The organism is Candidimonas humi (assembly GCF_019166065.1).
In the GTDB taxonomy this organism is placed as follows: domain Bacteria; phylum Pseudomonadota; class Gammaproteobacteria; order Burkholderiales; family Burkholderiaceae_B; genus Candidimonas; species Candidimonas humi.
Window position 1 is genome coordinate 1 of record NZ_JAHTBN010000015.1, and the last position, 57,009, is coordinate 57,009.

Below are 57,009 nucleotides of genomic sequence, written 5' to 3' on the forward strand. Positions count from 1 at the left end.
TAGCGAGGTGGTCCCACGCCTTCCCATCCCGAACAGGATCGTGAAACGCCTTTGCGCCGATGATAGTGGACGTACGTCTGTGAAAGTAGGGCATCGTCAGGCTTTTATACTGCTGCGCCCCGAAGAGATCTCTCTTCGGGGCGTTCGCTTTTTATAGCGACCAAGTTTATGCGGCCTATGATCGACAACAGCCGATGCGCGATAGCGCTTCATCTCGGGTAGGCACCTGTACACGAACGCACAGCACGAATCCTCTGGGCGCCGGCGCAGGCATGGCTCGAATTCATAGTCTGTTGTGCCGCTGGATGTTTTTATAGCAGGACGGCCGCTGCTGCGGCCGTCTTGCTATGTGCAAACAGAATGCCCTGGGTTGCCCGGGCTCGTGTCTCAACCCGCCGTGATATGGGCGCTATCGATGATCTGCTTGTAGCGGGCCATCTCGGACGTGATGTAGGCGGTGAAGTCGGCCGAATTCTTGTACGCCGATTCGAAGCCCAGGGCGTTCAGCCGTTGCTGCATTGCAGGCGTATCCATGATGTGAGCCGCAGCGGCCTCCAGCCGCTTCAATACGGGCTCGGGCAGTCCGGCCGGCGTCCACAGGCCGTACCAGGAATAGAACTCGAAGTCCTTCATGCCGGCCTCGCGCATGGTGGGGACGTCCGGCAGCAGCGGGCTGCGGGCGCTGCCCGTTACCGCCAGGGCCCGCAGCTTGCCGGACTGCACCTGCGGCAGCGAGGACAGCATGGGATCCATGATGGCCGAGACCTGCCCGCCCACCAGGTCGGACAGCGCGGGCCCGGCGCCCTTGTAGAGCACGATGGGGACCTTGGCGATGCCGGCTTCGTGCAGGAACTGCGCCGCGGCCAGATGGCCTGCGGATCCGAAGCCGCTGGTGGCGAAGCTGTACTTGTCGGGGTCGGCCTTGAGCAGCTCGATGAATTGCTGGACAGTGTGGGCCGGCACTTTGGGGTTCACGCTGAAGATCAGCGCGCCTTGCGCCAGCATGCTGACGGCGGTGAAGTCCTTGACCGCGTCGAAGGTGATGGTCTTCTTGTACAGCAGCGGATTGATGGAGTGAATCGAGGCGTTGATGTAGAGCGTGTAGCCGTCCGGTTTGGCCCGCGCCACATAGGCCGCGCCTATCATGCCCGAGGCGCCGGGACGGTTTTCCACTACCACGGATGTATGCAGTTCGTCCTTGAGCTTGTCGGCGAACAGGCGCGCCACGCCATCGACGGAGCCGCCCGGCGGTTGGGGGACAATGATGGTGATCGGGCGTGTGGGGTAGTCGCCCTGGGCCAGGGCCGGCCTGGCCAGCACCGCGGCGCCGGCCAGGCCGGCCGCGCTTAGCGCGGTGTTCAAGAAACTGCGTCGGGTCAAGTGTCTCATCGGTTTCCTCATATTGGATGGGCCCGCTCCTCTCATGGAGGATGCGTGATTCGGGGTGCGCCTACACCGCAAGCAACTGCGGGTCCGCGTGTTTCAGGGTTTCGAATCCGTGCTCCAGGTCGGCGATCAAGTCGGCGGGATCCTCCAGGCCTATGTGCAGCCGCAAGGCCTGGCCTGTGTAGGGCCACTTTGCCGCGACGCGGTCGCCGGACGGATTGAAGGGGATGATCAGGCTTTCATAGCCGCCCCATGAGACACCGATGCCGAACAATTGCAGGCTGTCGATGAAGGCCTCCACGGCTGCCGGCGAAGCTGGCTTGAGCACCATGGCGAACAGCCCGCAAGCGCCCAGGAAATCGCGCTTCCACAACTCGTGGCCAGGGTGGCTGGGGAGTGCCGGATGCAGCACCTTTTCAACCTCGGGGCGGTTTTCCAGCCAGGTAGCGACTTCCACGCCCGCTTTCCAGTGTTGCCGCAGCCGCACGTTCATCGTGCGCACGCCTCGCAGCGCGAGATAAATATCGTCGGGGCCCGCGGTCTGGCCCAGGTCCTGGGTGGTGCGCTTGATGAGCGGCCAGGTTTCTTCGGTGCAAGTCACGATGCCCAGCATTGCGTCGGAGTGGCCGACGATGTACTTGGTGGCCGCCTGGATGGAGACATCGACGCCATGCTGGAAGGGCTTGAAGAACAGCGGCGTGCCCCATGTATTGTCCATCACCACTTTGGCGCCATGTCGGTGCGCGGCGGCGGCGATCGCGGGAATGTCCTGGATTTCGAACGTCTCGGACCCCGGCGACTCTACATAGATCACGCGTGTATTGGGCCGGATGTTGGCCTCGATGCCGGCGCCGACGGTGGGGTCGTAGATCGTTACCTCCACGCCGAAGCGGCCCAGCACCCGGGTGAGAAACCCGCGCGTAGGAGAATAGGCGCTGTCGGTAAGCAGGACGTGGTCGCCGGCCGACAGCAAGGATGTCAAGGCCGTGGCGCAGGCGGCCAGCCCCGAAGGATAGACCTGGGAACGGAACCCGCCCTCCAGTTCGGCCACCGCCTCTTCCAGCGCATGGTGGGTGGGCGTGCCGAAGCGGCCATAGGTGCTGGCACCGTGCTCGTCCGCGGCACGCCGTTTTTTCTTGTCTTCCCATTCCGCCATCGATTGATGCAGGATGGTCGAGCCTCGAAACACAGGCGTGTTTACAAGTCCCGAGTAGCGTTCCGGATGCCTGCCGGTAGTTACTAGCTTGGTTTGCTCTTTCATGCTGCCCGCTGTCCTTTCGATGATGCCTGCCGGCGCGGCGAGCGTGCCGGCAGAGGCGTTGTGCGCCGCCCGGAATAGGGTGGAGACAGCATAAAGTGTAGGGCTGGCAGCCCTTAAATTTTTTTTGTTTTTGGCGTGCCCTGGCCTGAAAAAAGAAAAATTATTTCCAGCGGCATACATGGCCATGCGGGCCATGGCGGCCAAGCGCCGCGTCGCCCGACACCGATGTGGCCGACGCCGTCTAGCGTGCGCCGAAGATATTCACCGGAAGCTTGAGATAGCTCACGCCATTGCTTTCGCTGGGGGGCAGACGGCCGCCGCGCATGTTCACCTGCACCGATGGAAACAACAACTTGGGCATCGCAAGCCCCGCATCGCGCTGCTTGCGCATTGCCGTAAATTCTTCTTCGACGACGCCTTCGTGGACATGCACGTTGCCGGTGCGTTGCGCGCCTATCGTGGTCTCCCAGGCATAGTGGTCGCGGCCGGGCGCCTTATAGTCGTGGCATAGAAACAGCCGTGCAGCATCGGGCAAGGACATCAGGCGCCGGATGGAGCGATAGAGCTGTCGCGCGTCTCCGCCCGGGAAGTCGCACCGGGCGGTGCCGTAATCGGGCATGAAGAGCGTGTCGCCGGCAAACACCGCATCGCCGATCACGTAGGCAAGGCATGCCGGAGTATGGCCGGGCACATGCAGGGCGATTCCCTGCAGCGAGCCAATGCGGAAACGCTCGCCATCGGAGAACAAGTGATCGAACTGGCTGCCGTCGCGCGCGAACTGGCTGCCCTCGTTGAATATCTTGCCGAAGTCCTGCTGTACGCGGCGGATTTCCCGGCCTATGGCCAGCCGGCCTCCGAGTTGCGCCTGCAGGTAGGGGGCCGCGGACAGATGGTCGGCGTGGGCGTGGGTCTCCAGCAGCCACTGGACTTCCAGGCCTTCGGATTCGACGCAGCCGACCAGCTCTTGCGCCGCAGCCGTCGAAGTGCCGCCGGATGCCGCATCGAAGTCCAGCACGCTATCCAGGATCGCGCATCGGTTCGACGCCGGATCGCGGACGACATAGCTTACCGTGCAGGTGGCGGTATCGAAGAATGCGTGTACGATCGGCCTGGCCGCGGCTTCTTGTCGAGCATCCTGGATGATTGCGCGGGCTGTGGCGCAGGCGGAATCCGGCGAATTCGCCATGGCGCTTCCTTTATATAACTTATATGAATAAGTATATTTCTTAAATACATTTTAAAGTGTAGAGCAAGCGCAGAGCCATGGCAATACGCGTCGCCTGCTTTGCCTGCGTTCATTCCACCGCCTTGACCATTTCCTCCAGCACTTTCTTGGCGTCGCCAAAGACCATCATGGTCTTGTCGAGATAGAACAGCTCGTTTTCCAGGCCCGCGTAGCCGGCCGCCATCGATCGCTTGTTGACTATGATGGCGCGCGCTTTGTACGCCTCGAGTATAGGCATGCCCGCGATCGGCGACTTCGGGTCGTTCTTGGCAGCGGGGTTGACCACGTCGTTCGCGCCCAGCACCAGCACGACATCGACCTGGCCGAATTCGGAGTTGATGTCGTCCATCTCGAACACTTGGTCGTAAGGCACTTCGGCCTCTGCCAGCAGCACGTTCATGTGTCCAGGCATACGTCCGGCCACAGGATGGATGGCGTACTTCACGTCCACGCCTTTTTCACTCAGCTTGGTGGTCAGTTCCTTGAGCGCGTGCTGGGCGCGCGCGACCGCCAGCCCATAGCCGGGGATGATCACCACCGTTTCGGCATTGGCCAGCATGAAGGCCGAGTCGTCAGGACTGCCGGACTTCACGCTGCGCTGCTGTTGCGGGTTCGCGTCCACGGAGCTCGCCGCATCGCTGCCGAAACCGCCCAGGATGACGTTGAAGAACGAGCGGTTCATGGCCTTGCACATGATGTAGGACAGGATTGCGCCCGATGACCCTACCAACGAGCCTGCAATGATCAGCATGGGATTGTTGAGCGAGAAGCCGATCCCGGCCGCCGCCCAGCCCGAATAACTGTTGAGCATGGATACCACCACCGGCATGTCGGCTCCGCCGATGGGAATGATGATGAGCACGCCCAGCACGAAGGCGAGGGCGGCCATGATCACATAAGGCGCCCATAGCTGGGTGGCGGCGAACGCTATTCCGCAAGCCAGCATGGCGATGGCCAGCAGCAGGTTGAGCATATGCTGCCCCGCGAAAACGACGGGAGCGCCGCGGAACACGCGCAGCTTGTAGCGGCCAGACAACTTGCCGAAGGCGATGACCGACCCCGAGAAGGTGATCGCGCCCACGAAGGTGCCGATGAACAGCTCGATGCGGTTGCCGGCAGGTATCGGCAGGCCCGCGGCGACAATGCCGAAGGCGTGCGGCTCGGCGACTGCCGCAACGGCGATGCATACCGCGGCCAGGCCGATCATGCTGTGCATGAAAGCGACCAGTTCGGGCATTTTTGTCATTTCCACCCGCCTGGCCATGATGGTGCCGGCCGTGCCGCCTATCAGCAGGCCCAGCATGACCCATCCCAGGCCCGTCACGGGTTCGCTGCCGAGCTTGATCGTCAGCGCCGCGGTAGTGAACATGGCAATGGCCATGCCTGTCATGCCGAAGGTATTGCCCGCGCGCGAAGTGGCGGGGTGGGACAAGCCCTTGAGCGCCTGGATGAAGCATACCGAGGCGACCAGGTACAGCAAGGTGACGAGGTTCAGCGAGAGCATCAGCGGGCCTCCTGTCGGGGCGACCCGGCGGCAGGCCTGGTTTTCTTGCGGAACATTTCCAGCATGCGGCGGGTGACGAGGAAGCCGCCGAAGATGTTCACTGCAGCCAGCGCCACGGCCAGCACGCCCATGGCCTTGCCCAGGCCCGTGTCGGTCAGCGCGGCCGCCAGCATCGCGCCGACGATAATGATGGCCGATATCGCGTTGGTGACCGCCATGAGCGGGGTATGCAGGGCCGGCGTCACGTTCCAGACCACGTGGTAGCCCACATAGATGGCCAAGACGAAGATGATGAGGTTGATGACGGTGTGGTCGATCAATTCCATTATTTTTTCCTCAGTACGTTGTGGGCATCGCACACCATGCAGGCGGCGACGATCTCGTCTTCCCGCTGGATGGCCGGGGCGCCATCCTTGCCGATCACCAGTTTCAGGAAGTCCAGCAGGTTGCGCGCATACAGAGCGGAGGCATCGGTAGGCACCTGCCCGGGCAGATTGGTGTAGCCGGCGATCTTGACGCCATGCGCCTCGATGACCTGGTCGGGACGTGACAAAGGGCAGTTGCCGCCTCGCTCGACCGCCATGTCGACGATGACCGAGCCTGGTTTCATGGAGGCTACCGTTGCTTCGCTCACCAGCACGGGGGCAGGGCGCCCGGGAATCAGCGCCGTCGTAATGACGATGTCCGCCTGCTTGCAGCGCTCGGCCACCAGCGCCGCTTGCCGGGCCATCCACGCCGCCGGCATGGGTCGCGCATAGCCGCCCGTGCCCTGGGCGATTTCACGTTCTTCTTCGGTCTCGAAGGGGACATCGATAAACCTGGCGCCCAGAGATTCGATTTGTTCTTTTGCCGCCGGGCGTACGTCCGAGGCTTCGACCACCGCGCCGAGCCGGCGGGCGGTCGCGATGGCTTGCAATCCCGCCACGCCTGCGCCCAGTACCACCACCCTTGCGGCTTTCACCGTGCCCGCGGCGGTCATCAGCATGGACATGAAACGGCCGTAGTGGCTGGCGGCGACGATCACGGCCTTGTAGCCGGCGATATTGGCTTGCGACGACAATACGTCCAGGCTTTGCGCTCGCGTGATGCGCGGTGCGGCCTCCAGTGCGAAGGCGGTGGTTCCGGTCCCGGCCAGCTTCTGCAGGCCGTCCAGGTCGAAGGGATCGAGCATGCCCAGCAGAATCTGGCCCTTGCGCAGCAGCGCCAGCTCGCTTTGCTGCGGCGCCCGGACTTTGAGTATCAGTTCCGCTAGTCCATAGACGCGCGTGGCGTCCTCCACCAGCGTGGCGCCGCTGGCGGCATAGGCTTCGTCGGTGAAGCTGGCTCTTCGTCCGGCGCCGGCTTGCAGCAGCACCTGGTTGGCGCCGCCCGCCGTCAGTTTTTTTACCGTCTCGGGCGTGGCGGCAACGCGCGTTTCGCCCGGCCGCGTTTCAGTCGGGGCTCCGACTTTCATGGAACTCTCCTGGTAAGGTGGCTTGCTACAGATAGTCCAGCGGCAACGCTGTCGTGTACTTGATTTCTTCCATGGCAAAGCTCGAACTGACGTCGAACAGTTCGGCGACCCGGATGAGTTTTTTGTAGACCCGGTCGAATCCTTCGATATCCGGAACCACGACTTTGAGCAAGTAGTCCGTGTCGCCGCTCAGGCGATAGAACTCCATCACCTCGGGTATGTCTTTCACGCCCGTCGCGAATGCATGAAACCATTGGAGATCGTGGCGGTTGGTCTTGATGGAGACAAATACCGTGATGCCCACGCCGGCCTTGCGGCTATCCAGGAGGCACACCTGTTTGCTGATGAGGCCCGATTCGAACATGCGCTGGATCCGTGTCCAGCAGGCGGTGGGAGAGAGATTGGCGTGCTCGGAAATCTCGTGGGCGGGCATGCGCGCATCTTTCTGCAGGAGCGCCAGAATAAGACGATCTATCTTGTCCATGCTGAGAAGTTCGTGCCTTCAGTGTCGGGGTTTGTTTTTCTTTTCCTGCCCGCCTTGTGCGCGGCTTTCATGATGGAAAACTTTATAGATGCTTCCTGCTTCCAACAAGAACCGTTTTTAGCGATCTGTGTTCTCATGAAGGCAACACAGAGCATTCTGGGTATGGATAAATATCAACGCAAAGGATAAAGTGGCGAGGGGCCGGCACGGCTTGCGCCGGCGGCGCGGCCCTCTCTTTTCCCTGCGTAGGTGAGCCATGCATGCCCTGTCCCCGTTCTTGCGATATTTCGAGGAAGTCGCCGTACAAGGCTCCGTGCGCCGCGCGGCGGAACGCCTGCACATAGCGCCTTCGGCCGTCACACGCCAGATAAAGGCATTCGAGGAAATGCTCGGCGTACCCTTGCTCGAGCGATTGCCTCGTGGAGTGCGCCTGACCGCAACCGGCGAACTCATGCTTGCCAGCATCCGGCGCCTGCACGGCGAGTTCGAGGAGGCCCTGGCCCAGGCCGACGCCTTGAAAGGCCTGCGCTGGGGCAAGGTCCGGATCGGCGTGTTGCAATACCTGAGCGAGCGCTTTATTCCGTCCTTCGTCGCCGCAACGAACAAGGCTCATCCAGGCATATCTTTTGCCGTCCATATCGCCAATTCGGATCAAATAGCTCATCTGGTGGAAACCGGGGAGCTGGATATCGGCCTATGCTGGGCGCCGCCGCCCACGGCGCTGCTTTCCCGGGTGAGCGCGGCCGCGGTCCCGATAGGCGCCGTGGTGCCGGCACGGCACATATTGGCGCAGAAGCGGCACGTCCATTTCCATGAATGCGCCGGCTATCCCCTGATACTTCCCACCACGGAAATGGAATTGCGGCGCATGCTGGACGGGCTGAACAACGGCATTTCCGGGCGCATCACGCCGCTGCTCGAGACCAATTCTATTTTTGCCATGCGCCAGTTGGTGCGGGACGGCTGCGGCGTGGCGATCATGACCCGGATGTCGGTCCTGGACGAAATCAAGCGCGGCGAACTGGTGCATGTCCCCTTGTCGGATCCGCATGCGCGATCGATGCAGCTTGCCCTGCTGGTCCGCGCCGGGCGCGAGCTGCCGGCGGCGGCTTCGCTATTGCTCGACAGGCTGCGGGCGAGTTTCGATACCTATGCCGGTATCGCGTAGCGGCGTCCGGATGAATCGCCGCTATGCGGCGTAGCGTTCCAGGGTCAGCCCCTCGATGTCTATTTCCGGCTTGCGGCCGCTGGCCAGGTCCGACACGACTCTGGCGGTGCCGCAGGCCTGTGTCCATCCATTGGAGCCGTGCCCGCTATTGAGCAGCAAGCCGTCCCAGCCGGCGGGGCCGAGTATCGGTGGCCCGTCCGGCGTCATCGGCCGCAAGCCGGCCCAGAAACTCGCATGCTCATAGTCGATGCCCGCCGGGAACAAGCCTCGCACCGTGCGGATCAGCAGGTCTTTGCGGGCAGCCTTCAAGGACAGGTCGTCGCCGATCAGCTCTGCCATGCCGGCTGCGCGGATCCTGTTGCCCAGCCGGGAAACCATGACTTTGCTGTGTTCGTCCATGACGGACATATTGGGCGCCTGTTCGCCTTGCGTCACGGCGGCCGTGATGGAATATCCCTTCAAGGGGTAGACGGGCAGCCTGATGCCCAGTGGCGCGAGGATCGCGGGGGCTTGATTGCCCATCGCTATCACCGTGATGTCCGCAGTCAGGGGCCCCGACGATGTTTCGGCGCCCGTTACGCGGCCTTGCGAGTAAAGCAGGTGATCCACTTTGGTCGCGTAGTGAAAACGCACGCCGCGGGTCTGCAGCCATGCAGCCAGGGCCTGGCAGAAAGCATGGCTGTCGCCCGAGGCATCGGCGGGCAGGTGCAGGGCTCCTGCGACAGCGACCCGGGCGTGCTTCAGCGCAGGCTCTACGGCAAGCGCAGCCTCGGGATCCAGCACCTTGTGGGGGATGCCTAGCTCCGCCAATGCATTTGCCGCGATATTGCCCAATTTGCATTCCGCATCTGTCTGGAACAATTGCAGCACGCCGCCCGCATGGAAGTCGAAAGCGATGGGCGTTTCGGCCATGAGTTCGCGCAGGCATGCGTAGCTATAGTGCGCCACCCGCTGCATGCGCAGCTTGTTGACGCGGAACCGGGCCGCATCGCACTCGCGGAACCACTTGCGCGCCCAGCCGAGCCTGCGCAATTCCGGCCAGAACGAAAAGCGCACCGGGGCGTTAGACTGCATGGCCATTTTCAACACCTTGGCCGGCATGCCGGGCGCGGCCCAAGGGCCTGCGAAGCTGGGGCAAAGCCCGCCGGCGTTGCCAAAACTTGTTTCCATGCCCGCGCCGGGGCGGCGCTCGACGACTTCGACTTCGTGGCCGTCGCGGGATAAATAATAGGCGGTCGCAGTGCCAACTACTCCCGCACCGAGGACGAGGATCTTCATGGATACAGGTCTTTTAATCTATTTATACATGGATGGAAGACCGCAGGCCTTTTGCGCAAGCGGGCCGTTCGCAATGGAATCGGGAACTGGTTTGCATTTGACGATATTTTTGGGGAGCCGCGGATTCGGCACGATGGCCCCAGCGGAATACACGGCCGCGAAACAGAACAGGTATTCAAGCGTATAAGAGAACGCAGTGAAAATTATTTCTTTGTGCTGTCGCGATTCGAATGCACGAGAAAGAATTTTCACTGCCGAGCGTCGCGCCGCGCCGCGTTTCGGGCAGCGTCGCGTAATTTCCGCGATTGCAGGCGGCGACCCGCCATCGGCCCGGAGTAGCGCTCGAGCCTACGAGAATGCATCCAGCCAGGCCCGCACCTTGGCGGATATCTCCATATTGTTCTTGTCCATCATCAGCATGTGGCTGTTGCCCTTCATGCCCGCCTCGGGCAGGGACAGCACCCGGACGCAAGGGAATTCGGCGGAAAACCGCATGATGCGGTCGCGCATGCGCGGCCAGCGGCCGTCGCCGTCGATGTAGTCGCCCAGCACGATGAGCGTCGGGGTCGTGTATCCCCGCCGGCGCGCTTCTTCCAGCGGCACGGAGGCCGGCTCCAGCGCGACCACCGCAGCAATGGCGTGGGGTGCCTCCATCGCCGACCGGAGGCCGAACATGCCTCCCTGGGAGTGGCAAACCACTATCGAGCGCTGTCCGATCCGCGCCAGCAGGGCGTGGTAGGCGGCCATGATTTGCTCGTCGGTATGGCTCCAGCGCGGCACGACCTGGCGCATGAACTGCGCGTAGTGATCCGCGGGGAACTGGGTGCCCGGAAATGCCATGGCGGGCAGGCTTTCCAGGGGCGTGTCCGAGGCGGCCCGGCCTATGCGGAATCTCGTGAACAGGCCGGCGGCCGACTGCGAAATCGGCACGGGCCAGATATCGGGAATCGGGGCATATCCCGACCTGCCGCGCTCTACGGCATCGCAGAGATACACATCCCGGCCATCGAGCAGGAAGTCTTCGACCCAGCCGCGGCGGCCGTCGGGCGTCGTTTCCCAGCATGCGCCCGTGAGGCCGCCGCCATGCCAGAACACGACCGGCGGCCGCTGCCCGTCGCCGCCGAGGAAGTATTGGGCATACATTTGCCCGACCACATAGTCGCCGTTGGGGTCCATGGTCACGGGCACGCCGCCCGCGGCGAGCATGGCCTGGATGGGCGGCTTGCCACGTAGCGATACTATTTCCCCGCCTATATGGAAGGAGCCTATTCCTCGCAAGCTGATACTGCGTTCCATCTAAATGCCAGCGCCTGTTCGATAAAAGTGGAGGTCATTCCACGGTGATGTGATTTTGCTTGATGAGTTCGGCGATATTGTGCGTTTCCTGTTGCAGGAACCCGGCCAGCGCCTCGGGTGTGCCGCCCGCGAGATCTACGCCCAGGCGGGCGAGCCTTTGTTTTACCTCGGGATCCTGCAGCGCATTATTGAATGCGGTGTTCAGCTTGCCGATGGCCGCCGGCGGAGTGCCCGCGGGCGCCAGCAGGCCGAACCAGGGGTTGACGACCATCTTGGGGTATCCGGCTTCGGCGAAGGTGGGGACATCCGGTATGGCCTTGGCTCTATGCTTGCCCGCCACGGCAATTGCCACGAGCCGGCCTTGCTTGATGTTGGCCAGCGAGGCGGGGAGATTGTCGAAATACATGTCGACCTGGCCGCCAAGCAGATCGCCGGCCACTTGGCCCGCGCCTTTGTAGGGAATGTGGGCGATATCCACTTTCGCCTCGCGCTTCAGGAGCTCCAGGGCGATGTGCGCCGAGCCGCCTATGCCCGACGAGGCGGCGTTCAGCTTGCCGGGATGCGTTTTCGCGTAGTCGACGAGCTGGGCGACGTTCCTGGCGGGAACCTTGGGGTTGACGACCAGGACGCTGGGCACGGTGCCGACCAGCATGACGGGCGCGAAATCCTTGGCGATGCTGTAGGGCGCGGGCTTGTACAGCGAGGGCGCTACGGCGCAGCTATAGGCGCACATCACCAGGGTATAGCCATCGGGATTGGTGCGCGACACGTATTGCACGCCGATGTTTCCGCCGGCCCCGCCTTTGTTGTCCACGAGTATCGCCTGATGCAGGCTGGCGCGCGCCTTCTCGGCCAGCACGCGGGCAATGATGTCGGGCGTGCCTCCCGCGGGAAAGGGCACCACTATGGTTATGGGCCGCTGGGGAAACGTGTCCACCGCGCGGGCCGGCGTTGCGGGCAGCGAAAAAACGGCGCCCATGGCGACGGCTGCATAGCCGCAGCATCGTTTCAAATCAAGAGTTCTCATGCTTTGCCTCCTGTGATTCTTGGTCATGAAGGGCATTCTAAATACCTCTGTTATATTTTAATAATGATTTGTTCAGATGATATACATATCAATAATGATATGAATAAAACGTCCGTAAAAAAGCATTCATGAACCATGCCGACTGACACGCCGCCGGACTTCCCCTTGCTGCGCGCTTGCAGCATGTCGCTGCTGCTGTGCTTCGATTCGCTCATGCATACCCGCAGCGTGACGGCCACCGCCCGGCAGATGAACAAGAGCCAGCCTGCGATCAGCCGCGATCTGGCACGCTTGCGCGCTTTGCTGAAAGACCCGATTTTCGTGGTGATCCGCAAGCATCTCGTGCCCACGGAACGCGCCCTGTCGCTGCATGCGCAAATGCGCGGCGCGCTGGCCGGGCTCGAGCAGGCCCTGGGCGCGGGGCAACCGTTTTCTCCCGGCGAGCTGTCCGGCGTCATCAATATAGGCGCGGCTGCTCATACCGAGCTATTGCTGGCCGCCCCATTGACCACCGTGCTGCAGCGCGAGGCGCCCCGGTTGACCGTGCGCTTCCTTCCGGTACACGGCGATTTTTCCCCCGACGATCTCGATTCGGGGCGCATGGACCTGGCCATAGGCCTGTTTCACTCATTGCCCGCCCGCTTTCCCAGCAAGGTGCTGTTCCGGGACGAAAGAGTGTGCGTCGTTTCCTCGCGCCATCCGCTGAGCCGGCGCCGCCAGCTCACCTTGAACGACCTGCAGCGGATGAAGTGGCTGGCTTTTTCCCACATGTATGGCAAAGAGACCAACTTCGACCGGGCCCTGCAGGGCAGCGGCCACGCCATGCGCTTCAGCGCCTATGTATCGAGCTTCGGCGTGGCCCCTTATTTCCTGATGGAAACGGACTACGGCACCACGATGCCGCGCGTGATCGCCGAAAAGCACTTGCCGTATTTCGACCTGAAGCTGCTGCGCCTACCGCCTGTACTGCGCGAAGCCCGCGTGGTCATGGTCTGGAGCGCCCAGAACGACAACTGCCGGCTCAATCAGTGGCTCAGGGCCACCATCGACGATCTTGCGAGCCGCCTGATTCCGGCGGGGCGTGCCGCCGGGGCTGCTTGAGCCGGGGTCCAGCCGTATATGGCGCTCTTGCCGGGCAGGAAATGCCCATGGCCGGCCGATGCCGGCCGGGTTAGGGAGTGCGGGCGGGCGGTCCGGATGCGCCGCCGTTCAAGCCGCGATGGCCTATTCGATGATATTGAACTGGTCCAGATACTTTTCGGACAGCGTCAGCCCCAGGCCGGGCTTGTGCTCGTCCAGGTCGATATAGCCGTTCTGCGGAGTCGGGTCGCCTTCGAAGATGTAATAGAACAGCTCGTTGCCGACCTCGACGTCGTGCACGGGGAAGAATTCCGACATGGGCGAGGCCAGGGTCGACATGGTCAGGTGATAGTTGTGCATCTGGCCCGCATGCGGGATGACCGGCACGGAATAGGCCTCGGCCAGGGCATTGACCTTGTGGGCCGCGGTAATGCCGCCGACGCGGTTGGTGTCGTACTGGATCACCGAGACGGCGCGCTTGTCCAGCAACTGGCGGAAGCCGTAGCTGGTGAATTCGTGCTCGCCGCCGGAGATCGGAATGCTGGTCAACTGGTTGAGCTCGGCGTAGCCGTCGATGTCGTCAGCGATGACGGGCTCTTCGAGCCAGCGCGGCTCGTAGCGCTCCAGCTTGGGCAGGATGCGCTTGGCGTATTCCAGGTTCCAGCCCATATAGCACTCGAGCATCAGGTCGACGTCATAGCCTATGACTTCGCGCACCGCCGCCACGCTGTCCAGGTTCTTGCGCACGCCCGCCGGGCCGTCCTTGGGGCCGTAGCCGAAGCGCATCTTCATGGCGCTGAAGCCCTGGTCCAGGTAGGACTGGGCCTCGCGCTGCATGTCGGCCAGGTCGGTGCGGTACAGCTTGGACGCATAGCAGGGGATCTTTTCCTTGGTGCGTCCGCCCAGCAGCTTGAAGACCGGGCGCCCGGTAGCCTTGCCCATCAGGTCCCACAAGGCGATGTCGATGGCCGATATCGCCGCCATGGCCACGCCCTTGCGGCCCCAGGCCAGGGTCGAGCGGTACATGCGCTGCCACAGGTATTCGTAGTCGAAGGGATCCTGGCCGATCACCAGCGGAGCCAGGTACTGGTCGATGATCTGCTTGGCGATGCGCGGCGCCAGGGCGACGTTGCCGATGCCGACCAGGCCGTCGTCGGTCTCGACTTCCACGACCGTCCAGCCGTGGAAGCGGAACGTGCCCATGGTGTCGCCGCGGCTCCACAGCATGTCCATGGCATTGGCGCAGAAGTGGGCCTGGGGGGGAACGGTGCGGCCCTTCCATTCAAAGACGCGGGCGCGTATGCGGGTGATTTTCATTGATTTCTCCGTACGGAAATAGAGGCTCGACAATTTGTGGGCGCGCACGGGGACACCGGCCGGTCCCGCCTGGGGCCGGCGCGTATGCTCGTGCGAGGTATGCTGCGGCCTGGCCGCGCTAGGCAGGCTGGTTCATATAGCTTTCACCCATGCGGCAGGCGATCAGGAAGGCGTTGCGGGTGGCATTGACATTGGCCAGGTTCTTGCCGGCGATGTCGTAGGCCGTGCCGTGCGCCGGAGTGGTGATGGGTATGGGCAGGCCGCCCTGGACGGTCACGCCCTTCTCGAAGCCCAGCAGCTTGATGGCGATCTGGCCCTGGTCGTGATACATGGTGACGATGGCGTCGTATTTGCCGTCGCGCGCCTTGATGAATATGGTGTCGGCCGGGAACGGGCCCTCGACCGGATACCCTTGTTCGCGCAGCGAGGCCACGGCGGGCCCGATGATGTCGATTTCTTCGCGCCCGCAGGAACCGCCATCCCCGCCGTGCGGGTTGAAGGCCGCGACGGCCACGCGCGGCTGCGCCACGCCTGCCGCCTTGAGCGAGTCGTAGATGAGCCGGCTGGCGTCTTCGATGCGCGTCTTGCTCAGGTACGAGGCCGCGTCCTTCAGCGGAATATGCGAGGACACGCGCGAGGTCCACAGGCCGTCCAGCGTGTTGAATTCGCAGAAGTAGGAGTCGACCTTGAGATAATCGGCGAAGTGATGCAGTTCGTCTTCGAACTTCATGCCCGATTGCTTCATCGCGTGCTTGTTCAGGGGCGCGAAGCAGATGGCGTCTATCTGGCGCGCCGTGACGGCGTCCATGCACAGGTTCAGGATCTTCAGCACCGAGGCGCCGCCGGCCGGGCCCGCCATGCCGGTCTCCACCTGTTCGGGGCGGACGCTGTCCACCGCCAGGAACAGCGGCATGCCGCAAGCTGCGCCGCGCGCCTCGGCGAACGAGGCGATGGGGCGGGTGGCGACTTGCAGGCCGGCAACCTTCTGCCCGGCTTCCCATAGCCACGGGTCGCCGATCAGCACGATGTTGGCGTGCTTGGCGGTTTCGGGGTCGCCCAGCAGCTTGGCAATCAGCTCGGGGCCGATGCCCGCGGGGTCGCCCAGGGTCAGGGCCACGGTAGGTTTGGATTGCTGCATAAGTTTTCTCTGTGTGTTTCGTATCGAGCGGGTCAGGCCCGTGCGCGCCGGAGCAGGCGCATGATCAGCGGCAGGCACGCCATCAGCAGGCCCAGGGTGGTCAAGGTGCCCGACAGGCCGTTGTGCCAGAAGATGCTCAGCTTGCCGCCCGAGAACAGCATGGACTGGCGGAAGGCGTCTTCGGCCTTGTCCCCCAGCACGGCGGCCAGCACCAGCGGCGCGATGGGGTAGCCGAGCTTCTTGAACATATAGCCGAACACGCCGAAGACCAGCATCAGGCCTACGTCGAACAGCGACTGGTTGACGGCATAGGCGCCCACGCCGCAGATAATGATGATGATGGGCGCCATGATGGAAAAGGGCACACGCAGTATCGACGCGAACAGGGGAACGGTGGACAGCACCACGATCAGGCCTACGACATTGCCCAGGTACATGCTGGCGATCAGCCCCCAGACGAAGTCTTTCTGCTCGACGAACAGGGTAGGCCCGGGCTGCAGGCCCCAGATCATCAGGCCGCCCAGCATCACGGCGGCGGTGGCCGAGCCGGGAACGCCCAGCGTGAGCATGGGCAGCAGGGCGCTGGTGCCGGCGGAATGGTCGGCGGATTCCGGGGCGATGACGCCCTCGAGCGAGCCCTTGCCGAAGTTTTCCGGTGTCCTGGACAGCCGCTTGGCGACGCTGTAGCTGAGGAACGACGCCGCGGTGGGGCCGCCGGGAGTGATGCCCATCCAGCAGCCTATGAGCACGCTGCGCAGCCAGGTAGCCCAGTAGCGCGGCAGTTGCTTCCAGGTCTGCCATACGACCCGCGGATTGATTTTCGTGTGCTCGCCCTTGAAGACCAGGCCTTCTTCGACGGTGCAGAGAATCTCGCCGATGCCGAACAGCCCTATGACCGCCACTTCGAAGCTGATGCCGCGCAGCAGCTCGGGCATGCCGAAGGTCAGGCGCAGGTTGCCGGACACCGTGTCCATGCCTACCGCGGCCAGGGCAAAGCCTATCATCATCGACGAGATGGTCTTGAGCGCCGGGCTGCGGTTCAGGCCTATGAAGCTGCCGAAGGCCAGCACATACACCGCGAAGAATTCCGGCGAGCTGAAGCTCATGGCGAACTTGGCGATGTAGCCGGAAAGAAAGGTGATGAGCAGCACGCCCACCAGCGCGCCCAGCAGCGCCGAGGTGAACGCCGCCGTCAGCGCCTCGCCGGCCCGTCCGAGGCGCGCCAGCGGATAGCCGTCGAAGGTCGTGGCCACGGATGACGGTTCGCCCGGGATGTTGAAGATCACCGAGGTGATCGAACCGCCGAAGAGCGCCCCCCAGTACATGCAGGACAGCAGGATGATGGCCGACACCGGCTGCATGCTGAAGGTGATGGGCAGCAGCAGCGTGACGCCGTTGGGCGCCCCCAGGCCCGGAAGCACGCCCACCAGGATGCCGAGCAGGATGCCGGCGACCATGATCATCAGGTGATACCAGGAAAGCACGACACCCATGCCGTGCATCAGCAGATCGAGTTGTTCCATGTCAGTTCCCCGGCGCTCAGGCTCCGAACCAGGCCGGGAACGGCCCCGCGTAGAGCGGAACCTGGAACCAGCGGGTAAAGATGAAATAGCAGGCGACCGGCACGGCCACCGAAATGACCACGGTCTTGATCCAGCCGTGGGCGGTGCCTTGTTCGGCCATGCGCCGCATGAACCAGGCGATCAGCAGCCCCGAGGCCACGTACATGCCCAGGTAGCGCATCAGCGCCGCATAGACGCAAATCGGGATGAAGACACCCAGCACGCGCCGCAGTTGGGGGCGGGTGGTCAGGTCGCCGCGGCCCTTGGACCATTTGGCCAGCGTGCCCAGGGCGGTGCCCAGGCTGGACAGGGCCAGCAGCAAGCCGATATAGAAGGGAAAGTATCCGGGCATCGGGCCCGCGTCATCCCAGCCTATGCCTTGCTGCAAGCTGCCGTACATCACGATGCAGCCCAGCAATACCAGCGACAGCGATGTCGCCAGGCCGCCTGCGCGCAGGCTCAGGCCCTTGCCTTCGGCGTCCCGCTCCTGCGCGGCGGGATCGGTGTCGTGTTCATTCATGTCGTTGGCAAAGCTAAGCGAAGTGTGCCGCCCGGGCCGGCCCGGGCGGCGGGAGTGTGCAGGCCTACTTGCGCAGCCAGCCGGCTGCCTTGAAGATGGGTTCGACACGGGCCAGGTCGGCCTGGATGTAGGCCTTGAACTGGTCGCCCGCCAGGAACGTGGGCACCAGGGCGCCGTGCGCGAGGTATTCCTTGAATTCGGGGGTCTGGGTCACTTTCTTCAGCAGGTCCACATAATATTGGCGTTGCGCGGCAGTGACGCCGCCGGGCATGAATACGGTGCGCGGGAAGCGATATTCGTCGATCTTGATGCCTTGCGAAACGCAGGTGGGCACGTCGGACCAGGCCATGGTGGCAGTGATCTTCTGGGTGTAGACCATGCGTTCCTTGCTGAACACGCACCAGGGCTTGACCTGGCCGGCACGCCATTGCGAGATGCTTTCGCTGGGGTTGTTGGTGTTCGAGGCAATGTGCCCGCCCGCCAGCTGGATGGAAGCCTCGCCGCCGCTCTTGAAGGGAATATAGACGAATTTGGTGCCCTCGACCTTGTTGATCAGCATGGTCAGGGTCTGGTCCACGTCCTTGGACTGGCTGCCGCCCATGGGGTACTTGGACGGGTTGGCCTTGACGGCGTCGATGTATTCCTTGACGTTCTTGAACGGCGAGTTCGCGGGGCCCCAGAGTATGAAGTCGTCCTGGGCCACGGCGGCGACGGGGGTCAGGTCGTCCCATTTGTATCCCAGCTTGGCGACCAGCGGCAGCAGGTATTCGTTATTGGTGCCGACGATGAGGGTGTTGGGGTCGCCATGGGCCATCTTGACGTCCAGGAAGCCTTCCGCGCCATTGCCGCCGCCCTTGTTCTGGACTACCGTGTGCACGTCCATCAGCTTGTGGCGGGTGATGATGGACTGGATCAGGCGGGCCAACTGGTCGGTGCCGCCGCCGGCGCCCGCCGCCACGATGATGTTCACGTTCTTGGTGGGTTTCCAGGCCTCGGCGGCATGGCTGGGCAGCGATGCCAGCGTCGCGCCGGCCGTGCAGGCACAGATGGCTGCGCCGCGGCGCAGCAGCTTGTTGGATAAGCGCATGGTGTTGTCCCCTGGTATGTGAAAAATAGGTGCTGTAATCCGGGCTGTAAGTATGGCGAAACTTGTGATAGCTTAATAATGAATTAATAAGATATAGTGATAATCTGAAGTGATACCAGAAGCGGGCATTCTATTCAATCGCCTCCGGATGCGGCAACTCGGCCTGCTGCTGGCCCTGGACGAGCACCGGTCCTTGCGCAAGGCGGCCAACGGGATAGGCCTGACCCAGCCGGCAGCCACCAAGATGCTGCACGAAATGGAGGCGGTCACCGGCCTGCGGCTGTTCGACCGCTACCGGCGAGGCGTGCGGCCTACCGTGTACGGTGAGGTCATGATCCGCTACGCGCGGGTGGTCTATTCCGACCTGGGCGGGGTGCGCGACGAGCTGCTGGCCATCGCCTCGGGCAATATCGGCAAGGTGCGCATCGGCGCCATCATGGCTCCGGCGCCGCAATTGCTGACCGACACGCTGCTCGAACTCAAGCGCAGCCACCCGCGGCTGGCGCCCAGCATCCAGATCGACACCAGCGACGTGCTGCTCACCGCGCTGCTGCAGGACCGGCTGGACGTGGCCATCGGCCGCGTTCCCGATACCTGGGACAGCAGCGAAATCCTGTTCGACCCCATCGCCGAAGAGGCGCTGTCCATCGTGGCCAGCCCCGATCATCCTGAAGCGCGCAACCGCAGGGCCACCCTGGCCGGCCTGTTCCAGTATCCCTGGATCCTGCAGGCTCATCCGAGCCCCATGCGCAAAGTGCTGGAGCTGGTGTTCATGGAGTCCGGCCTGGCCATGCCGGCCAATATCCTCGAGACCTCGTCCATGCTGCTGACCTCGTCGCTGCTGCGCAAATCGACCATGCTGGGCGTCATGCCCACCGAGGTCGCCGAGCATTACGCACAGCGCAATACGCTGGCTATCGTTCCCTTGAAGATCAAGCGGCGCATCGCGCCCTATGGCGTCATTACCCGCAAGGGCAGGATACTCAGTCCGGCCACCCAGGTGTTCATACGCGAGATCAAGGCGGCCATCGATCGCCAGCGCGCGGAACAGGGGCTGCAGGGCTGAGGCCGTTCCCGGGGCGGCGCTTTTGCGCCTGTCATTGTCGCCGGGCCCCCGGCGCTGCCGCCTTGCGGGGTATTCCAGAACGCGAACGCAGCATGGAAATTATTCACTGGACGCGGCAGGCATGCCACGCCACACTGGCTCGTCTGATTTTCCATTCGGAGCCTATCCATCATGAACCAGCCTGCCGGCACCCCGCGCTACAAGGGCGTGTATCCCGTCGTACCCACCATCTTCCATGAAGACGGCAGCCTAGACCTGGAAGGGCAGAAGCGCTGCGTGGACTTCATGATAGATGCAGGTTCGGACGGCCTGGGCATCCTGGCCAATTTCTCCGAACAATTCGCCCTGTCGGACCCGGAGCGCGCCGTGCTCACGGAAACGATACTCGCGCACGTCAAGGGCCGTGTGCCCGTCATCGTCACCACCTCGCACTACAGCACCGATATCTGCATTGCGCGCAATCGCCATGCCCTGGAACATGGCGCGGCCATGGTGATGCTGATGCCGCCTTATCATGGGGCGACCATACGCTGCGGCGAATCCCAGATCTACGAGTTCTACGCCCGCTTGTCCGACGCGGTCGACATTCCCATCATGATCCAGGACGCGCCCATGAGCGGCGCCAATATGCCGGCTGCGTTCCTGGCCAGGATGGCCAAGGAAATCGAGCAGGTCGCGTATTTCAAGATCGAAATGCCCGGCGCGGCGTCCAAGCTGCGCGAACTCATACGCCTGGGAGGCGACAGCATCGAAGGCCCCTGGGACGGCGAAGAGGCCATTACCTTGCTGCCCGACCTGGATGCGGGCGCGACCGGCGCCATGACCGGGGGTGGCTATCCGGACGGCATCAAGACCATCGTCGACAGTTATTTCGCGGGCGAGCGCGAGCGCGCCGTATCGCTCTACCAGCAGTGGCTGCCCCTGATCAATTACGAGAACCGCCAGGGCGGCATCCTGACCAGCAAGGCCTTGATGCAGGAAGGCGGCATCATAGACTGGGCGGGCGGGCGCCATCCGTTCCCCCCCATGTTGCCGGACGTCAGGGCCGGGCTGCTCGAAACGGCGCGCAGGCTCGATCCGCTGGTGCTGCGCTGGGGCAGGTAGCGGGCCGGCATCTTGCGCACGGCACGTCCTGCATGAAGGGTAGCGGCGCGGCGGGATGCTAGGGCGCCGCGGCCTGCGCGCCACGCTGCCCGGCGATGGCCTCGATGAGGGTCTTGGCGGCGCGGCCCAGGTTGCGCCGCTTGCGCGTGATGAGGCCGTAGGGCTGGGCATGCGAGCGCAGGGCGACGGGCAGGATGGACACCAGGCCCCGGCCGGAGAAAAAACGGGCGACGTCACTGGGAAGCAAGGCCAGCAGGTCGCTGCTGTCGTTCAATAGCGCGACGGTGATGAAGGTGGACGCGGTTTCTATCGGGGCGGGCGCGCTGTTGATGCCTGCGCGGCCCAGTTCCTGCCGCAGCAATATATTCAGCGGCGTGCGGCTCGGATAGCTGATCCAGCGCAGATGCGCCAGGTCTTCCAGCTTCAGGCGCTTCCTGCGTGCCAGCGGGTTGCCGCCGCCCGCCACGACCGAAATGCTTTCCTCGGCCAGATGCAGGTAATCGTAGTTGTCGGCGTCGGGGCTGACACTGGTCCTGCCTATGACCATGTCCAGCTTGTCGCTATTGAGCATGGACAGCATGATGGCGCTGGTGTTTTCGTGGATCTCGACCGCGATGTTCGGGTTTTCCTCGCATACCTGGGAAATGGCGTCCTTCAGCACTGTCGGGACGCCGCCCATGATCACGCCCACGCGCACCTTGCCGCCGCGGCCGTGGCGGATTTCGTCGAGCTCGTCGGACAGGGCGATGACGTCGCGGCATATGACGTGCGCATAATTGATGGCGCATTCGCCCAGCCGGTTCGGATACAGGCCGTCGCGGCGCCGTTCGAACAGCGGGTCGCCCAATATCGATTCCACCTCGCGCAGCGCCTTGCTGGCGGCCGATTGCGTCATGGCCAGTTCCGCGGCCGCCCGGCGCAGGGAGTTATGGCGCCCGATGGCGATCAGCAGGTTGAGCTGCCTGAGCCGGAGCCGCCCGAATAGCGCATTGAGGTTGTTGCCGGTCATGTCGTTTCCGTTGCCTGGGCCTAGGGTGGCCAGGGCAGCGAGTCGCAGGGAAAATCAGGCTTTGATTGTAGCGTTGCGTGCGCGCCGGCATAGGCTCGTGCCTGGCCCCGGCGCATGCCTGGCGGCGCATGATCGGCAGCCAGGGCCGTGATGGGGATTGTGTCTTGGCGACGCCCTCGCGGCGAGCGGCTTGTTGTTGATAAAGTTGATTAAATTATATAGAATTTGATCAAATATTTATGGATGAGACTCCGGCGGGCACCTATCATGGGGCTGATTCGGGAGGCCTCATCCGAGGCCGCATCGCAAAGGAAAATCGCCATGAGTGCTTATTTCGAAATTGAACAGACGGCGGACAGTGTCCGCAGCGGCCTGGGAGTGCGGGTGCACGGGCCGGCCCTGTCCGGTGATCTGCCGCCCCGGGCATTGGAAGAATTGCGCGGAATCTGCCTGGAGTTCCCGGTGACGGTGGTACCCGGCCAGGAGCTGGATGCGGCGGCTTTGCATGGGCTGGCCCGCAAATTCGGCAGGCTCGAAGCGCATACGGCGCAGCGCTACCACCATCCCGAATTCCGCGAATTATCCTATGTGGCAAATGTGGGCCGCGACGGCAGTGCGGATCAGTTTGGAAGCACCATACGGGCATCGGGCTGGCACTCGGACGGCAGTTTCCTGGACGAGCCTTTTTCCCAGGCCATGCTGTATGCGCTGGAAGTGCCGCAGAAAGGCGGCGCAACGTTCTTTGCCAATATGTACCTGGCCTACGAAAATTTGCCCGACGATCTGAAAAAGAGGGCGGACGGTGCGTCTGCGGTCCATGCGCTGGGCAGCGGGCCGGATGGGGCCGCCGCACCCTCGGCCAAACAGGCACAGGAGCACCCCGAGTTGTATCCCCATACTGTCAAGCCGGTAGTACGTGTGCATCCCGAGACGGGACGCAAGGTGCTTTTCGTCAATGCCATGCATACGTCCCATGTGCTCGGCATGGGGCGTTCCGAAAGCGACATCTTCCTCAGGGATCTGGTCGATTTCGGCACGCAGCCGGAATTCGTCTACAAGCACGAATGGAACGTGGGCGACCTGGTGATATGGGATGAGCGCTCCACCCTGCACCGGGCCGGCGGAGGAGTCGCGGCCGGCCAGCGGCGCGTGCTGCTGCGGGCGCTGTTCAAGGATGCCGCCTGAGCGCGGCCGGACCGGCACCGTGCCGGGCTTCGAGGCGCTGAGCGAACATTGCCGCTGCGCTCGCCGTGTGGCGGCATGGCTGAAGATTATCCATATGATCCACCAGGAGGAGCAACATGAGACTAAACAGGACACGTGCCTGTATTTTTATTTTCCTCGCCGGCTTGGCGGCCGGCGCTGCCCATGCAGACACCTATCCGTCGCATTCCATCCGCATGATCGTGCCGTCCACGTCCGGCGGCCTGCAGGATGTGCTGGCGCGCAAGATCGGCGAAGGGCTGACACGGCGTCTGGGCCAACCGGTGATCGTGGAGAATCATGCCGGCGCGAATGGCGCCATCGGCACCAATCTGATAGCCAAGGCTGTGCCCGATGGCTACACGATAGGCATGGCCACACCGGGTACGTTGTCCACCGATACGCTGCTGCAGCCCAATCTGCCTTATGATCCCGCCCGGGACATCCAGCCGCTTACCTTGGCCATACGCACCCCGGTGGTACTGGTTGTGAATGCGAAATTCCCTGCCAAATCAGTCAAAGACTTCGTCGCCTATGCCAAAGCCCATCCCAATACGGTAACCGTCGCCAATGGCGGGCTGGGTTCGTCGCAATTTGTCTCCGCCCGGTTATTCGAGAAGCTGGCCGGCGTCAAGCTGGTTGAGGTGGCCTACCAGGGAGGCGCAGCGGCCATGCCCGACTTGGTCAGCGGCAGGGTTTCAGCCTATTTGAACAGCCCCCTGGACATCATGCCATTTATCCGCAGCGGACAGTTGCGGGCGCTGGCCGTCGGCTCTCCGGAGCGCCTGGCTGCGCTTCCGCATGTACCGACTCTGCGAGAGGAAGGCATCGAGGGTTTCGATTTTTCCGCTTGGTATGGGCTGGTCGCTCCCAAGGGGATACCCGCGCCGGTATTGAAGACTTTGAATGAGAACATCGTTGCCATCATGAAGAGTCCCGACGTCAGGGCCATGATGGCCAAAATGGATTACGAGATCGTGGCGGACACCCCAGAACAGTTTCGCGATGAAATCAAAAAAGAGGTGGCGATAGACAGTTCCGTTCTGCAGAAGGCAGCCGCGCATCGCTGAGCCCCATGGGCCGGCGCCTCCAGGGACGCGCGGCGCAGCGCGTCGCGTTCAGGCCGTCTCGCTTTGCATCAACTTGAGAAATCCGTGCATGGAACGTTCGGCCGAGATGCGGGCAAGTTCGAAGGCTTTTGCCCCGTCTCGTTTACCAAGCGCGGCTATGATTTTGCGATGTATCTTGTTGGCATCCTGCATGCGCCCGTGAAAGCCGTAGCGGGCACGCAGCGAGTCGATGAGAATCCAGTTGCGCTCGAGCACATCGGCCGCCTCCTGATTGCGTGCGATGCCTATGATGGTTGCGTGAAAGACAGTGTTCAAGCGCCTGATCTCCGCGGCGTCGCCGGCTTCGGTAGCGGCTTCCAGGTGGTCTTGCACGGCGGCAATTTTGCCTATGTCCTCATTGGTGATGTAAAGCACGCACTTTTCATAGATCATGCGCAGCACCGCAATGCGCAAATCGTAGATATTCTCCAGGAAGGCGGGGTCCACCGCGCGCACGCTGGCGCCGCAGTGCGGTATCATCGTCACGAGGCCCTGGCCATGCAGTTCTCGCAGGGCGACCCGCAAGGGCATAGGGCCCACTCCGTAGCGGCGCGTAAGTTTCGCGATCGGCAGCCTGGTGCCCGGCGGCAGTTCTCCCGACAGAATGTCCTGCCGTAATCTGTCGCGTATTTTTACATCGGCGGTGCTGCCCATTGCCGTGGCTCTGCTCGGTGGGTGACGGGTTTCCGAATTCTACCAATTGCGCCAACCATACTGCACCCGCCACGCTGAAAGCGTAGCGGCGTTCCGACCGGTCCTTGCAGGAGTACCGCCGACATGGATGCAGACAAGCGCTCTCATGGCCTTTGGGAGGAGACCGCGCCGCCCGCGCCGGCCACTTCCGTGCTGGCCGCGGATGTGCGGGCCGAGGTGGCCATCGTCGGCGCGGGGTATACCGGGCTGTCGGCGGCGCTGCATCTGGCCGAACGGGGCATGGATTGCGTGGTGCTGGAAGCCCGGGACGCCGGCTTCGGCGGGTCGGGGCGCAATGTCGGGCTGGTCAATGCCGGCATGTGGGTGATGCCCGACGAGCTGCCGCGTATCTTGGGCCCGATCTACGGCTCGCGCCTGCTCGAGGTGCTGGGCGATGCTCCCGGGCTGGTCTACGACATCATCGGACGCTACGGCATCGCCTGCGTAGCGTCGCACCAGGGAACCTTGCACTGTGCCGCCGATGCGCGCGGGCTGGCCGAGATCCGGCGCCGCGCCGGGCAATGGAGCCGGCTGGGCGCGCCGGTGCGCCTCCTGGATGCCGCGGAAACGGCGCGTCGGGTAGGCACCGGCGCCTATCGCGGCGCGCTGCTCGACTTGCGCGCGGGCACCATACAGCCGCTGGCCTATGCCCGGGGATTGGCCGACGCCGCCTTGCGGCGCGGCGCCCGGATCCATACCGCGAGCCCCGTATCGTCCTGGCGCCGGGCGGGCGGGGATTGGCTGCTGGAGACGGCCGGCGGCGCCCGTGTCGCCGCGCGCCGCGTCCTGCTGGCGACCAATGCCTATACGGGCCGCAACGGCCAATGGCGTGCGCTGCGCGCAGAGCTTGCCGCGTTCCCTTATTTCAATCTCGCCACGGCGCCCTTGCGGCCGGACTTGAGCGCGGCCATCTTGCCGGGCGGCGAAGGCGCCTGGGACACCAACAGGGTGCTGTCGTCCATGCGCATGGACGCGGCGGGCCGCCTGGTGTTCGGCAGCGTCGGGGCGTTGCGCGGCGGCGGCATCGCGATTCATCGCAACTGGGCGCGCCGCCGCCTGCGGGCGCTGTTCCCGCAACTCGGCGCCGCGAACTTCGAGCACGAGTGGTTCGGTACTATAGGCATGACCGCCGACTGCCTGCCGCGGTTTCATGAGCTTGCCCCCAATGTGTTTGCTTTCGGCGGCTACAACGGGCGGGGCATAGGTACGGGCACTGCCATGGGCTTGTGGTTCGCACGCCTGGCGGCCGGCGAAGTGGCCAGGGACGAAATGCCGCTGCCGCTCACGCCTGTGCGGGCCATGCGCGGCAGTTGCTTGCGCGAGCTCGTCTATGCGCGCGGCGCCGATCTGGTGCACTATGCGGGGGCGCGTTTTTGACGGCGGCGGTCGACGCTAGGGATGCAACAGGAGCTTGAACCATGAAACTTGAACGCGACACGATAGAACTGACCCTGGCCGAGCTGGGCGTCGAGCGCGCGAGCCCGCAAGCAGCCGCGCTGCTTTCCTGCTCTCCGATCGACGGCAGTCCACTGGGTGCGGTGCGCACGCACGGCGCGGCCGAGGTCGATGCCATGGTCGAGACGGCGCGGCGCGCCTTTGCCGCCTGGCGATTGGTGCCTGCGCCGCGGCGCGGCGAACTGATCCGCCTGTACGCCGACGAGCTGCGCGCGCACAAAGAGGCGCTCGGGCGGCTGGTGTCGCTGGAGGCCGGCAAGATAATCAGCGAAGGGCAGGGCGAAGTGCAGGAAATGATCGACATCTGCGATTTCGCCGTTGGCCTGTCGCGCCAGTTGCATGGACTGACCATCGCGTCGGAACGGCCCGGCCACCGCATGATGGAGACCTGGCATCCGCTGGGCGTGGTGGGCGTGATCAGCGCGTTCAATTTCCCGGTGGCCGTGTGGTCGTGGAATTTCGCCTTGGCGATAGTCTGCGGCAATCCGGTGATATGGAAGCCTTCGGAAAAAACGCCGCTGGCCGCGCAGGCCTGCCTGGCGCTGTTCGGCCGCGCATTGCGCCGATATGGCGACGAGGCTCCCAACGGTCTCGCGCAAGTGGCACAGGGCGGCCGCGAGGCGGGCGAGGCGCTGGCGGGCAATGCCGGCGTGGCCTTGCTGTCGGCCACCGGCAGCACGCGCATGGGACGCGAGGTCGGCCCGCGGGTGGCGGCGCGTTTCGGCCGCTCGCTGCTGGAGCTCGGGGGCAACAATGCCGTCATCGTCGCCCCTACGGCCGACCTGGATCTGGCCTGCCGCGGCATTGTCTTTGCCGCCGTCGGCACCTGCGGCCAGCGCTGCACCACGACCCGCAGGCTGATCGTCCACGCGGACGTGCGCGAGACCTTGCTGGCCCGCCTGCGGCAGGCCTATGCGAACCTGCCCATCGGCAATCCGCTGGACCCGGCCACCTTGGTCGGGCCCTTGATCGACGCGGCGGCTTTCGACGCCATGCAGGCCACGCTGCGCGAGGCCGTCGCGCAGGGGGCGGCGGTGCATGGCGGCGGCCGGGTGCTGCAGCGGCAGGCTCCTGATGCCTACTATGTGGAGCCAGCCATCGCCATGATGCCCGCCCAGACCGATGTGGTCCGGCGCGAGGCCTTCGCACCCATACTCTATGTATTGACCTACCGCGACTACGACGAGGCGATCGCCCTGCACAACGACGTGCCCCATGGCCTGTCGTCGGCAATCTTCACCAATGACCTGCGCGAGGCTGAATCGTTCCTGTCGGCGGCGGGCTCGGACTGCGGCATCGCCAATGTGAACCTGGGCACGTCCGGCGCCGAGATCGGCGGTGCCTTCGGGGGCGACAAAGAAACCGGCGGGGGGCGCGAGTCGGGTTCGGACGCCTGGAAGAACTATATGCGCAGGGCGACCAATACCGTCAATTATTCGCGCCGGCTGCCGCTGGCGCAGGGCGTGAAGTTCGATATATAGACGGCGTCCTCGCGCGGTTTATCTGTCTTGCCGTCCGGGTTCGATTCTCAGTAGTTCATATCTGTCTTGCCGTCCAGGTTCGATTCTCAGTAGTTCATATCTGCCTTGCCGCCCCGGCGCGGCCTTCAGTAGTCCATGGCCGCCGGACCCACCGCCGACAGGGCCAGCGTTTCGATGCGCGGGAAGTCCAGCACCAGCAGTGCGGCCTTGATTTGTTCGATGTAGCCGGCCGAGTCGGGATGGTCGGCCACGGTCTGCTCGATCCAGTCCTCGATGGAACTGAGCTGTCCTTCGTGGGCCAGGATCGCCAGCTCCAGGCGCCTGCGCGCCGGGGGCAGCATGCCATCGGCGATTTGCGGGGTTTCTTCGGGAACGGGCGCTGGATGCGATGCCTCGGGCCGCCAGACTATGGTCTCGGGCCCGTCGGCGCTCACCCGGATATGGGCGCTGAAGCGGCTGCCGATGTCGGGGGCGCTCTCGAGCAGCAGTTCGCCGCCCATCTGCTCGACGATGTGCTTGGCGATGAACAAGCCCAGCCCCGTGCCACCCGAATGCGGATGCACCTGGGAAAACGGCTTGAACAGCCCCGCTTGCACACTGGGCTCCATGCCTATGCCCGAGTCGGCGACGGTGAAGTTCAGCGCCCATTGCCCTGTTTCGCGGCTGGCACGCACCTGCAGGCGGATTACGCCGTTATGGGTGAATTTCGCGGCGTTGGACAACAGGTTGTACAGGATCTGCTTGATACGCCGCACGTCTATGATGACATGCGCCGGCAGCTCGTCGGGGGCTTCGCAAATAAAGTGATTGTCCTGGTGGGCGCTCATGGCGACGCCATGCTGGTAAAGATCCTGCAGCAGGTCGGCCATATTGATGGAGCCGGGAGTGATCTGCAGCGGCTGCAATTCCCCCTTGGCGTATTCGAGCAGATCGTCGATGAGCGCAAGCTGGTAGTTGGCGCTGCGCTCGATAGTCCGGATGTAGGGAGCCTGGAGGGATGTCTGTGTCTCGCGCAGCAGCCTGGCGTAACTGACGATAGTGCCGAGCGGCGCGCGCAGATCGTGGCTGATGTAGCCCAGCATTTCCGTCTGCTGGCGGTTCTTGTCGTCGGCGTATTTCAGTGCGCTGTTCAGGGCCGTGGTCTGCAGTTCCACTTCGGCTTGCAGGCGATGGTGTTCGCTTTCGCGCAATTCTTCCAGCGCGCGGCGCGCTGATTGCCGCTGCTTGGCGACCTGCGTGATCCAGGAAGCCAGCAGCATGAAATTGATGGTGGTGCCCAGCAGGGAAATGGCGGGGTTGGTGGCCACGTTCTGGATGTCGAAACGGGCCAACAGACCGGCCAGCGCCCCGCTGCGTTCTATGACCCGTAGCGACATATGCAGCAGGAAGAACAAGGTGAACCAGAAAGTGAACTGGCCATAGGGTACCGAGCGCTTGACCAGGATGTAGGCCGCCACCATCAGGCTCGTGCCGATCAGCAGGCTGCTGAGCGCGACGACCATGCCCAGGGCGGGCGTGCCGCTGAACGCGCCGATGCAGGCGAATATGCCTTCCGCTATGGCCAGGCCCAGGAAGTAGCGTTTTGCGGGCAGTTCGACAGACTCCTGGCGGGCCAGCATATAGAAGAACAGCAGGAACGTGCATAGCGACAGGCAGCCCAGCACATTGCCCGCGCGCTCGGCCCATTCGGTGGCACCGGGCCAGAGGTACAGCTTGGCATATCCCCTGAGCGTGGCCTCGTACAACAGGGTGACCAGGCCTAGCAAGCCCAGGCAGGCGAAAGAACGGCTGGAAGAAAACAGCGCTATGAATAGCGCAGCGATGGCGAGTGCGCCGAATTCGCCCAGGAGGAAGCCGGTCCAGATCGAGGTCCATCCCTCTTGGCGCTGGAAGGCGGATTCGAGGTAGATGCGGGGCTGTATGCGCAGCGGGCGCGAACCCTCGACGCGAACGAAAATCCGCTGCAGCGCGTTGGGTGCGAGGCTGAATCCGAGCGTCGGCAGGCGCCCGGGCTGGCTCTGCGCCTCCAGGGGTACGTTTTCCCCCGACACGTAGTGTTGCCACTGCTCGCCGCGCTGCACATAGAAGTCGACCCACTGTAGGTTCGGCGGCCCCATGGCCAGGCGCAAGCGCAAGGGAAATATGTCGGCGTTGATGAGCGTGAATTCCAGCCACCATGCAGAGGTGGAGCGCCCGGGATGGAGCAGGGCAGCGGTGGCGTCGTGGAAGCGTTCGGGGTGCTGGATGGCCAGGTTCGAGATCTGCTGGATATCCATTGTGGCCGCGCGGTCTTCGTAGACGCGCACCTGATCCAGAGCGTCGGACGGCCATGGGTGCTGCAAGTCTATGGATAAAACCCCGGCTTGAGCGGTCGTAACCAAGAAAAAAATTAGTATGCTTATCAACGACCGTAGCATATTATTTAAAGGTTTTACCCGTTTATATATCGTAAACAGTGCATTACATTTGTGTATTAATGTAACAATCTGGCTCCTGTATTAAACGGGTTTGGCTGCAGATCATTGCCGGAAGCCGCATACAGCCGTGGAACACCGGCGGAATAAATATCCTGAAATACTTTGTATTTTTACGGAGTTTTGGCCAATTCCTTGAGTTAGTCAAACGCTTTATATACATTTCGGGAACGGGTCGAGTCGATTGCGACTAGACAGAACGACCTGATGCCTAGCATCATTGTTGTAAATTCATCACGGGTTCAGTCACATGTCAGTTTCCGCTCCTGCTGCGCCGCATGCCCATATTCTCATTGTGGATGATGGCCCCGATGAGCTGCGCCTGCTGGTCGAGACCCTGCGCCGTGCCAATTACCGGCTGAGCGTGGCCTTCGACGGCGCGCAAGGCTACGACCGGGCGATCGCCGGGCGGCCCGACCTTATCCTGATGGACGTGCGCATGCCGCGCATGGACGGGCATGCGACGTGCCGGCGCCTGAAGGCCAATCCGGCCACGGCGCATATCCCCGTGATATTCCTGAGTTCGGCGGCACAGGCCGGTGAACGCCTGGCGGGCCTGCAAAGCGGCGGGGTCGATTATGTAATCAAGCCGTATTCCGCCGAAGAAGTATTGGCGCGAGTGCAGATACACCTGGCGCTGGCCTCGGGCAACCCGGCTCCCAAGGCCGTGCAGGAAACGTTCAGCCTCGACGACGACGAAGTGCTGGTACAGGCGACCAAGCGTTATCTGGCCAATCATTTCACGGATACGCCCGCTCTGGAATCCGTGGCGCGGGCATTGGGCACCAGCGAAAAGCGCCTGTCCCATGCCTTTCGGCAGAGCCTGGGCATGACGGTGTTCGAATATTTCCGCGGCGAACGCATGGCCTATGCGCAGCGGCTGCTTGCCACGACTTCGCTGAGCATCGTGGCGATCGCCGATGCCGTGGGGTTTTCCAGCGCGGCCAATTTCTCGACCGCCTTTCGCGAGCACGCCGGCATGTCGCCTTCTACGTATCGCAGCAGCAAGCGCGGCCACGAGCCCGCTGCCGTCCAGGACCAGGGCGACTCGAGCGCGTCGCTGTCGGAATATTGATCAAGACTGCGCCGCCAGGCGCAGGATGCGCTGGCCGCGGCTCTTGAAGTCCGCCATCATCCTGGGCACGCTGTCGTCGCTGCCGCGCCAGTTGACGATGAAGCAGAAGCTGCTGCGCCTGCCGGGCTGTACCATCTGCCCCGCCACGCTGAAGCAGTGGAAGTCCTCCCAGTCTATGCTGCCGCCCTTGCCGTAGGCCGGCGTGTCTTCCGGCGCCATCATGGGCATCGCATTGGCCATTGCCGATATGCGCTTGAATTCCTGCAGCGTTTCGGGCTTGCGGAACAGCTTGCCCGCCAGCACGTGCTCGTACCAGCCGCTCATCTCGGTCGCGGTGCTTTGCATGGTTTGCCGCTCGTTCATGGGGTCGCGCGGCTTGCCGGGCATGGAGCCGGTTGCCATTTTCTGCATGCCGTCCCACCCCAGGTCGGTGCCCTCCGGCGCCCCGGCCAGGTACGAGAAGAGCATGCGTGTCGAGTCCGGTATGCGTGTGTGTGCATATCCCAGTGATGCGATCAACTGGCGTACGCGATCCGGGCCGACCGCCTTCAGTATGGCGTCGGTGGCGGTATTGTCGCTGTGCGCGATCATGGCCTCGAGCAGGCTGGTGGCCGCGGTGGTTCCCTGCAGGTGCATGAAGACCGGGCTGCCCGGCGACCAGATTGCCGGGCCGACGTCCAGTTGAGTGCTTTCCGACAGGCGGCCGGCCTCGACCTCTTTCAGGTACTGGCCCAGCATGAAGGTCTTGACGGCGCTGCCTACGAACAAGGGCTTGTCGGCCAGCACGCGATAGGTCCGGGCCGCGTGGCTGTCGCGCACGGACAGGCAAACCGCGGCCTGGCCGGGCGAGAGACGGCCGAATTCCTCGGCCGCCACCTGCAAGGCCGAGGTCGCCTTGGCGGCGTGCGGCGTGCCGGCGCGGACATCGGCCAGGGGCACGGCCAGCGTTGCGGCGGCGCCGCGCAGCAGGGTTCTACGGTTCATTGTTGTCTCTCTCTCGTGTGGGTATGAAGGCGCCCGCCGCCGTTCTACAAGTTGGCCCGGAGCAGGCGGTGGGTCTCGAACAGGGGCAGCCCCATCACGCCGGTATAGCTGCCGGAAATATGCGCCACGAATATGGCCGCCATGCCCTGGATGCCGTATGCGCCGGCCTTGCCCAGCGGCTCGCCGCTGGCGCAGTAGGCGTCGATTTCTGCGTCCGACAGGGCACGGAAGCGCACCCGGGTTATCGACAGGTCTTCGTCGAGCCGGCCGCGCCAGTCGAGCACGATGGCGGTGCGCACTTCGTGGACGCTGTCGGACAGGCGCCGCAACATGTCTCGCGCGTGTTGCGCATCGGCCGGCTTGCCCAGGATGTCGCCGTCCAGGATGACGGTGGTGTCGGCCGCCAGTACCGGCCTGGGCGGCAGCGATTCCTGCCGTATCCAGTCGCGTGCGCGCAGCGCTTTTTCCCTGGCGGTGCGGCACACGTAATCGGCAGGGGATTCGTTTTCCAGCACCGGTTCGTCTTCGCCGGCCGGCGCGGGCACCCGCAGCACTTCGTGCGCGACATGGATCTGGTCCAGCAGTTCGCGTCGTCGCGGACTGGCCGAGGCAAGGTAGATGGGGGGAAACGACATAATGCCCGGGAGCGCTTCAGCGCACCTTGAGTATCTTCATGCCATTGGTGCCGCCGCTGTTGCTGTAGTAGTCGCCCTTGGTGAGGATGATCCAGTCGCCTTTTTTCAGCAGCGCCTGCTGCTTGAGCAGCTCGATGGCGGCGTCGCTGAGGTGCGCGGGATCGATCGAGGTCGGGTCGAAGGGAACCGTATAGACGCCGCGGAACAAGGCGGCGCGGCGCTGGGTCATGGGGTGTCGGGTGTAGCAGTAGATGGGCACGCCCGAACGGATGCGCGACATGATCAGCGGCGTATGCCCGCTTTCGGTGAGCGCGATGATGGCCTTGACGCCCGGGAAGTGGTTGGCGGCATACATGGCCGACAGGGCTATGGTTTCGTCGCAGCGGCTGAAGGTTTCGCCCAGCCGGTGCTTGGAATGCGTGGTGGTCGGCTCTTGTTCGGCCCCCAGGCAGATGCGCGCCATGGCCTGCACCGCCTCGACCGCGTACTGGCCGGAGGCGCTCTCGGCCGAGAGCATCACCGCGTCGGTGTAGTCGAGCACGGCATTGGCCACGTCGGAAACCTCGGCGCGCGTGGGCAGCGGGCTGCTGATCATGGATTCCATCATCTGCGTGGCCGTGATCACCAGCTTGTTGTGCGAGCGCGCGTGCTGGATGATGCGCTTCTGTATGCCCACCAGCCGCGCATCGCCGATTTCCACGCCCAGGTCGCCGCGCGCCACCATGACGCCGTCGCTGGCCTTGATCAGCGCATCCAGCGCACGGTCGTCGGCCACGGCCTCGGCGCGTTCGATCTTGGCGATCAGCCACGCCTGGCTGCCGGCGGCGCGCACCAGGCGGCGCGCCTCTTCGATGTCGCGCCCGTAGCGGGGGAAGGACACCGCCACGTAGTCGAGTTCCAGGTCGGCCGCGATCTGGATGTCCTGGCGGTCTTTGTCGGTGAGACTGGGGGCGGAGATGCCGCCGCCGCGCCGGTTGATGCCCTTGTTATTGGACAGAGGGCCGCCGACCGAGACGTGCGTATGCACCGCGTGTTCTTCGACCTCGTCGACGACCAGGACTACCCGGCCGTCGTCCAGCAGCAGTTCGTCGCCCGGATGGCAGTCATGCACCAGCGGCGGATAGTCTATGCCCACGATGCTGGCGGTGCCGGCATCCAGCGGATGCTGGTTGGACAGCGTGAATTCCTGGCCCGCCGTGAGAGTGACCTTGCCTTGCGTGAACCGGGCGATGCGTATCTTGGGGCCCTGCAGGTCGCCCATCAGGGCCACGTAGCGGCCGTGCCGGGCGGCGATGGCGCGCACGGTCTCGGCCCGCTGCCGATGGTCTTCGGCATTGCCGTGGGAAAAATTCAGGCGGGCCACATCCATGCCTGCCAGGATGAGCTGCTCGATTTTTTCCGGCGAGGAACTGGCCGGGCCCAGGGTGGCGACGATTTTCGTGCGGCGTTTGGACATGGTTTTTGGCCCGCAGGCAGGGTTGGTTGTGGCGGTTACGCGCGGTGGTAGGGATGATTGTTCATGATAGCCCAAGCGCGGTAGAGCTGTTCGGCCAGGATGACACGCACCATGGGATGGGGCAGGGTCAGCGAAGACAGGCGCAGCAGGCTTGCGCAGTGCTGTTTGAGCTGGGGGTCGAGGCCGTCGGGGCCGCCCACCAGAAAGACGACGTCGCGGCCCGAGGCCCGCCATTGTTCCAGTTCACGGGCCAGCTTTGCGGTAGTGAGATCGCGGCCGTGTTCGTCCAGGGCGATGCACAGCGCCTGCGGCGGCACGGCGGCCTGCAGGCGCCTGGCCTCGGCCTGCATCATCTGTTCGACTGTCTTGCCCGAGCTGCGCGGCTCGGGCTTGATTTCGCGCAGTTCCAGCGCGCAGTCCGGCGGCATGCGCCGCGCATAATCGTGCCAGGCCTCTTGCACCCATGCCGGCATGCGCACGCCCACGGCCAGCACGATCAGTTTCATGCGCGCTTCAGTCTTGTTCGAAGTCGTAGGAGGCGCCCAGGCTGGGCACGGTGGACTGCGGCAGCAGCTTCATGCGCACCGGCTTGCCGCCCCAGATTTCCTCGAGGTTGTAGTACTGGCGGATGGCTGGCTGCATGCAATGCACGACGATGTCGCCCAGGTCGACCAGCACCCATTCGCCGGCGTCTTCGCCTTCGCAGGCGACGATGGGGATCTTGAGTTCGCGCGCCTTGTCCAGCACGCTGCCGGCCAGCGCACGGGTCTGGCGGTTGGAGGTACCGCTGGCGATGACCACCCGGTCGAACAGGCTGGTGATGTGAGAAGTGTTGAATACCTTGATGTCTTGCGCCTTGACGTCCTCGAGGGCGTCCACGACGATGCGTTGAAGTTTTTGAATGTCCATGGACGGAACTATACCGTGAGTCAGGAAGTTTGAAACGAGCCGGTTCGATAGAGCCGGTGCTCGGCAATGTAGTGCGCCACCGCCGGGTCCAGCAGTCCTTGCGTGGACTGTCCCGCCGCCAGGCGGCGCCGTATGTCCGAGGCCGAGATGGCCATGGGCTCGAAGGGCAGCTCGACGATGGGCCGGCCCAGCACCTGCAGTACGTCGTTCAATTCCGGTGGAGCCAGGCTGTCGCTGCCGGGGCGCTGCGCCACGGCCAGGCGGACCCGCGCGACGATATCGGCCCAGCGGTGCCAGGAGCAGAAGTTGCGCAATTGGTCGCCGCCGAGGATCCAGTAGTATTCGGGGCCTTCGGGCAGGCCTTCGAGCGTGTCGATGGTGTAGGTCTTGCCGCCGCGTTCGATTTCCACCGGGTTGACATGCAGACGTGCCTGGCCGGCCACGGCCAGGCGCAGCATGTCCAGGCGCTGCTGCGCGCTGGCCGCCAGGGGAGGGCGCTGCCAGGGGTCGGCCGCCGGGATGAGCTGCAGTTCGTCCAGGCCAAGACACGCGCAGGCGGCCTGGGCCAGGGCTGTATGCGCCAGGTGGACGGGATCGAAACTGCCCCCCAGCAGGCCGATACGCCTCAGAGCCATTCGCGCGGCTTGAGGAAATCGTACAGCGCGGCTTCGGGGCTGCCCGGCTCGGGCGACCAGTCGTAGCGCCAGCTTGCCGTGGGCGGCATGGAGAGCAGGATGGATTCGGTGCGTCCGCCCGATTGCAGGCCGAACAAGGTGCCGCGGTCGAAGACCAGGTTGAATTCCACGTAGCGGCCGCGCCGGTAGGCCTGGAATTCACGCTCGCGCTCGCCGTAGGGCAGGGCGCGGCGCCGCTCCACGATGGGCATGTAGGCCTCGAGAAAGCAATCGCCCACCGAGCGCGCCAGCGCGAAACTGGTGTCGAAGTCGGGTTCGCTCAGGTCGTCGAAGAACAGCCCGCCCACGCCGCGCGTTTCGCCGCGATGCTTCAGGAAGAAATATTCGTCGCACCATTTCTTGTAGGCCGGGTACTTGTCGGCGCCGTAAGGCTGGACCGCCTCGCGGCAGACCTGGTGGAAATGGCGCGCGTCTTCCTCAAAAGGATAGTAGGGCGTCAGGTCGAGCCCGCCGCCGAACCAGAAGACGTCGCTAGCGCCGCTGTCGGGCGCCGCCGGGGCGACGAACAGCCGCACATTCATGTGGACGGTCGGCACGTAGGGGTTGCGCGGGTGCAGCACCATGGACACGCCCATCGCCTGCCAGGCGCGCCCGGCGAGTTCGCCACGATGGGCGCTGGCCGAAGGCGGCAGGGCGCTGCCCCGCACGTGGCTGAACAGTACGCCCGCCCGTTCGAACAGCGGGCCTCCCTCGAGCAGCCGCGACAGGCCGCCTCCGCCCTCGGTGCGGGTCCATTCGTCGGACCGGAACGGCGTGCCGTCCGCCTGTTCGAGCGCGGCCACGATGCGGGCCTGGAGATCCTGGAAGTAGGAGTGGGCGGACTGGACGGATACGGCCATGGGGCGTGGGGTTCCTTGTGGTTTGCGGGCGGCGCCTGCGTCAGGACGGGGCGGCGTCGCCGTGGGGCAGCGCGCGCCAGCCTATGTCGCCGCGATACTGGCGGCCTTCGAACTGGATTTTTTGCACCGTGGAATAGGCTGCAGCCTGGGCCCGCTTTACCGAGTCGCCCAGCGCGGTGACGCACAGCACGCGGCCGCCGGAAGTTTTCAGGGTGCCGTTGTCCATGCGGGTGCCGGCGTGGAACACCATGCATTCTTCGGTGTCCTCGGGCAGCGGCCCCAGCGCGTCGCCGGTGCGCGGCTCGGCGGGATAGTTGTGGGCCGCCAGCACCACGCCCAGCGCGGTGCGCCGGTCCCAGTCGATGTGCGCCTGGTCGAGCTTGCCGGCGACGGCCTTCTCGAACACGTCGAGCAGATCGTTCTTGATGCGCATCATGATGGGCTGGGTCTCGGGATCGCCCATGCGGCAATTGAATTCCAGCACCTTGAGCGGCCGGGTCGCATCGGGGCCGTCGCCTATCATCAGGCCCGCGTACAGGAAGCCGGTGTAGGGCTGGCCGTCCTTGGCCATGCCCTGCACGGCCGGCAGTATGACTTCGCGCATGATGCGGTTGTGCAGCGCGGGCGTGACGATGGGGGCGGGCGAATAAGCGCCCATGCCGCCGGTGTTCGGGCCCTGGTCGTGGTCTTTCAGGCGCTTGTGGTCCTGGCTGGTGGCCAGTGCCAGCACGTTGTTGCCGTCGCACATGACGATGAAGCTGGCTTCTTCGCCTTCCAGGCATTCTTCTATGACCACGCGGGCCCCGGCCTGCCCCAGCGAGCCGTCGCCCAGCATGGCGTCGATCGCCTGCTTGGCTTCTTCCTTGGTCGTGGCGACCACCACGCCCTTGCCGGCCGCCAGGCCGTCGGCCTTGACGACGATGGGCGCGCCCTGCTCGTCGACATAGGCCTTGGCCGCTTGCGGATCGGTGAAGGTGCGGTATGCGGCGGTGGGGATGCGGTGGCGCACCATGAAGTCTTTGGCGTAGTCCTTCGAGCTTTCGAGCTGGGCGGCGGCCTTGGTCGGCCCGAAGATCTTCAGGCCCTGGGCGCGGAAGGCGTCGACCACCCCGGCAGCCAGGGGCGCCTCGGGCCCGACCACGGTCAGCGCAACGCCTTCGCGGCGCGCGAAATCGATCAGTTCGTCTATCTGTGTCAGATCCACGTTCTGCAGCCGGCTGTTGCGGGCAGTGCCGCCGTTGCCCGGCGCCACATATACCTTGTGCACACGCGGAGACTGGGCCAGGCGCCAGGCCAGCGCGTGTTCGCGGCCGCCGCCGCCTATTACTAGAAGTTTCATGATGATGGAGTTTGGATACCGTTACTGTATGGCGAAGTCGGGAAACAAGGCTTGACGTGGATCAACCACCGGGCTCGCCGCTGCCGCTGGCAAGGGCGGGCGCGCTGCGCTAGACCGATTCGTCCAGGACCGCTGTGGTGTAGACCTCCTGGACGTCGTCCAGGCCTTCCAGGACGTCCAGCAGCTTCTGCATTTTGGCGGCGTCTTCGCCGACCAGTTCGGTTTCGTTCAGGGCCTTCATGATGACGCCCTGGACTTCGGGAGCCAGCCCGGCCGCCTCGAAGGCCGCCTTCACGGCGGAATAATCCGCGGGTTCGCAGACGACTTCGATCACGCCCTCGGCGTCGGACTGCACGTCTTCGGCCCCGGCCTCGAGCGCCGCTTCCATGACCTGCTCTTCGGAGGTGCCGGGTGCGAACAGGAATTGCCCGCAATGCTTGAACATGAACGCCACCGAGCCTTCCTGGCCCAGGTTGCCGCCGTTCTTGGACAGGGCGTGGCGCACTTCGGCCACGGTACGGATGCGGTTGTCGGTCATGCAGTCGACGAGCACGGCCGCGCCGCCCACGCCATAGCCTTCGTAGCGCACTTCTTCGTAGTTGGCCCCGTCGGCGCCGCCCGCGCCGCGCTGGATGGCGCGCTGGATGGTGTCTTTGGGCATGTTGGCGGCGGTGGCTTTGTCCCAGGCCAGGCGCAGGCGCGGATTGGCATCCGGGTCGGCGCCGCCGGCGCGCGCCGCCACTGTGATTTCCCGGATGATCTTAGTCCAGAGTTTGCCCCGTTTGGCGTCCTGGCGACCTTTGCGGTGCTGGATATTCGCCCATTTACTGTGTCCGGCCATGGAATGTCGTCGCGATGCTGATAAAAAAGGCAATTTTACCGCGAGCAGGCAGGCCGCGTACGCGGCGGCGGCCCCGGGGAACTACACTGGCGGGTCTGGGCCGCCCTTAGGCCCGCCGGCCTGGTGCCGATTCCGGGCGGGGGCGGCGGGGCTCGGGCCGCTTTGATCGGGCCGCCGTGTCGCGGCCGCAGAAGGAGAGAAAATGCTGCATCCCAATGTTGTTGTAAAAATCATACACAACCCTTGCTTGCGCGAGGCTGCTGCATGGAGGCGCCCGTGACCATGGACATCGTCATCGCCGGCAGCCCCGGCACGGACATGGGCGACTGGTGCGCGGCCTTCGCCGCCGCCATGCCGCAGGCGCGCTTCCATCCCTGGCGCGAGGACGGGCCTCCCCTGGGCGCGCGCTATGCCATCGTCTGGAAGCCTCCCGCGGCCCTGTTCGAGCGTGAGACGGGGCTGCGGGCCGTGTTCAACCTGGGGGCGGGCATCGACGCCTTGATGGGCATGCCGCAATTGCCGCCGCAGGTGGAGGTGCTGCGCCTGGAAGACGCCGGCATGGCCGTGCAGATGGTGGAATATGTCTTGTATGGCCTGTTGCGCGCGGCGCGCGGGTTCGACCGCTATGCGGCGCAACAGCGGGAAGCGCTTTGGGCGCCGCTGCCCGCGGTCGATCGCGCGAGCTGGCCGGTGGGCGTCATGGGCATAGGGGCGCTGGGCGCGCGTGTGGCACAGGCCGTCGCCGCCCTGGGCTATCCGGTGGCGGGCTGGGCCCGCGGCGCGCGCGAGCTGCCCGGCGTCGAGGTCTATGCGGGCGAGGCGCAGTTCCCCGGGTTCCTGGCGCGCAGCCGGGTGCTGGTCAATATGCTGCCCCTGACGCCGCAGACCCTGGGCATCCTGAATCGCGCCCATCTCGAGCGTCTGCGGCCGGGCGCTTATCTGATCAACGTGGCGCGCGGCGGCCACCTGGTCGAGGCGGACCTGCTGGCCTTGCTCGACGAGGGGCATATGGAGGGCGCCATGCTGGATGTCTTTCACGATGAGCCGCTGCCGCCGGGGCACCCGTTCTGGAGGCATCCGCGCGTGATCGTCACCCCGCATGTCGCGGCCGCGACGCTGCAGGCTGAGGCAGTGGCGCAGATCGCCGATAAAATACTCGCCATGGAAAGCGGCCGGCGCCCGGCCGCTGCGGTACGCGACCGCGGCTACTGAGGAAGCCGCGCCGGCACCGCTTCCGTCCGCGGGCCGCAGGGCCGGCCCGCCTCTTCAACCCGCGCAAGAGGAACGAGCGTGTCCAGGATACATAAAATCGCAGTGATCGCCGGCGACGGCATAGGCAAGGAAGTCATGCCCGAGGGCATCCGTGTGCTGGAGGCCGCGGCGCGGCGCTACGGCATCCGCTTCGAGTGGGACGAGCTGGACTGGAGTTGCGACTATTACGCCCGCCACGGCCGCATGATGCCGGCCGACTGGAAAGAGCGCATCGGCGGCCACGAGGCGATCTTCTTCGGCGCGATAGGCTGGCCGGAAGCCGTGCCCGACCATGTCGCCCTGTGGGAATCGCTGTTCAAGTTTCGCCGCGAATTCGACCAATACATCAATCTGCGCCCGGTGCGGCTGATGCCCGGCGTGACCTCGCCCCTGGCCGGGCGGCACCCCGGCGAGATCGATTTCTTCATCGTGCGCGAGAACACGGAAGGCGAATACTCCAACAGCGGCGGCCGCCTCTTCGAGGGCACCGAGCGCGAAGTGGTGATCCAGGAAAGCGTGTTCACCCGGGTCGGCGCCGACCGCGTCCTGAATTTCGCCTTCGAGCTGGCGCGCAAGCGCGGCAAGCACGTGACGGCAGCCACCAAGTCCAACGGCATCTCGATTTCCATGCCCTGGTGGGACGAGCGCGTGGCGGCCGCGGGCCAGCGTCATCCCGACGTGCGCTGGGACAAATACCACATCGACATCCTGTGCGCGCATTTCGTGCAGCATCCCGACTGGTTCGACGTGGTGGTGGCTTCCAATCTGTTCGGCGACATTTTGTCCGACCTGGGGCCGGCCTGCACCGGCACCATCGGCATTGCGCCCTCGGCCAATCTCAACCCGGAGCGCCGCTTCCCTTCGCTGTTCGAGCCGGTGCACGGTTCGGCGCCCGACATTGCCGGCCGCGGCGTGGCCAACCCCATAGGGCAGATCTGGAGCGGCGCCCTGATGCTGGACTTCCTGGGCTATCCCGAGGCCTCGCAAGGCGTCTTGCGGGCCATCGAGACGGTGCTGGAACACGGCCCGCGCACGGCCGACCTGAAGGGCAGCGCCAGCACCGTGGAAGTCGGCAAGGCGGTGGCCGAACAGGTCGAGCGCGCCTGACCCGCAGCGGTGGGTCGCGGCGGTGGGTGGGTGCGTCGCGGACTGCGGTTCTGTAGGCGCGGCCTAGAATGGGGTACCTCCTTCCGGTTCGATGACCCACTCACCTCCAGGAGGCACCCCATTCTCTCCGCTCGTTTCGTAGACGGTTGTGGGGCAGTGGGCCTTGGCCTTCGCCCGCTCCTCCGTGTCGCGGGTGCGAGCGGGCCGAGCCGCCGTGAAGAAAGAGTGTGCCGGCGCGACGGGCGTCCCGGTATTTACCGGCCTTGCGGCATTAAACTACGGTCGGAGCGATCAGCCCGACCTGCAGGCTCGTGGGTCGGTCTTTGTCCCATGCGCATCGGGCCGGCGCAAGTGCGCGGCCGGCGATATTCGTCGCTGTACCCAAAGAACCAATCAGTCAATCAGTTAGCCAGTCAATCACTCAAACATCCAGTCAAGGAGTCCATGTTGGAAATCCAATCAAAAGCCATACGCATCGAAGAACACGGCGGTCCCGAAGTGCTGCAACTGGTGACGGTGGCGGTGCCCGCACCGCAGAACAATGAGGTCACCATACGGCAGAAGGCGATAGGGCTGAATTTCATCGACACCTATTTCCGTACCGGCCTGTACAAGCAGCCGCTGCCGCACGGCCTGGGCTCCGAAGCGGCCGGCGTGGTCGAGGCGGTCGGCGCGGATGTGCGCCACCTGAAGGTCGGCGACCGGGTGGCGTACGGCCAGAGCCCCATCGGCGCCTACGCCGAAGTGCGCAACGTGCCCGCCCACCAAGTGGTCAAGATCCCGCGCGGCGTCAGCTTCGAAGAAGCCGCAGCGCTGATGCTGAAAGGGCTTACGGTCCAGTACCTGTTCCGCCAGACCTATCGCCTGCAAGGCAACGAGACGATCCTGTTCCATGCCGCCGCCGGCGGTGTGGGCCTGATCGCCTGCCAGTGGGCCAGGGCGCTGGGCGTCAAGCTGATCGGCACGGCCTCCAGCCCGGAAAAGGCGGCGCTGGCCAAGGAAAACGGCGCCTGGGAAGTCATCGACTACTCGCGCGAAAACGTGGTCGAGCGCGTGCTGGAACTGACCGGCGGCAAGAAGGTGCCGGTGGTCTATGACGGCGTGGGCAAGGACACCTGGCTCGCCTCGCTGGACTGCCTGCAGCCGCGCGGCCTGATGGTCAGCTTCGGCAATGCCTCGGGCCCCGTAGACGGCGTGAATCTCGGCATCCTGGCGGCCAAGGGTTCGCTGTACGTGACGCGCCCCACGCTGGGCACCCACGTGACGACATACGCCAAGCTCAAGGCTGCCGCCGACGAGCTCTTCGGCCTGGTCGCCAAGAAGCAGATCCAGGTGCGCATCGGCCAGCGCTTTTCCCTGGCCGACGCCGGCGCTGCGCACGTCGCGCTGACCGGCCGCAAGACCACCGGCGCCACGGTGTTCACGCTGGACTGATCGGGCAGAGGCCCGAGCCGGGGTCTGCCCCGGCCCGGGGCGCAAGCTTGGCCGGGCCGTTCCTGACGCCCCGGCTCCCGCCGGTCGCCACGGCTGCTTCCTGTCGCTTTTCCTTCGCGTTCCCGGGACCGCGGCCGGCCCCGGCATAGCCCGGGGACTGGCCTTGCTTCAGGCCTGTTCGGCGTGATAGCGCTGTACGCGCTCGACTTCGGCGCGCGAGCCCAGGACCACGCCTACGCGCTGGTGCAGCGCCTCGGGCTGGATGTCGAGTATGCGCCGCGAGCCGTCGGTGGCGGCGCCGCCGGCCTGCTCGACGATGAAGCTCATGGGGTTGGCTTCATACATGATGCGCAGCTTGCCGGCGCGCCCGGAAGGGCGTGCATCGCGCGGATACATGAAGATGCCGCCGCGGCTCAGGATGCGGTGCACATCGGCCACCATCGAGGCGATCCAGCGCATGTTGTAGTCCTTGCCGAGCGGGCCCGACTTGCCGGCCAGGCACTCGTCGATATAGCGCCTGACCGGGGCTTCCCAGTGGCGCATATTGGACATATTGATGGCGAACTCGCTGGTCTGCTCGGGGATGGTGATGTTGTCGTGGGTGAGCACCCATGAGCCCATTTCGCGGTCCAGCGTGAAGCCGACCACGCCCGCGCCCACCGTCAGCACCAGCATGCTTTGCGGGCCGTAGACGGCATAGCCGGCTGCGACCTGTTCTTTGCCGGCCTGCAGGAAATCCTTTTCGTCCACATCGCGGCCCGAGGCGTGATGCGGCGCGCGCAGCACCGAGAAAATCGTGCCTATCGACACATTGACGTCGATGTTCGAAGAGCCGTCCAGCGGATCGAACAACAGCAGGTATTCGCCCTTGGGGTAGCGGTTGGGGATGTGGTAGATGGTTTCCATCTCTTCGGAGGCCATGGCTGCCAGGTGGCCGCCCCATTCGTTGGCCTCGAGCAGGATTTCGTTGGACAGTACGTCCAGCTTCTTCTGCACTTCGCCTTGCACGTTTTCGGTGCCCAGGCTGCCCAGGACGCCGCCCAGGGCCCCCTTGCCCACGGCGTGCCCGATGGCCTTGCAGGCCCGCGCCACGGTTTCGATGAGCAGCCGCACTTCGGCCGACACGGCCTGTTTCTTGCGCTGCTGCTCGACGAGATATTGAGTAAGGGTAGTCTTGCGTTTCAAGTGTGGCTCCCGGTCAGATCTTCAATGCTTTGCTGATGATTTCGGATACGTTGCGCGACAGCGGGCTGTGCGACTGTATGGTTTCCAGCGCCTGGCGGATGGCGTCGCGGTTGGCCGGCACGTAGCGCGCCCAGTTGTCGAAAGCGCGCGCCAGCCGGGCGGCGATTTCGGGGTTGATGCGGTCCAGCGCCACCACCTGTTCGGCCCAGAACTGGTAGCCTTCGGGCGTGTGGGCGCCTTGCAGGTTGTTGATGCAGAACTGGAATATCAGCGAGCGGGCGCGGTTCGGGTTGCGCAGGGTGAACGCCGGATGCAGCATCAGGGCGCGCACCGTCTCGACGGTGGTGGTGGGCGCCGTGGCCTGCAGCGTGAACCAGCGGTCCACCACCAGCGGGTCCTGCTGCCATTGCTCGTAGAAGTGGCCCAGCGCCTGCGCGGCGGCCGGCGTATCGGAAAAATTGACCAGGGCCGACAGGCCGCCCATGCGGTCGGTCATGTTGGCGGCTTCGTAGTACTGGTCCAGCGCCAGTTTGGGGGCCTGCGTGTGGGCGCCGGCCATCAGGTAGCTGAGCGCCAAGTTCTTCAGTGCGCGGCGCCCGGACTGCAAGGCGTCGGGGCGGTATTCCTGCCGCTCGGCCTTGCACGCCTGGTAGACGCGCAGCCACGACTCGCCCAGTTCCACGCCCAGCACGCTGCGCAGCTCGGCGCGCGCGCGCGCCACGGCTTGCGGATCCATGGGCGAGGTGCGCTCGAGCAGGATTTTTTCCGCCGGCAGCGTCAAGGCCCGCGCCTGGTAGGCGGGGGTCAGGGTCCGGTCTTCGAGCAGTGTCCGCCAGACATGCACGAAGCCCGGATCGACCTGCGGCTGCTGCCCTGACTGGATCGCGCCTACCAGGGCCAACAACTGGCGCATGGCCAGCTCCTGGCCGGCTTCCCAGCGGGCGTAGGGGTCGGTATCGTGCCCCGCCAATAGCGCCAGTTCGGTGTCGCTATAGGGATATTCGACGATCACCGGCGCCGAGAAATTGCGCAGCAGCGACGGAACCGGGCGTTCCGGCACGCCGTCGAAGCTCCAGCTCTGGCGTTCGGCAACGAGTTCGAGTAGCACCGTGTCGCGCGTCTGGCCATCATGCGCCAGGGGCAGCGCCCGCCCGTCCTGGCCCAGCAGGCCGATGGCGAACGGGATGTGCAGCGGCGGCTTGGGCGCCGGCGGCGTCTGGAGTTTCTCGATGCCGGCCGGCTCGCAGTGCTGGCTCAGGGTGAGGGTGCAGCGGCCCTGCGCCTGGTCGTATTCCATCTCGACCCGGACGCGCGGCGTGCCTGCCTGCGAATACCAGCGGCGGAATACTTCGAAGTCCTTGCCGGGGTGCTGGCGCGTGTATACCGATTCCATGGCGGCGACGAAATCATCGCAGGTGACCGCCGAGCCGTCGTGGCGGTGGAAGTATTCCGCGAGCCCGGCGCGAAAACCTGCTTCGCCCAGCAGCGTGTGCTGCATGCGTATGACCTCGGCGCCTTTCTCGTATACGGTGGCGGTGTAGAAGTTGCCGATTTCCTGGTAGCTTTCCGGGCGTATCGGATGCGCCATCGGGCCGGCGTCCTCGGGAAACTGGGCGATGCGCAGGGTCGTGACATCGTCGATACGCTTGACGGCGCGCGCGCTGCGAGCTTCGGCCTCGGGCAGGTCGGCGGCCAGCATGTCGGCCGAGAATTCCTGGTCGCGGAATACCGTCAGGCCCTCTTTGAGCGACAACTGGAACCAGTCGCGGCAGGTCACCCTGTTGCCGGTCCAGTTGTGGAAGTATTCATGCCCGATCACGGCTTCGATGGCGCGGAAGCTGGCGTCGGTGGCGCTTTCCGGGTCGGCCAGCACATAGGCCGAATTGAAGATGTTCAGGCCCTTGTTTTCCATGGCGCCCATGTTGAAGTCGCGCGCGGCCACGACCATGAAGCGGTCCAGGTCGAGTTCCAGGCCGAAGCGTTGTTCGTCCCAGCGCACGGCACGGGCCAGCGATTCCAGCGCCCATTCGGTCTTGTCGCGAGAGTCGGGGTCGCTATAGACCTGCAGCAGGGCCTGGCGGCCGCTGCGGGTGCGGATCTGCTGTTCGCGGCAGGCGAAGCCGCCGGCCACCAGGGCGAACAGATAGCAGGGCTTGGGGTGCGGGTCTTCCCATACGGCTTCGTGGCGGCCGGCGTCCAGGTCTTTGCCGTGCAGCAGATTGCCGTTGGAGAGCAATAATGGGTAGCGGCTCTTGTCGGCGCGCAGCGTGACGCGGTAGCGCGACATGACGTCCGGGCGGTCGGGAAACCAGGTAATGCGCCGGAAGCCTTCCGCTTCGCATTGCGTGAACAGGCTGTCGCCCGACACATAAAGCCCCATGAGCGTGGAGTTTTCGGCCGGCTTGCAGACGCTGGTGATCTCGACCACGAACGCCGCCGAGCCCGGAAACAGGCGCAGGGTCTCGCTGCCCAGCTCGTATTGGTCGGCGTTCAGGACCTGGCCGTCGATGGAGACGGATACCAATTCGAGCTCGGAGCCGTCCAGCACCAGCGCCTGCTCGGGCGCGTCGGGCTTGCGCTGGAAATGCAGCCGGGAGCGGACCGTGGTTGCCGCGGCATCCAGATCGAACTCCAGTTCGACATTGGGCAGCAGATAGGGGTAGGGCTGATAGTCGAGCCGGGAAATTGTGACGGGGGTATCGGATCGCATGCTGGAATCTGGCTATGGCAATAAGCTATGGGAAATGGCCGGCACGGGATCGCCGTGCCGGGCGGCCCGCCTCGCGGCTGGAAGGGTTCCGGGCGCGCAAGGCCATATGTCTGATATTGCTGCTATTGTAGTGGCAGCCGCCTCGCGGCCATGCAACCTTTTCCGTCCGCGGATTGTCTCAAGATTGCAGGGCTCGTGTCCGCGGGCCAGGCGCGGGCGGGCGTCCGATCCCTCGGGCATGGCGAGGCCGGAGCCGGCAATGGCCGTGTCGGGCCGCCCCGGGGGCGCGCCGCCGGCGGGGTTGTCCGAGAGCAGAGAGGTAACGATATGTTGAATTTACTGGAATCCATCGCAGCCCTGAAAACAACGGGCCGTCGCGCGGTCCTGGTGCTGGGTGCGCTGCTGCTCAGCGGTTGCGTGTCCACGATTCCCGCGCGCGTCACGTCCTATCAGCGCTGGCCCGGAAATGTCCAGGGCCAGACCTATCGCATCGTTCCCGATGCGGCGCAAAGAAATAACCTGCAATACGAATCGTTCGCCGATATGCTGCGCGCCGCCATAGGGCCCACTGGCCTGGTGGAAGCGCATGGCAGCCGCGCCCGCTTCGATGTGGGCTTCACATATTCGAGTGCGCCGGTGCAGGCCTGGGTGCAGCGCGTTGCGCCTGCTCCTTATTATTATGCGCCGGGCTGGGGCGGCTATTATGGGCCCTGGGGCCCCGGCTATTATGGCGGGCCTGCGGTGGTCAATGTCCCGGTGCCGGCATTCCGCAATACGCTGACCGTTACCATCAAGGACGCGGACAATCACGGCGCCGAGGTCTATCGCAGCAGCGCCGTCAGCGTAAGCGGCGGAAACGACCTGCAGATGCTCATGCCTTATTTGGCGCGCGCGGTATTCGACGGCTTTCCCGGCAATAATGGAGAAGTGCGCGATATCAATTACCCGATGGGCGACTACTGAGGCGCGTTGATTGGCCTTGCGCGCCCCGCGCGGCGCGCAAGAAAGCCGTTAAAAAGAACAGCCGCCGCCCGCAAGGGGCGGCGGCTGTCTCGTAGCAAGCCCGAGCCGGGGACGGCCCGGCTTATTCGACCAGGAATTCGTCGCGCTTGCGGCCTTCGGCCTCGGCGGCGAGTATCCAGCGGGGCGACTTTCCGCGGCCGGTCCAGGTCTCGCCCGTATCGGGATGGCGATACTTGATTTGCACGGCTTTCTTGGCGGCGGGCTTGGCGCCAGCCTTGGCCCCGGCTCGACCGGATTTGGCGGGTTTCTTGCGACCGTATGCGTCGGCGATTTCCTGCGGCGAGATTTCATATTCGTGCATGGAGCGGATAATCGACTCGATTACCGGAGTGCGCCGCTTTAAATGCAGATCGTGAGCTTTTTTCTGTAGCTTCTGGATTTCTTTTTCGATTTTCGTTTTGAGGGTGGAGTATGAGTCGCGAGGCATTCTGTATTCCTGTGCGAAGAATCAGTTGATGTCGGTGAAAAAAACGGGCCCTGGTCTTGCTGCCCCTGGCGGCGCCTTGCTGCGCAGCCCCGCATGGATATATTCGGAAAATACCATGCCGGGGTATGCGCGCGGCTTGTGCCGGGAATCACCGGAACCACTGGGGCAGTATCGTCGGGCTCGAAAATTGATAATGAATTCATGTGCATGCAGATTTGCATTGCACCGAATTCTTATTTACGCCGTAAATGTTAGCATTAACTGATCGATTTTCCGATATTCCGGCGGGATTATTTTTGATTACATAATTCGCATAAACGTGTCCAAACGCGTATCCAGACTGCGGCCTCGGTGCGGCTCGGGCAGCGATATTCGGTTTCTGCCCGGGCCGGCATGCCTCGGCGGGAAATCGCGAAAAATCGGAAAGCGCGGCGTCTTGCGGCCGGCACATGCTTGTAAACTCTCGGTGTCGACCCCATATACGAATACATGACAGGGCCGCGCGGCGACTGGCCGAATCCAGCTTACTCCGAACCCAGCTTTCATTAACTTGAGAACGATATGACGACGATCAAACCCGAGTTTCGCGTGGCGGCCGTGCAAACCGTATCCGCCGCCGACTGGCCGAGCAACCGCGACCAGGCTGCCGGCCTGATCGAGCGTGCGGCGGGCGAGGGCGCGGAACTGATCGCCTTGCCCGAATATTTCTGCCTGATGGGGCGCCGCGACACCGACAAGGTGCATATAAAAGAGCAGCCCGGGCAAGGGCCGATCCAGGATTTCCTGCGGCAGCAGGCCGAGCGCCACCGCGTCTGGCTGGTGGGCGGCACACTGCCGCTCGCCAGCCCCGACGAAGATCGCATCTACAACACCAGCCTGGTGTATGGCCCGGATGGCGAATGCGTCGCGCGCTACGACAAGATCCATTTGTTCGGTTTTCGCAAGGGCGCCGAATCGTATGACGAATCGGTGTCCATCCGGCCCGGCTCCAATGCGCCGCAGTCTTTCGACACCCCTTGCGGCAAGGTGGGGCTGTCGATCTGCTACGACTTGCGTTTCCCCGAGCTGTACCGGGCCATGGGCGAGCTCAGCCTTATCCTGGTGCCGGCGGCCTTTACCTACACGACCGGTTCGGCCCACTGGGAAATCCTGCTCAAGGCCAGGGCGATAGAAAACCAATGTTATGTGCTGGCCGCGGCCCAGGGCGGCAAGCATGAAAATGGCCGGCGTACCTGGGGTCATTCTGTTCTAATAGACCCGTGGGGCGAAGTTCTTGCCGACTGCCCCGAAGGCCCGGGCGTGGCCGCGGGCGTCATAGACCAGCAGCGCCTGGCCGACGTGCGCGCCTCGCTGCCCGCCCTGAAACACCGCACCATGTGAAATATGGCAAAACCTGCAAGCCGTCGCATCATGAAACCTTCCGATCCCGCCATCAATGCGCTGGCCACCGCGCGTTCCGTCCTGCTCGAACCCTGGGGGCTGTCCGAATCCGACGCAGCCCGCGCCCTGGGTGAAATCTTCACCCACTCGGTCGATTATGCCGACCTGTATTTCCAGTACACGCGCAGCGAAGGCTGGAGCCTGGAAGAGGGCATGGTCAAGACGGGCAGCTTTTCCATAGGCCAGGGGGTCGGGGTGCGCGCGGTCAGCGGCGAGAAGACGGCGTTCGCCTATTCCGACGTATTGTCCGCCGATGCGCTGCTGTCGGCCGCGCGCACGGTGCGCAGCATCGGCCGCCAGGGCGGCGGGCGCCAGAAGGCGCTGGCGGTGCCGCCTCCGGCCGCGCATGGCCTGTATGCGCCGATCGATCCCTTGAGCACCCTGGAGGCGCCCGACAAGGTCGCCTTGCTGGAACGCATCGAGGCCATGGCGCGCAAGGCCGACCCGCGCATCATCCAGGTCATGGCCGGCCTGGGCGCCGAATACGACGTCATCCTGGTGGCCGGCAGCGACGGCCGCATGGTGGCCGACGTGCGGCCGCTGGTGCGCCTGTCCCTTACCGTGATCGCCGAGCAGAACGGCCGCCGCGAAATGGGCCACGGCGGCGGCGGCGGCCGGGTAGGGCTGGCCTACTTCACCGACGCCGTGCTGCGCTCTTATGTAGAGCGCGCCGCCCACGAAGCATTGGTCAATCTCGAGGCCCGGCCGGCTCCGGCCGGCGAAATGACCGTGGTGCTGGGTTCGGGCTGGCCCGGCATCCTGCTGCACGAGGCCGTGGGGCACGGCCTGGAGGGCGACTTCAACCGCAAGGGTTCGAGCGTATTCGCCGGCCGCATCGGGCAGCGCGTCGCCTCCAAGGGCGTGACCGTGATCGACGACGGCACCCTGGCCGATCGCCGCGGCTCGCTGAACATCGACGACGAGGGCAATCCGACCCAGCGCAACGTGCTGATCGAAGACGGCATCCTGCGCGGCTATATGCAGGATTCCACCAACGCGCGCCTGATGAAGACCTCGGTCACCGGCAATGGCCGGCGCGAATCCTTCGCGCACCTGCCCATGCCGCGCATGACCAATACCTACATGCTGGCGGGCAAAGAAGACCCGGCGGCCATCCTTTCCTCGGTCAAGAAGGGCCTGTATGCCGCCAATTTCGGCGGCGGCCAGGTGGACATCACCAGCGGCAAGTTCGTCTTTTCCGCGTCCGAGGCCTACATGATCGAAAACGGCAAGATCACCTATCCGGTCAAGGGCGCCACCTTGATCGGCAACGGCCCGGACGCCATGAACCGCGTCAGCATGATAGGCAACGACCTGCAACTGGATTCGGGCGTCGGCACTTGCGGCAAGGAAGGACAGAGCGTTCCGGTGGGCGTGGGCATGCCGACCGTGCGCATGGACGGCCTGACGGTGGGCGGCACGGCGCACGCCTGATTGTCGCCTTTGCGCCACGCCTGTTGCGTGGCCGGCCGCCTGCCGTTTGGCAGGCGGGGCCGTCTGTGCTAGGATTTACAGACCATGTACCGCGCTACCCAGTATTTCTTTTTTTATTTTTTTGCTTTTCCGAAACCGCTGGTGGAGGAAGGGAAGCGTCGTACCCGGTAAAAAAACCGAATTCCCCGAAAAAGCCGCCAGCGTCGCTAGGCGGCTTTTTTAATGCCGCCGTGTCCGGGCAAACAGCAAGAATGCCTGCGAGCGAACCGCCAGTGTGACGCCACACTCGACGGAATGGCCATCACCTTGGAGTCCAGCCGTGCTACACAATACCGACGATTTACGTATCCGCGAGATCAAGGAACTGAGCCCCCCGGCCCACGTCATGCGCGAATTCGCATGTACCACGAAAATCTCCGACACGGTATATCGGGCCCGGCGCGCCATACACAATGTGCTGCACGGGGCCGACGACCGGCTGGTGGTGATCATCGGGCCGTGTTCCATCCACAAGCCCGAGGCCGCGCTCGAATACGCCCAGCGCCTGAGCGAGCAGCGCGAGCGCCACAAAGGCGAACTGGAAATCATCATGCGCGTCTATTTCGAGAAGCCGCGCACGACGGTGGGCTGGAAAGGCCTGATCAACGACCCCATGCTCGACGGCAGCTTCAATATCAACCAGGGCCTGCGCACGGCGCGCGAGCTGCTGATCGACATCAACGACCTGGGCTTGCCCGCGGGCTGTGAATTCCTCGATATGATCACCCCTCAGTACATCGCCGACCTGGTGTCCTGGGGCGCCATCGGCGCGCGCACCACCGAAAGCCAGGTGCATCGCGAGCTGGCTTCCGGCCTGTCCTGCCCGGTGGGGTTCAAGAACGGCACCGACGGCAACGTGAAGATCGCGGTCGACGCCATCAAGGCGGCTTCGCAGCCGCACCATTTCCTGTCTGTCACCAAGGGCGGCCATTCGGCCATCGTATCGACCCTGGGCAACGAGGACTGCCATATCATCCTGCGCGGCGGCAAGGCCCCCAACTACGATGCCGCCAGCGTCGAGCAGGCCTGCCAGTTCCTGGTCAAGTCTTCCTTGCGGCCGCGGCTGATGATAGACGCCAGCCACGCCAACAGCAGCAAGGACTACCGCAAGCAGCCCGAGGTGGTGCAGGACATCGCCCACCAGCTCGAGCAGGGCGACGAGCGGATCTTCGGCGTCATGGTGGAAAGCCACCTTGTGGGCGGGCGCCAGGACCTGGTGCCGGGCCAGCCGCTGGTGTATGGCCAGAGCATCACCGACGGCTGCATCGACTGGGACACTTCGGTGCAGGTTCTGGATCGCCTGGCGGCCGCGGTCGCCAGCCGCCGCCAGGCGATCGCTGCTGCGGCCGTGGCCGGCGGCGACCTGGCCGCGTAGCGTCGCCGCATGGCTCGCGATGTACCGCCGGCGCCCGCCGCGGGCGGCGCCAGGCTGACGCCGCGACAACTGCGGTATTTCGTCGAGATCGTCAAGGCCGGCAGCCTGTCCGGCGCGTCCGGGCGTCTGGGCATCGCCCAGCCGGCGCTCAGCCAGCACATCGGCGCGATGGAAGAAGCCCTGGGGGCGCGCCTGTTCGAGCGCCACGCGCGCGGCATGAGGATCACGGCCGAAGGCCAGCGCCTGTACGGCCGGGCGCTGTCCATCCTGGACCAGCTCGGCGCGCTGCGCGAAGACGTGCGCGATGCGGCCGCCAATCCGCGCGGCCGGGTGCGCCTGGCGATCGCCGGGGCCTTGAGCACGGTGCTGGCCGCGCCATTGCTGCGCGCCGTGGGCGAGCGCTATCCCGATATCCGCCTCGATTTGATGGAGGGGCTGTCGCAGCGGGTGGCCGAACTGATCGAGTCGCGCGCGGTGGATCTGGCAATCTTCCCGGGCGCTGCCGACATGGAAGGCGTCACGGCGCGTCCCCTGTTCACCGAGAAACTTTATCTGTTCGGCGCCCCCGGCAGCCTGCCGGGGCGGGGCCGGACGCTGCGCTATGCCCGGGTCGCCGATTGCGCGCTGGTGGCTCCCGACCGCCGCCACGATTTGCGCAAGATGATGGAGCGCGAGGCGGTGGCGCAGGGCCTGAGCCTGAACGTGCGCTACGAGCTCAACAGCGCGCCCATGACCGTGGCCCTGGTCAGGGAAGGGCTGGCTTGCGCGGTGCTGCCGCGCAGCGCTTTCGGGGGCATGTTGCCGGCCTTGCCGGTGCAGTCCCGCCTGATCATCGAGCCGCAGCTCGACCGCGTGCAGTCGCTGGTCTGGTCGCATGACCGCCCGTTGGGCTCGGCCGCCAGCGCGCTGGTCGACCTGATCGCGGACGTCGTCGAGCAGGCCCTGGCCCGCCAAGACATATAAGTTTTTCTGAATACATCCCAGAAAAATATTGTATTTGTGCTGCCTCTCCCCGGTTTCCATAATAGAAGCGTGAAATGAACGCCGGAGGCCCTGTGCAGCAACAAAAAAACATGGTGATCGTCATGTCCGACGAGCACGACCCGAGGATGATGGGCTGTGCGGGGCATCCGTTCGTGCGCACGCCGGCGCTGGATGCGCTGGCCGCCGGCGGGGCGCGTTTCAGCAATGCTTATACCCCGAGCCCCATTTGCGTGCCGGCGCGCGCGGCATTCGCCACGGGCTGCCGCGTGCACCGCATCGGCTATTGGGACAATGCCATGGCCTACGACGGGGCGCAGCGCGGCTGGGGCCATGCGCTGCAGGAACGCGGCATCCGGGTCGAAAGCATAGGCAAGCTGCATTACCGCGCCGAGGAAGACCCGGCGGGTTTCGACGCGGAGCACATTCCCATGCATGTGGTGGGCGGCCACGGCATGGTCTGGGCTTCGATACGCGATCCCTATATATCGCGGCGCGACGGCCCGCGCATGCTGGGCGAACGTATCGGCCCGGGCGAATCGCCCTATACGGACTACGACCGCTCGGTGACCGGCATGGCGTGCGACTGGCTGCGGCAAGCCGCCCAGGACGGCGAGCCCTTCGTGTTGTATGTGGGCCTGGTGGCGCCGCATTTCCCGCTGATCGCGCCGCCGCAGTTCTATGCGCCCTACGATGCCATGGAACTGCCCGAGCCCAAGCTGCTGCCGCGCGACGGCTATGTGCGCCACCCCTGGGTGCAGGAATACGTGGACTTCATGGATTCCGAAAGCCGCTTCCGCAGCCCCGAAGAGCGCCGCATGGCTTTTGCCGCCTACTATGGGCTGTGCAGCTGGCTGGATCACAACGTCGGATGCATTGCCGACGCCGTGCGCCAGTCCGGGCTGGATGACAACACTTATATCGTATATACATCGGATCATGGTGAAAACCTGGGCGCGCGCGGTGTTTGGGGCAAATCGACCCTCTACCAGGAAAGCGTGTGCGTGCCCATGATTTTGTCCGGCCCGGGCATAGCGCCCGCGGTCTGCGATGCGCCGGTGGATCTGCTGGACCTGTATCCGACCATACTGCAGGCCGCCGGCGTCGCCACGCCGGCCTTGATGGAAGGTCGTCCCGGGCGTTCGCTGTTCGAGACGCTGGCCGACCCCGACCCGCAACGGCCGGTGTTCAGCGAATACCATGCCGCAGGCAGCAATAGCGCCGGCTACATGTTGCGCAAGGGGCGCTGGAAATACCACTACTACGTGCGCCACCGGCCCGAGCTGTTCGACCTGCAGGCCGACCCCGAGGAACTGCGCGACCTGGCCGGCGACCCGGCCTATGCCGCGGTGCAGGCCGAGATGCACGCCGCGCTGCTCGAGATTGTCGACCCCGAGGCGACCGACCGGCAAGCCAAGCGCGACCAGCGCGCCATGATAGAGCGGCTCGGCGGCCCGCAGCGGGCGGCGACCCTGGGGGCGCCGGGCGCCACGCCCGCCCCGCATACGCAAGGCGCCGCGGGCGCTTGAGCCCACGCTGCGCCGTCTTTCGGATACAGATCTGGATGGAGACCCGGACATGAATATCGCGCTACACCTGTTTTCGCGCCGCTGCCTGGCGCTGTTCTGCATGGCTTTTTTCGCATGCGGCGGCGCTGCGCGCGCCGAAGGCTATCCGTCCAGGCCCATACGCATGATCGTGCCGTACTCGGCCGGCGGCGGCATAGACGCCACCGCGCGCCTGTTCGCCAAGGGCATGGCGCAGCAACTGCATACGTCCATCGTCGTCGAGAACCGGCCGGGAGCGGGCGGCATGATAGGCGCGGAGGCCGTGGTGCGCGCCGCGCCCGACGGCTATACCGTGCTGTTCGCCGGCAATCCGGAGCTGGGCAGCAGCCCGCGCTTCTATGGCCGTGCGCCCTATGATCCCGTCAAGGACCTGCTTCCGGTCGCCCTGGTGGCCGAGTCTCCCACGGTCATCGTGGCCGCCTCGTCGCTGCAGGCCGCGACGCTGAAGGACGCCCTGGCCCTGGGCCGCCGCGATCCGGATCTGCTCACCGTGGCGACGGCGGGGGTCGGCACCACCCATCATTTCGCGCTGGAAGCGCTCAAGCACAAGAGCGGCGTGAATCTGCTGCATGTGCCATACAAAGGGGCTGCGCCCGCCACCATGGCCGTGCTCGGCGGCCAGACCAAGATGGCCATCGTCGGCCTGCCGCCCGCATTGCCGTACATCAAGTCCGGGCGCCTGCGCGCCTATGCCGTGCTGCAGCCCGAGCGTTCCGCTTTTCTGCCCGATGTGCCGACGATAGAGCAGGCCACCGGCCTGAAAGGCCTGGACTTCTTCGCCACCTGGTACGGGCTGGTGGTGCCGGCCCGCACCCCGGGCGCAGTAGTGGTGACCCTGGAAAAGGCCGCAAGAAGCGTGCTGGCCGAGCCGCAACTGGCCAGCGCGCTGGCCGCACAGGGCACGGAAGTCAAGCCGCTGTTCGGCGCGGATTTCGCGCAGCGCATCCGGCGCGAATGGGATCTGTACGGCGATCTGGCGCAGCAATACGGCATTACCTCCGAGCACGGAGCCAAATCCGGCGCGGCGCGCTAGCGGGGCCGCGCTCCGGCGCATGCCGGATGGAAGTGTTACATTCATCGACATAGGCGGCATCGCGTGGACGGTGCCTTGGAGCGGGCGCGGGCTTTGCGCCCGCCTGCGGCCAGGAGCGGCATACAAATGGACATACCCTATCTTTCCGGCGGCGAGCGCTGCGAGGTGCCGCAAGGCTTTCTGGATGCGCTGCGGGAACGCTTCGGCGCACGCTGTTCCAGCGCCCAGGCCGTGCGCGACCATCACGGGCGCGATGAATCGCCTTATCCCCCGATGCCGCCGGACGCCGTGGTGTATGCCGAGACCACCGAAGAGGTGGCCTGGGTGGCCCGGCTCTGCAACGAGCATCGCGTCCCGCTGATTCCCTACGGCGCGGGGTCTTCCATCGAAGGGCATCTGCTGGCGATCAGGGGCGGCATCAGCCTGGACCTTTCCGGCATGAACCGGGTGATCGCGGTCAATGCCGAAGACCTGACCGTCACCGTGCAGGCGGGGGTGACGCGCAAGCAGTTGAACGAAGAAATACGCGATACGGGGCTGTTCTTCCCGATCGATCCGGGCGCCGACGCGAGCCTGGGGGGCATGGCCGCCACCCGGGCCTCGGGCACCAATGCGGTGCGCTACGGCACCATGCGCGAGAACGTCATGAACCTGAAGGTCGTGACGGCCGACGGCCGCATCATCCAGACCGCCAATCGCGCCCGCAAGTCTTCGGCCGGCTACGACCTGACACGCATTTTCGTGGGCAGCGAAGGGACGCTGGGCATCATCACCGAGGTCACGGTACGCCTGTATCCGCAGCCCGAGGCGATCTCTGCCGCGATCTGCAATTTCCCCAGTCTCGACTCG

50 protein-coding genes and 1 rRNA gene (1 of these 51 only partly in view) are annotated in these 57,009 nt (G+C 64.6%); 21 read left to right on the forward strand and 30 right to left on the reverse strand.

Annotated features, from left to right (window positions below; all coding sequences use genetic code 11):
* Positions 1-102: ribosomal RNA gene (gene rrf / locus KVP10_RS19815) — 5S ribosomal RNA — on the forward strand; the annotation flags it as partial.
* A gap of 285 nt (positions 103-387) precedes the next feature.
* Here the strand turns inward: rrf and KVP10_RS19820 are convergent.
* From KVP10_RS19820 to KVP10_RS19850, 7 genes are all read right to left on the reverse strand, one after another.
* On the reverse strand, positions 388-1,389 hold the full coding sequence (locus KVP10_RS19820) for a Bug family tripartite tricarboxylate transporter substrate binding protein (RefSeq protein WP_217966484.1): 1,002 nt from the start codon (positions 1,387-1,389) through the stop codon (positions 388-390).
* A gap of 61 nt (positions 1,390-1,450) precedes the next feature.
* A complete protein-coding gene (metC, locus tag KVP10_RS19825; RefSeq protein WP_217966485.1) occupies positions 1,451-2,647 on the reverse strand; it encodes a cystathionine beta-lyase in 1,197 nt (398 codons plus the stop codon).
* 241 nt (positions 2,648-2,888) lie between these two features.
* Positions 2,889-3,833 (reverse strand): MBL fold metallo-hydrolase, encoded by a 945-nt coding sequence (locus tag KVP10_RS19830; RefSeq protein WP_217966486.1) that lies wholly within the window; start codon positions 3,831-3,833, stop codon positions 2,889-2,891.
* A gap of 109 nt (positions 3,834-3,942) precedes the next feature.
* A complete protein-coding gene (locus KVP10_RS19835) occupies positions 3,943-5,376 on the reverse strand; it encodes an NAD(P)(+) transhydrogenase (Re/Si-specific) subunit beta (protein WP_217966487.1) in 1,434 nt (477 codons plus the stop codon).
* The gene (locus KVP10_RS19840) at positions 5,376-5,702 is read right to left on the reverse strand and encodes an NAD(P) transhydrogenase subunit alpha part 2 (protein WP_217966488.1); all 327 of its coding nucleotides are present in this window, start codon (positions 5,700-5,702) and stop codon (positions 5,376-5,378) included. The genes KVP10_RS19835 and KVP10_RS19840 overlap by 1 nt, the downstream gene beginning before the upstream one ends.
* Complete coding sequence (locus KVP10_RS19845) at positions 5,702-6,829, reverse strand: Re/Si-specific NAD(P)(+) transhydrogenase subunit alpha (protein WP_217966489.1); 1,128 nt, start codon at positions 6,827-6,829, stop codon at positions 5,702-5,704. The genes KVP10_RS19840 and KVP10_RS19845 overlap by 1 nt, the downstream gene beginning before the upstream one ends.
* 25 nt (positions 6,830-6,854) lie before the next feature.
* Positions 6,855-7,313: an Lrp/AsnC family transcriptional regulator gene (locus KVP10_RS19850; protein ID WP_217966490.1), complete on the reverse strand. Its 459-nt coding sequence runs from the start codon at positions 7,311-7,313 to the stop codon at positions 6,855-6,857.
* A 256-nt stretch (positions 7,314-7,569) separates the two neighbouring features.
* Here KVP10_RS19850 and KVP10_RS19855 point away from each other — a divergent pair, with 256 nt between their 5' ends.
* Complete coding sequence (locus tag KVP10_RS19855) at positions 7,570-8,481, forward strand: LysR family transcriptional regulator (protein ID WP_217966491.1); 912 nt, start codon at positions 7,570-7,572, stop codon at positions 8,479-8,481.
* 21 nt (positions 8,482-8,502) lie between these two features.
* Here the strand turns inward: KVP10_RS19855 and KVP10_RS19860 are convergent, their stop codons facing one another.
* The 3 genes from KVP10_RS19860 to KVP10_RS19870 form a co-directional block, all read right to left on the reverse strand.
* A complete protein-coding gene (locus KVP10_RS19860) occupies positions 8,503-9,759 on the reverse strand; it encodes a D-amino acid dehydrogenase (RefSeq protein WP_217966492.1) in 1,257 nt (418 codons plus the stop codon).
* A gap of 348 nt (positions 9,760-10,107) precedes the next feature.
* Positions 10,108-11,055 (reverse strand): alpha/beta fold hydrolase, encoded by a 948-nt coding sequence (locus tag KVP10_RS19865; protein ID WP_217966493.1) that lies wholly within the window; start codon positions 11,053-11,055, stop codon positions 10,108-10,110.
* A 34-nt stretch (positions 11,056-11,089) separates the two neighbouring features.
* The gene (locus KVP10_RS19870; RefSeq protein ID WP_217966494.1) at positions 11,090-12,082 is read right to left on the reverse strand and encodes a Bug family tripartite tricarboxylate transporter substrate binding protein; all 993 of its coding nucleotides are present in this window, start codon (positions 12,080-12,082) and stop codon (positions 11,090-11,092) included.
* A gap of 135 nt (positions 12,083-12,217) precedes the next feature.
* Between KVP10_RS19870 and KVP10_RS19875 the strand changes: the two genes are divergently transcribed.
* The gene (locus tag KVP10_RS19875) at positions 12,218-13,183 is read left to right on the forward strand and encodes a LysR family transcriptional regulator (RefSeq protein WP_217966495.1); all 966 of its coding nucleotides are present in this window, start codon (positions 12,218-12,220) and stop codon (positions 13,181-13,183) included.
* Between the two features lie 123 nt (positions 13,184-13,306).
* Here the strand turns inward: KVP10_RS19875 and KVP10_RS19880 are convergent, their stop codons facing one another.
* The 5 genes from KVP10_RS19880 to KVP10_RS19900 form a co-directional block, all read right to left on the reverse strand.
* Entirely contained in the window at positions 13,307-14,479 is a 1,173-nt protein-coding gene (locus KVP10_RS19880; RefSeq protein ID WP_217966496.1) for an L-rhamnonate dehydratase, read from the reverse strand.
* A 118-nt stretch (positions 14,480-14,597) separates the two neighbouring features.
* Positions 14,598-15,617 (reverse strand): 4-hydroxythreonine-4-phosphate dehydrogenase PdxA, encoded by a 1,020-nt coding sequence (locus KVP10_RS19885; protein WP_217966497.1) that lies wholly within the window; start codon positions 15,615-15,617, stop codon positions 14,598-14,600.
* Between the two features lie 32 nt (positions 15,618-15,649).
* Positions 15,650-17,140: a tripartite tricarboxylate transporter permease gene (locus tag KVP10_RS19890; protein WP_217966498.1), complete on the reverse strand. Its 1,491-nt coding sequence runs from the start codon at positions 17,138-17,140 to the stop codon at positions 15,650-15,652.
* A gap of 16 nt (positions 17,141-17,156) precedes the next feature.
* On the reverse strand, positions 17,157-17,699 hold the full coding sequence (locus KVP10_RS19895; protein ID WP_217966499.1) for a tripartite tricarboxylate transporter TctB family protein: 543 nt from the start codon (positions 17,697-17,699) through the stop codon (positions 17,157-17,159).
* A gap of 64 nt (positions 17,700-17,763) precedes the next feature.
* Complete coding sequence (locus KVP10_RS19900) at positions 17,764-18,786, reverse strand: Bug family tripartite tricarboxylate transporter substrate binding protein (RefSeq protein WP_217966500.1); 1,023 nt, start codon at positions 18,784-18,786, stop codon at positions 17,764-17,766.
* Positions 18,787-18,934: 148 nt separating this feature from the next.
* Between KVP10_RS19900 and KVP10_RS19905 the strand changes: the two genes are divergently transcribed.
* Positions 18,935-19,852: a LysR family transcriptional regulator gene (locus tag KVP10_RS19905; RefSeq protein ID WP_217966501.1), complete on the forward strand. Its 918-nt coding sequence runs from the start codon at positions 18,935-18,937 to the stop codon at positions 19,850-19,852.
* Between the two features lie 171 nt (positions 19,853-20,023).
* Positions 20,024-20,956: a dihydrodipicolinate synthase family protein gene (locus KVP10_RS19910; protein ID WP_217966502.1), complete on the forward strand. Its 933-nt coding sequence runs from the start codon at positions 20,024-20,026 to the stop codon at positions 20,954-20,956.
* A gap of 58 nt (positions 20,957-21,014) precedes the next feature.
* Here KVP10_RS19910 and KVP10_RS19915 read toward each other — a convergent pair whose 3' ends face one another.
* Positions 21,015-21,965, reverse strand: coding sequence for a LysR family transcriptional regulator (locus KVP10_RS19915; RefSeq protein WP_217966503.1), 951 nt, complete (start codon positions 21,963-21,965; stop codon positions 21,015-21,017).
* A gap of 321 nt (positions 21,966-22,286) precedes the next feature.
* Here KVP10_RS19915 and KVP10_RS19920 point away from each other — a divergent pair, with 321 nt between their 5' ends.
* Both KVP10_RS19920 and KVP10_RS19925 read left to right on the forward strand, forming a co-directional pair.
* A complete protein-coding gene (locus tag KVP10_RS19920) occupies positions 22,287-23,150 on the forward strand; it encodes a TauD/TfdA dioxygenase family protein (RefSeq protein ID WP_217966504.1) in 864 nt (287 codons plus the stop codon).
* Positions 23,151-23,365: 215 nt separating this feature from the next.
* Positions 23,366-24,238, forward strand: coding sequence for a Bug family tripartite tricarboxylate transporter substrate binding protein (locus tag KVP10_RS19925; protein ID WP_217966505.1), 873 nt, complete (start codon positions 23,366-23,368; stop codon positions 24,236-24,238).
* Between the two features lie 48 nt (positions 24,239-24,286).
* On the opposite strand, the gene KVP10_RS19930 is transcribed toward KVP10_RS19925, so the two are convergent.
* Entirely contained in the window at positions 24,287-24,931 is a 645-nt protein-coding gene (locus tag KVP10_RS19930) for a GntR family transcriptional regulator (protein WP_217966506.1), read from the reverse strand.
* Between the two features lie 123 nt (positions 24,932-25,054).
* On the opposite strand from KVP10_RS19930, the gene KVP10_RS19935 reads away from it, so the two are divergent.
* Positions 25,055-26,347, forward strand: coding sequence for an NAD(P)/FAD-dependent oxidoreductase (locus tag KVP10_RS19935; RefSeq protein ID WP_217966507.1), 1,293 nt, complete (start codon positions 25,055-25,057; stop codon positions 26,345-26,347).
* A gap of 41 nt (positions 26,348-26,388) precedes the next feature.
* Entirely contained in the window at positions 26,389-27,906 is a 1,518-nt protein-coding gene (gene amaB / locus KVP10_RS19940; RefSeq protein ID WP_217966508.1) for an L-piperidine-6-carboxylate dehydrogenase, read from the forward strand.
* A gap of 125 nt (positions 27,907-28,031) precedes the next feature.
* On the opposite strand, the gene KVP10_RS19945 is transcribed toward amaB, so the two are convergent.
* Positions 28,032-30,287: a sensor histidine kinase gene (locus KVP10_RS19945; RefSeq protein WP_217966509.1), complete on the reverse strand. Its 2,256-nt coding sequence runs from the start codon at positions 30,285-30,287 to the stop codon at positions 28,032-28,034.
* Positions 30,288-30,630: 343 nt separating this feature from the next.
* On the opposite strand from KVP10_RS19945, the gene KVP10_RS19950 reads away from it, so the two are divergent.
* Positions 30,631-31,455: a response regulator transcription factor gene (locus tag KVP10_RS19950; RefSeq protein WP_217966510.1), complete on the forward strand. Its 825-nt coding sequence runs from the start codon at positions 30,631-30,633 to the stop codon at positions 31,453-31,455.
* On the opposite strand, the gene KVP10_RS19955 is transcribed toward KVP10_RS19950, so the two are convergent.
* From KVP10_RS19955 to KVP10_RS19995, 9 genes are all read right to left on the reverse strand, one after another.
* Positions 31,456-32,439: a serine hydrolase gene (locus tag KVP10_RS19955; RefSeq protein ID WP_217966511.1), complete on the reverse strand. Its 984-nt coding sequence runs from the start codon at positions 32,437-32,439 to the stop codon at positions 31,456-31,458.
* A gap of 44 nt (positions 32,440-32,483) precedes the next feature.
* A complete protein-coding gene (locus tag KVP10_RS19960; RefSeq protein WP_217966512.1) occupies positions 32,484-33,074 on the reverse strand; it encodes a Maf family protein in 591 nt (196 codons plus the stop codon).
* Between the two features lie 16 nt (positions 33,075-33,090).
* Positions 33,091-34,530, reverse strand: coding sequence for a pyruvate kinase (gene pyk, locus KVP10_RS19965; RefSeq protein ID WP_217966513.1), 1,440 nt, complete (start codon positions 34,528-34,530; stop codon positions 33,091-33,093).
* Positions 34,531-34,565: 35 nt separating this feature from the next.
* The gene (gene rlmH / locus KVP10_RS19970; protein ID WP_217966514.1) at positions 34,566-35,036 is read right to left on the reverse strand and encodes a 23S rRNA (pseudouridine(1915)-N(3))-methyltransferase RlmH; all 471 of its coding nucleotides are present in this window, start codon (positions 35,034-35,036) and stop codon (positions 34,566-34,568) included.
* A 7-nt stretch (positions 35,037-35,043) separates the two neighbouring features.
* On the reverse strand, positions 35,044-35,439 hold the full coding sequence (gene rsfS / locus KVP10_RS19975) for a ribosome silencing factor (RefSeq protein ID WP_217966515.1): 396 nt from the start codon (positions 35,437-35,439) through the stop codon (positions 35,044-35,046).
* Between the two features lie 20 nt (positions 35,440-35,459).
* The gene (nadD, locus tag KVP10_RS19980; protein ID WP_217966516.1) at positions 35,460-36,074 is read right to left on the reverse strand and encodes a nicotinate (nicotinamide) nucleotide adenylyltransferase; all 615 of its coding nucleotides are present in this window, start codon (positions 36,072-36,074) and stop codon (positions 35,460-35,462) included.
* The gene (gene hemF / locus KVP10_RS19985) at positions 36,065-36,973 is read right to left on the reverse strand and encodes an oxygen-dependent coproporphyrinogen oxidase (protein ID WP_217966517.1); all 909 of its coding nucleotides are present in this window, start codon (positions 36,971-36,973) and stop codon (positions 36,065-36,067) included. Before hemF ends, nadD begins: the two co-directional genes overlap by 10 nt.
* A gap of 40 nt (positions 36,974-37,013) precedes the next feature.
* A complete protein-coding gene (gene purD / locus KVP10_RS19990) occupies positions 37,014-38,312 on the reverse strand; it encodes a phosphoribosylamine--glycine ligase (RefSeq protein ID WP_217966518.1) in 1,299 nt (432 codons plus the stop codon).
* Between the two features lie 109 nt (positions 38,313-38,421).
* The gene (locus KVP10_RS19995; protein ID WP_217966519.1) at positions 38,422-39,153 is read right to left on the reverse strand and encodes a YebC/PmpR family DNA-binding transcriptional regulator; all 732 of its coding nucleotides are present in this window, start codon (positions 39,151-39,153) and stop codon (positions 38,422-38,424) included.
* Between the two features lie 282 nt (positions 39,154-39,435).
* Here KVP10_RS19995 and KVP10_RS20000 point away from each other — a divergent pair, with 282 nt between their 5' ends.
* From KVP10_RS20000 to KVP10_RS20010, 3 genes are all read left to right on the forward strand, one after another.
* Positions 39,436-40,365: a 2-hydroxyacid dehydrogenase gene (locus KVP10_RS20000; protein ID WP_217966546.1), complete on the forward strand. Its 930-nt coding sequence runs from the start codon at positions 39,436-39,438 to the stop codon at positions 40,363-40,365.
* Between the two features lie 78 nt (positions 40,366-40,443).
* Positions 40,444-41,511 (forward strand): tartrate dehydrogenase, encoded by a 1,068-nt coding sequence (locus KVP10_RS20005; protein WP_217966520.1) that lies wholly within the window; start codon positions 40,444-40,446, stop codon positions 41,509-41,511.
* Positions 41,512-41,955: 444 nt separating this feature from the next.
* The gene (locus tag KVP10_RS20010; RefSeq protein WP_217966521.1) at positions 41,956-42,945 is read left to right on the forward strand and encodes a quinone oxidoreductase family protein; all 990 of its coding nucleotides are present in this window, start codon (positions 41,956-41,958) and stop codon (positions 42,943-42,945) included.
* A 168-nt stretch (positions 42,946-43,113) separates the two neighbouring features.
* On the opposite strand, the gene KVP10_RS20015 is transcribed toward KVP10_RS20010, so the two are convergent.
* Positions 43,114-44,130, reverse strand: a complete 1,017-nt coding sequence (locus KVP10_RS20015; protein WP_217966522.1) for a class 1 fructose-bisphosphatase — start codon at positions 44,128-44,130, stop codon at positions 43,114-43,116.
* Between the two features lie 13 nt (positions 44,131-44,143).
* Positions 44,144-46,840 (reverse strand): aminopeptidase N, encoded by a 2,697-nt coding sequence (gene pepN / locus KVP10_RS20020; protein ID WP_217966523.1) that lies wholly within the window; start codon positions 46,838-46,840, stop codon positions 44,144-44,146.
* A 327-nt stretch (positions 46,841-47,167) separates the two neighbouring features.
* Between pepN and KVP10_RS20025 the strand changes: the two genes are divergently transcribed.
* Complete coding sequence (locus KVP10_RS20025; protein WP_217966524.1) at positions 47,168-47,803, forward strand: DUF4136 domain-containing protein; 636 nt, start codon at positions 47,168-47,170, stop codon at positions 47,801-47,803.
* Between the two features lie 121 nt (positions 47,804-47,924).
* On the opposite strand, the gene KVP10_RS20030 is transcribed toward KVP10_RS20025, so the two are convergent.
* Positions 47,925-48,290, reverse strand: a complete 366-nt coding sequence (locus KVP10_RS20030) for an H-NS histone family protein (RefSeq protein WP_217966525.1) — start codon at positions 48,288-48,290, stop codon at positions 47,925-47,927.
* A gap of 561 nt (positions 48,291-48,851) precedes the next feature.
* Here KVP10_RS20030 and KVP10_RS20035 point away from each other — a divergent pair.
* The 7 genes from KVP10_RS20035 to KVP10_RS20065 all read left to right on the forward strand — a co-directional run.
* Positions 48,852-49,670, forward strand: coding sequence for a carbon-nitrogen hydrolase family protein (locus KVP10_RS20035; RefSeq protein ID WP_217966526.1), 819 nt, complete (start codon positions 48,852-48,854; stop codon positions 49,668-49,670).
* A 30-nt stretch (positions 49,671-49,700) separates the two neighbouring features.
* A complete protein-coding gene (tldD, locus tag KVP10_RS20040) occupies positions 49,701-51,164 on the forward strand; it encodes a metalloprotease TldD (RefSeq protein ID WP_217966527.1) in 1,464 nt (487 codons plus the stop codon).
* Positions 51,165-51,483: 319 nt separating this feature from the next.
* Positions 51,484-52,578, forward strand: a complete 1,095-nt coding sequence (aroG, locus tag KVP10_RS20045; protein WP_217966528.1) for a 3-deoxy-7-phosphoheptulonate synthase AroG — start codon at positions 51,484-51,486, stop codon at positions 52,576-52,578.
* A 9-nt stretch (positions 52,579-52,587) separates the two neighbouring features.
* The gene (locus KVP10_RS20050; protein ID WP_217966529.1) at positions 52,588-53,541 is read left to right on the forward strand and encodes a LysR family transcriptional regulator; all 954 of its coding nucleotides are present in this window, start codon (positions 52,588-52,590) and stop codon (positions 53,539-53,541) included.
* 92 nt (positions 53,542-53,633) lie between these two features.
* Positions 53,634-55,088, forward strand: coding sequence for a sulfatase family protein (locus KVP10_RS20055; RefSeq protein ID WP_343218780.1), 1,455 nt, complete (start codon positions 53,634-53,636; stop codon positions 55,086-55,088).
* A 49-nt stretch (positions 55,089-55,137) separates the two neighbouring features.
* Positions 55,138-56,160 carry a Bug family tripartite tricarboxylate transporter substrate binding protein gene (locus tag KVP10_RS20060; protein ID WP_246600868.1) on the forward strand — a complete coding sequence of 341 codons (1,023 nt, stop codon included), beginning with the start codon at positions 55,138-55,140 and terminating at the stop codon, positions 56,158-56,160.
* 126 nt (positions 56,161-56,286) lie between these two features.
* A protein-coding gene (locus KVP10_RS20065) for an FAD-binding oxidoreductase (protein WP_217966531.1) crosses the window boundary here: on the forward strand, positions 56,287-57,009 show its 5' portion. Its footprint extends 684 nt past the window's final position; the window shows 723 of its 1,407 coding nt (coding positions 1-723); the start codon lies at positions 56,287-56,289; its stop codon lies beyond the right edge, outside the window.

Bases quoted from the DNA above. Each gene is read 5' to 3' on its own strand.
- KVP10_RS19905 (WP_217966501.1), top strand. From the start codon at position 18,935: ATGCGGCAACTCGGCCTGCTGCTGGCCCTGGACGAGCACCGGTCCTTG.
- KVP10_RS19820 (WP_217966484.1), bottom strand. From the start codon at position 1,389: ATGAGACACTTGACCCGACGCAGTTTCTTGAACACCGCGCTAAGCGCG.
- pepN (WP_217966523.1), bottom strand. From the start codon at position 46,840: ATGCGATCCGATACCCCCGTCACAATTTCCCGGCTCGACTATCAGCCC.
- KVP10_RS20030 (WP_217966525.1), bottom strand. From the start codon at position 48,290: ATGCCTCGCGACTCATACTCCACCCTCAAAACGAAAATCGAAAAAGAA.
- KVP10_RS19895 (WP_217966499.1), bottom strand. From the start codon at position 17,699: ATGAATGAACACGACACCGATCCCGCCGCGCAGGAGCGGGACGCCGAA.
- rsfS (WP_217966515.1), bottom strand. From the start codon at position 35,439: ATGGACATTCAAAAACTTCAACGCATCGTCGTGGACGCCCTCGAGGAC.
- KVP10_RS19860 (WP_217966492.1), bottom strand. From the start codon at position 9,759: ATGAAGATCCTCGTCCTCGGTGCGGGAGTAGTTGGCACTGCGACCGCC.
- KVP10_RS19880 (WP_217966496.1), bottom strand. From the start codon at position 14,479: ATGAAAATCACCCGCATACGCGCCCGCGTCTTTGAATGGAAGGGCCGC.
- KVP10_RS19930 (WP_217966506.1), bottom strand. From the start codon at position 24,931: ATGGGCAGCACCGCCGATGTAAAAATACGCGACAGATTACGGCAGGAC.
- KVP10_RS19830 (WP_217966486.1), bottom strand. From the start codon at position 3,833: ATGGCGAATTCGCCGGATTCCGCCTGCGCCACAGCCCGCGCAATCATC.
- KVP10_RS19865 (WP_217966493.1), bottom strand. From the start codon at position 11,055: ATGGAACGCAGTATCAGCTTGCGAGGAATAGGCTCCTTCCATATAGGC.
- KVP10_RS19910 (WP_217966502.1), top strand. From the start codon at position 20,024: ATGAACCAGCCTGCCGGCACCCCGCGCTACAAGGGCGTGTATCCCGTC.
- nadD (WP_217966516.1), bottom strand. From the start codon at position 36,074: ATGGCTCTGAGGCGTATCGGCCTGCTGGGGGGCAGTTTCGATCCCGTC.
- KVP10_RS20035 (WP_217966526.1), top strand. From the start codon at position 48,852: ATGACGACGATCAAACCCGAGTTTCGCGTGGCGGCCGTGCAAACCGTA.
- KVP10_RS19935 (WP_217966507.1), top strand. From the start codon at position 25,055: ATGGATGCAGACAAGCGCTCTCATGGCCTTTGGGAGGAGACCGCGCCG.
- hemF (WP_217966517.1), bottom strand. From the start codon at position 36,973: ATGGCCGTATCCGTCCAGTCCGCCCACTCCTACTTCCAGGATCTCCAG.
- KVP10_RS19890 (WP_217966498.1), bottom strand. From the start codon at position 17,140: ATGGAACAACTCGATCTGCTGATGCACGGCATGGGTGTCGTGCTTTCC.
- KVP10_RS19845 (WP_217966489.1), bottom strand. From the start codon at position 6,829: ATGAAAGTCGGAGCCCCGACTGAAACGCGGCCGGGCGAAACGCGCGTT.
- KVP10_RS19995 (WP_217966519.1), bottom strand. From the start codon at position 39,153: ATGGCCGGACACAGTAAATGGGCGAATATCCAGCACCGCAAAGGTCGC.
- KVP10_RS19900 (WP_217966500.1), bottom strand. From the start codon at position 18,786: ATGCGCTTATCCAACAAGCTGCTGCGCCGCGGCGCAGCCATCTGTGCC.
- KVP10_RS19925 (WP_217966505.1), top strand. From the start codon at position 23,366: ATGATCGTGCCGTCCACGTCCGGCGGCCTGCAGGATGTGCTGGCGCGC.
- KVP10_RS19960 (WP_217966512.1), bottom strand. From the start codon at position 33,074: ATGTCGTTTCCCCCCATCTACCTTGCCTCGGCCAGTCCGCGACGACGC.
- KVP10_RS19950 (WP_217966510.1), top strand. From the start codon at position 30,631: ATGTCAGTTTCCGCTCCTGCTGCGCCGCATGCCCATATTCTCATTGTG.
- rlmH (WP_217966514.1), bottom strand. From the start codon at position 35,036: ATGAAACTGATCGTGCTGGCCGTGGGCGTGCGCATGCCGGCATGGGTG.
- KVP10_RS19885 (WP_217966497.1), bottom strand. From the start codon at position 15,617: ATGCAGCAATCCAAACCTACCGTGGCCCTGACCCTGGGCGACCCCGCG.
- KVP10_RS19955 (WP_217966511.1), bottom strand. From the start codon at position 32,439: ATGAACCGTAGAACCCTGCTGCGCGGCGCCGCCGCAACGCTGGCCGTG.
- KVP10_RS19920 (WP_217966504.1), top strand. From the start codon at position 22,287: ATGAGTGCTTATTTCGAAATTGAACAGACGGCGGACAGTGTCCGCAGC.
- tldD (WP_217966527.1), top strand. From the start codon at position 49,701: ATGAAACCTTCCGATCCCGCCATCAATGCGCTGGCCACCGCGCGTTCC.
- KVP10_RS19870 (WP_217966494.1), bottom strand. From the start codon at position 12,082: ATGAGAACTCTTGATTTGAAACGATGCTGCGGCTATGCAGCCGTCGCC.
- KVP10_RS19875 (WP_217966495.1), top strand. From the start codon at position 12,218: ATGCCGACTGACACGCCGCCGGACTTCCCCTTGCTGCGCGCTTGCAGC.
- purD (WP_217966518.1), bottom strand. From the start codon at position 38,312: ATGAAACTTCTAGTAATAGGCGGCGGCGGCCGCGAACACGCGCTGGCC.
- KVP10_RS20060 (WP_246600868.1), top strand. From the start codon at position 55,138: ATGAATATCGCGCTACACCTGTTTTCGCGCCGCTGCCTGGCGCTGTTC.
- KVP10_RS20025 (WP_217966524.1), top strand. From the start codon at position 47,168: ATGTTGAATTTACTGGAATCCATCGCAGCCCTGAAAACAACGGGCCGT.
- KVP10_RS19855 (WP_217966491.1), top strand. From the start codon at position 7,570: ATGCATGCCCTGTCCCCGTTCTTGCGATATTTCGAGGAAGTCGCCGTA.
- pyk (WP_217966513.1), bottom strand. From the start codon at position 34,530: ATGTCCAAACGCCGCACGAAAATCGTCGCCACCCTGGGCCCGGCCAGT.
- KVP10_RS20010 (WP_217966521.1), top strand. From the start codon at position 41,956: ATGTTGGAAATCCAATCAAAAGCCATACGCATCGAAGAACACGGCGGT.
- KVP10_RS20050 (WP_217966529.1), top strand. From the start codon at position 52,588: ATGGCTCGCGATGTACCGCCGGCGCCCGCCGCGGGCGGCGCCAGGCTG.
- KVP10_RS19835 (WP_217966487.1), bottom strand. From the start codon at position 5,376: ATGCTCTCGCTGAACCTCGTCACCTTGCTGTACCTGGTCGCCTCGGTA.
- KVP10_RS20000 (WP_217966546.1), top strand. From the start codon at position 39,436: ATGGACATCGTCATCGCCGGCAGCCCCGGCACGGACATGGGCGACTGG.
- metC (WP_217966485.1), bottom strand. From the start codon at position 2,647: ATGAAAGAGCAAACCAAGCTAGTAACTACCGGCAGGCATCCGGAACGC.
- KVP10_RS19915 (WP_217966503.1), bottom strand. From the start codon at position 21,965: ATGACCGGCAACAACCTCAATGCGCTATTCGGGCGGCTCCGGCTCAGG.
- KVP10_RS19850 (WP_217966490.1), bottom strand. From the start codon at position 7,313: ATGGACAAGATAGATCGTCTTATTCTGGCGCTCCTGCAGAAAGATGCG.
- KVP10_RS19840 (WP_217966488.1), bottom strand. From the start codon at position 5,702: ATGGAATTGATCGACCACACCGTCATCAACCTCATCATCTTCGTCTTG.
- amaB (WP_217966508.1), top strand. From the start codon at position 26,389: ATGAAACTTGAACGCGACACGATAGAACTGACCCTGGCCGAGCTGGGC.